The organism is Xanthomonas bromi (assembly GCF_900092025.1).
GTDB lineage: Bacteria > Pseudomonadota > Gammaproteobacteria > Xanthomonadales > Xanthomonadaceae > Xanthomonas > Xanthomonas bromi.
In genome coordinates this window covers 57,672-113,946 of record NZ_FLTX01000039.1, presented here as the reverse complement: position 1 = coordinate 113,946, position 56,275 = coordinate 57,672, and the positions used below count along the sequence as shown (strand labels likewise).

Here is a 56,275-nt window from a genome sequence, read left to right as displayed (position 1 = left end):
CCGGCCGGTTTCGCGGATCGCGGCCGGCACGGCGGCGAACGGCCCGTACTGCTGGCGGCTATCGTATTCCGGCGCCGCGGCGGCCGCGAACCCCACGCCCAGCCTCCATTGGCCATCGGGCGACTTGCGTGGGGAGACTTCCAGCGCCAGCCGGTCGTCCTTGCGTGCGACCTCGATCATGCCGGTGCCGCCCTGTGCGCCCAGCGCCTGGAGTTGGGCCGACACTTCGCTGGCCGAGCGGATCGTCTGGCCATCGATGGCCACGATGCGATCTCCCGGCTTCAGAAGGCCATCTGCCGCCGAGCCGGCCACTACCTTGTCCACCACTGGCGGCTGCAGCATGAATTGCCAGCCGATGCCGGCCAGCGTGGCCACGCGGCGTTCGTCGAAACCAGCCGGCAATTGCGACAGACGCAAGGTGTGTTCGCTGCTGCTCGCCGTGTCGGAGGCGGTCAGGACGCGGACATCGTGCTTGTCCATTGCCGCGGTGGTGAACTGCATGCTGGCGTCGCTCCAGCTGCTGACGCGACGACCGTCGATGCGCACGATGCGCTCGCCCGGATTCAGCCCGGCTTCGGCGGCCAGCCCATCGGCGCGGCCGATGGTGGCCGAATAATCCTGCTTGCCCACCACGAACATCGCCCACAGCATCGCCATACACAGCAATAAATTGGCGATTGGGCCGGCGGCCACGATGGCGATGCGCTGCCACACGGTCTTGCGATTGAAGGCCTGATCCTGCTCGGCCGGATGCACCTCGCCTTCGCGTTCGTCCAGCATTTTGACGTAGCCGCCCAGCGGAATCGCGGCAACCACGAACTCGGTGCCGTGGCGGTCGCGGCGCATCCACAGCGGTTTGCCAAAGCCCACCGAAAAGCGCAACACCTTGACCCCGCAGCGACGTGCGACCCAGAAATGCCCGAATTCGTGGAAGGTCACCAACACGCCCAGGCTGACGATCATCCACCAGACCGAACCGATGAAGTCACCCATGTGTGCAGCTCGCGTGCGTGGATCGATCAGGCATGAAGGGCGTGGTGGGCGAGGGCGCGTTCAGTGATTTGCCGGGCTTGCGCATCGGCAAAAAGCAGAGTGTCGAGAGAGTCGGCATTGTGCCGCGGAAGCGTTGTCAGCGTGTGTTCGACCAACGCAGGGATCGCTAGGAAACCCACCTGGCCCTGAAGAAACGCTGAAACAGCCACTTCGTTGGCCGCGTTCAGGATCGCCGGCGCGGTGCCGCCGGCCCGCAATGCGTCCCAGGCCAGGCGCAGACACGGGAACGCGGCGGTGTCCGGGGCCTCGAAATCCAGTCGGCCCTGGCTGAGCAGGTCCAGCCCGCCGACCCCGGATTCGACCCGCTCCGGCCAGGCAAGGCCAACCGCCAGGGTGGTGCGCATGTCCGGCAGGCCAAGCTGGGCGAGGGTAGAGCCGTCCACGAATTCCACCAGCGAATGCACCAGGCTTTGCGGGTGCACCAGTACATCGATCTGCTCGCCCGGCAGGCCAAACAGATGATGCGCCTCGATCACTTCCAGGCCCTTGTTCATCAGGGTCGCCGAATCCACCGAGATCTTCGGCCCCATCGACCACTTGGGATGCGCCACGGCCTGCGCAGGCGTGACCGCCGCCAGCGCGGCACGGTCCCAGCCACGGAACGGGCCACCGGAGGCGGTCAGGATCACCCGCCGCACGCCGCGGCTGGCGTCGCAGGAGCGCAGGCATTGGAAGATGGCGCTGTGTTCGCTGTCGATCGGGATGATTTCAGCCCCGGCAGCGGCTGCGGTGCGGGTCAGCAGCTCGCCGGCCAGCACCAGCGATTCCTTGTTGGCCAGCAGCAAGCGCTTGCCGGCGCGGGCCGCGGCCAGGGTGGACGGCAGTCCGGCCGCCCCAACAATCGCCGCCACCACGGTGTCGCAGGCGTCGCTGCCGGCCAGCGCGTCCAGCGCTTCGACGCCGGCATGCGGCTGGGTCGCCAGGCCGAGCGCGCGCAGGCCGTCGCGCAGCGCCGGGTACTGCGCGTCATCGGCGATCACCGCGTGCGCAGGCCGGTGGGTGGCGCATAGCGCCAGCAGGTCCTCGACCTTGCTGCCGGCCGACAGCACGCTGGCGCGCAGCCGCTCGGGGTGACGCGCGATCACGTCCAGCGCCGATGCGCCGATCGAGCCGGTGGCGCCGAACACGGCGACCTGACGAAGAGGAGAGCCAGCCATGCCTAGAATCCGAGAATTTCCTTGCCGAGTGCGAACACCGGCAGGGCGGCGAGCACGCCGTCGATGCGATCCAGCACGCCGCCGTGGCCTGGGATCAGGGTGCCCGAGTCCTTGGCGCCGGCGTGGCGCTTGAGCAGGCTCTCGAACAGATCGCCCAGCACCGACGCCAGCACCGCCAGCGCCGAGACCATGACCAGCTGCGGCACATGCGCCAGCGTCAGCCCGGCCAGCCAGCCGAACGCGCAGGCAACCGCAATACCGGCGAGCATCCCGCCGATCAGGCCTTCGATGGTCTTGTTGGGGCTGATGCGCGGTGCCAGCTTGTGCTTGCCGAACGCGCGGCCGGCGAAGTAGGCGCCCGAATCGGCCGCCCACACCATGGTCAGCGCAGTCAGCAGCCACAGGTTGCCCTTGTCCGGGTTGGCGTGCAGCAGCACCAGCGCCGCCCATGCCGGTAGCACCGCCAGGGTGCCGGCGGCCAGTTTGAGTGCACGCGCGTGGCCGTTGCCATGATCGGCGCCGAAGGTGAAAAAGCGCAGCCACAGCAGCGCCAGCACCCACCACACCACACCGACCAGCGCGGCGATCCGAAACAGCACCATGGAGCCGGCCGAGGCCCACACCATCAGCACCATCACTAGCAGATTGAGCATCAGCAGCACGGTACGCGGCAGGCTGTCGTCGATGCCGGAGAGCTTGAGCCACTCCCACAGGCCGATCAGGAACAGGACCGCCGACAACGCTGCCAGCCATTGGGTGGGCAGCAGGACGATCGCGCAAATCGCGAGCGGCGCCATGATCAGCGCGGCAATCACGCGGGTCTTGGTCATGCGGAGGAACTCTCCGTCGCCTTGCCGGCGATCTGTGCGCTGGTCAGGCCGAAACGGCGTTCGCGCCCGGCATAGTCGTCCAGCGCCTGCTGCAACACGCCGGCATCGAACTCCGGCCACAGGGTTTCGGTAAACCACAGCTCGGTGTAGGCCAGCTGCCACAGCAGGAAATTGCTGATGCGGGTATCGCCACCGGTGCGGATGAACAGATCCGGCGCCGGCAGGTCGGCCAGGGCGACCCGGCTGGACAGCAGGGCCTCGTCGATCTGCTGCGGCTGCAGCCGGCCGGCGGCGACGTCTTCGGCCAATGCGCGCGCAGCTGCTGCGATGTCCTGGCGGCCGCCATAGCTGGCTGCGATGCTCAGCACCAGCCGCGCGTTGGCAGCGGTGCTGCGCTCGGCGCCGGCCATGCGGTCGCGCAGCGGTGCGGCAAAGCGGCTGCGATCGCCGATGAAGCGCACCTGCACGCCGCGCCGCTGCAGCTCTTCGACCTCGCGGTCGAGCGCGTGCAGGAACAGTTTCATGAGCGCGTCGATCTCATCCTGCGGACGGCCCCAGTTTTCGCTGGAGAACGCGAACAGGGTCAGCGCCGAAACGCCTTTTTCCAGGCAGAAATCGATCGTGCGATTGACCGCGCGCGCGCCGGCGCGGTGGCCGATCACGCGCGGACGACGCCGACGCTGCGCCCAACGCCCGTTGCCATCCATGATGATGGCAATGTGGCGCGGGATCGCGGCAGCAGAGGGGACTGGATGCATGGCAGGCGATGCCACGATCAGACCGTCATCAATTCCTGTTCCTTGCCCTTGACGACCTCATCCACATCCTTGATCGCCTTGTCGGTGAGCTTCTGGATATCGTCTTCGGCGCTGCGCGCTTCGTCTTCGGTGACGGCCTTGTCCTTGAGCAGATCCTTGACCTGCTGGTTGGCATCGCGGCGGATGTTGCGAATGGCCACCTTGCTGTCTTCGCCTTCGCCATGCACGGACTTGCTGAGCTCCTTGCGGCGCTCCTCGGTCAGCGGCGGCAGGTTCAGACGGATCACGGTGCCGACCACGGTCGGGGTCAGCCCCAGATCCGAGGCGTAAATGGCTTTTTCCACGTCCTTGATCATGCCCTTGTCGAACAGGCTGATGACCAGCGAGCGGCCTTCGGACACGCTGATGCTGGCGACCTGATTCAGTGGCGTGTCGGTGCCGTAGGCCTTGACCTTGATGCCGTCCAGCAACGCCGGCGAGGCACGGCCGGTACGGATGGTGGTCAGGGAATGGCGCAGAGCATCGATGCTCTTGGTCATGCGCGTCTGCGCGTCTTGTTTGATCTGGGTGAGCATCGCCGGAATCCGTGTGGAGCTGAATCCGGGGATTATAGCCGGGACTGAGGTTTCACGACTTGCGGGCCGTCAGGACCCGCGCAGCCGGTTCACTTGCCGACCCTGTTGACGCCGAGTGCCCGGGTTGGAGATCGCCGCACAGCGTGCGGCACTGCGCCTGTGCGATTCCCCAATCCGGATTCCCGAAACTCAGCTACGTCCCTGCACCAGCGTGCCGATCTGCTCGCCGCGCAGGATGCGCAGCAGCACGCCGGGCTCGCTCATGCCGAAGATGCGCAGCGGCAAATCGCTGTCGCGTGCCAGCGCGAACGCGGCGGTGTCCATCACTTCCAGTCCCTGCAGGATGACCTCGTCGTAGGTCAGGCTGTCGTAGCGCACCGCGTCGCTGTGCTTCTTCGGGTCCTTGTCGTACACGCCATCGACCTTGGTTGCCTTCAGCAGCAGGTCGGCACCGATCTCGATCGCACGCAGCGCGGCGCCCGAATCGGTGGTGAAGAACGGATTGCCGGTGCCGGCGGCGAAGATCGCGATACGGCCCTTTTCCAGGTGACGCATGGCGCGGCGACGGATGAAATCCTCGCAGACGTCGTTGATCTTGATCGCGCTCATCACGCGCACCTTGGCGCCGAGCTTTTCCAGCGCATCCTGCATGGCCAGCGCATTGATCACCGTGGCCAGCATGCCCATGTGATCGCCGGTGACGCGGTCCATGCCGCTGGCGGCCAGGCCGGCACCGCGAAAGATATTGCCGCCGCCGATGACCAGTGCCACCTGCGCGCCGGCCTGCTGGGCTTCGATCACTTCGTGCGCCAGCCGATTGATGACCTTGGGGTCGATGCCGTAATCCCCGTCTCCCATCAGCGCCTCCCCGGAAAGTTTGAGAAGAATGCGGCGATAGGAAAGTTCGGACATGGGGGAGGGCCTCGGGGTAGGGGATCGGCAAACGCCGGCAATTCTAGCGGATGCCCGTCACCTGGCGTGGTAAAAATTCCTTTGTTGGCGGCTGCCTGACCGGTTGCTCAGTGCGCGCGCGGGTTCGGCGGCGTTGGTACTTCGGTCGCATCGTACGCGGTGACGCGGTTGCGGCCGCGATGCTTGGAGCGATACAGCGTGCTGTCGGCGGCCTGCAATAAATGTTCGATGCTTTCGAACTGGCGCTCGACACCACCGTGCGTGGCCAGGCCCGCCGAGAAGGTGATATGCAGCGGGCCGCCGGGCAGTTGCGCCATCGGCGTGCGTGCAGTTTCGGTCAGGATGCGTTCGATCACCGTCAGCGCCGCATCGGCGGGCGTATTGGGCAGGATCACCAGAAATTCTTCGCCGCCGTAGCGTGCGACCAGATCGCTGGTGCGCACCATGCGCTGCAAGGTTTGCGCGAAGTTGCGCAGCACTTCGTCGCCGACCAGGTGCCCGTGCGCATCGTTGACGCGCTTGAATTCGTCCAGGTCGATGAAGGCGATCGACAGCGGCCAGCTCTGCCGCGAGGCCAGTTCGAACTCATGCGTCAGCGCGGTGTCGAGCTGATGCCGATTGAACAGCCCGGTCAGTGCATCGCGGCTGGCCTGCTCGGCCAGGTGACGCATGCGGTTTTCCGATTCGTCTGCATGCCGGCGCGCTTCGGCAACATCCTGCAATTCGCGCAGGCTGCGCAGCATCGCCAGCTCGCGCGCCTGCTCGAAGATCATCTGGATGTGCTCGGGCTGCGGCACGCGGATATCGAACAGCGCTTCCAGTTCCGGCAGCGATTCGGCGATGCGTTCGATCACTTTCTCGAAGCGTTCGGCGTCCAGTTCCAGCACGTCCTGGGCCTGCCGCTGCGCACGTTCGGTGGCAGTGACGGCGCTGGCGGAGAGCCAGATGTCGGCCAGGTGTCCGGATAGGGCCACGCAGGCCATGAAGGGCTCCAGGCTCGCCGGCTCTTCTTCGCTTTGTGCGATCGCATTCTGCAGATACGGCGGCAACTGCCATTGATGCGCCAGCCACGCACCGACTTCGGCATGGGTGGCACCCAGATGTTCGCGTTCGGCTTCCAGCAGCGATGCATTGTCGGGTGCCTGCTCCAGCAGCGGCGCGTACGCCTCGGGCGCGCCTTGCAGCAATGCGAGTTTGCCGATGTCCTGCAGCAGGCCGGCCAGCATCAATTCTTCCGGCTTGCGGATGCCGTAGGCCTGGCCAAGGATGCGGCTGGCCAGCGCGCACAGGCCGGCGCGGCGCCAGATGCGCTCATGCAACGGGTGTGCGATGAAGGTGCTGCGTACGCCATGCACCATCGAAAACCCCAGTGCCAGGCTCAGGGTCGCGTTGAGGCCGAGCATGGTCAACGCCTGACCAAGGTTGTCGATGCGGCGGCGGCTGGCGTAGAGCGGCGAATTGGCCACCCGCAGCATGCGCGCGCTCAATGCCATGTCCATGCTGATGACGTTGGCGGTCGTGGTCATGTCTACATCCGGGTCCTGCGCAAGTTCGATGATGCGCAGCGCAACGCCGGGCGGCGATGGCAGGTTACGGCAGTAGTGCAGGGCGGCCTGGAGATCTGGTTGCATGAGTCATCGCCGACAGTGACCGCCAGCATACAGTCGCGGTCGTTGAGTGGGAGGCGCCATGCTCCGCCATCGCCGCGCAGCAAAACATGCGTGATGGACGCCAAAAGCCTGGTCGGCATTCAAAGGTAACGGCAACACCGATGAAATCTGTAGGGTTGAGGTCGCTTGCTGCTGTGTCGTATGCGTTCGCTTCAGGTTCGTGCCGTGTTGTGGATGGGCAACGTGCAGGCAAAAAAAACCGCGGCATGCCGCGGTTTTTTTCTGAGCGGTGAAGAATTAGGCCAAACCGGCCTGCTTCATCACTTCGGCGGCGTAGTCTTCCACCACCTTCTCGATGCCTTCGCCAACGGCCAGGCGCTGGAAGCCGATCACGTCGGCACCGGCGGCCTTGACTGCCTGCTCGACGGTCTGATCGGTGTTGAGCACGTACGGCTGGCCGTACAGCGTCACTTCGTTGACGATCTTGCTGATCTTGCCGCTGATGATCTTTTCCAGGATCTCGGCCGGCTTGGACTTGTCCTTCTCGGACATCTTGGCCAGTTCGATTTCCTTTTCCTTGGCAACGAATTCGGCCGGAACATCGGAGGCCTTGACGTGCGGCGGGTTCATCGCAGCGACGTGCATGGCGATGCCGCGTGCCAGCTCGACGTCGCCACCCTTCAGCTCGACCAGCACGCCGATCCGGCCGCCGTGCACATAGGCCGCGACGTTGTTGGCGCTGTCGAGACGGACCAGGCGACGCACCTGCAGGTTCTCGCCAACCTTGGCGATGACCGCAGCGCGACGCTCTTCGATGGTCTCGCCGCTGTCGAGCTTGACGCTCTTGAGCGCGTCGGCATCGGCGACGTCGGAGTTCAGTGCAGCGTTGGCGACGACTTCGGTGAAGGCCAGGAAGTTCTCGTCCTTGGCGACGAAGTCGGTCTCGGAATTGACTTCGACCAGAACGGCCTTGCCGCCGGCCTGTGCGGTGGCGATACGGCCTTCGGCGGCAACGCGGTCGGCCTTCTTGTCGGCCTTGGCCAGGCCCGACTTGCGCAGCCACTCGGCCGCGGCGTCGATGTCACCTGCGTTTTCGACGAGTGCCTTCTTGCACTCCATCATGCCGGCGCCGGTGCGCTCGCGCAGTTCCTTGACCAGGGAAGCAGTGATTTCCATGGAATTACCTCATATGGACGAATGCGTGCGGCGGAAGTGATTCCGCCAGTAGGAGACGGTGCAGCATGCCGCCGCCCCCGTAGATGTAGTCAGTGGCCTCAACGACGGGCCGTGATGGCACCGTCGGGGCTGCGGCCGCACAGCATGGTGCGGCCGCATTGCATGCCGATTACTCGGCAGCCGTGGCGTCGGCCTTCTTCTCGCCCTTCTTGGCCGGAGCGCGACGGCCCTTGCCTTCGTCGGCGCCTTCGGCCGAGAACTCTTCTTCGCGCACCGACGCCGAGTTCGGCGCAGCGGCCTTGCCTTCCAGCACGGCATCGGCAGCGGCACGTGCGTACAGCTGCACGGCGCGGATGGCGTCGTCGTTACCCGGGATGGCGTAGTCGACCAGGGCCGGATCGTAGTTGGTGTCGACCACGGCGATCACCGGGATGCCGAGCTTCTTGGCTTCCTTGATGGCGATGTCTTCATGGCCGATGTCGATCACGAAGATCGCGTCGGGCAGGCGGTTCATTTCCTTGATGCCGCCGAGCGAGGCGTCCAGCTTTTCGCGCTCACGACGCAGGCCCAGCACTTCGTGCTTGACCAGCTTTTCGAAGGTGCCGTCGGTTTCAGCGGCTTCCAGTTCCTTCAGGCGGGCGACCGACTGCTTGACGGTGCGGAAGTTGGTCAGCGTGCCGCCGAGCCAGCGCTGGGTCATGAACGGCATGTTGCAACGCTCTGCTTCTTCCTTGATGGACTCGCGCGCGCTGCGCTTGGTGCCCAGGAACAGCACGGTGCCGCGCTTCTGCGCGATCGAGGAGAGGAAGTTCATCGCGTCGTTGAAGAGCGGAACGGTCTTCTCGAGGTTGATGATGTGGATCTTGCCGCGCGCGCCGAAGATGTACGGCGCCATCTTGGGGTTCCAGTAGCGGGTCTGGTGGCCGAAATGGACGCCGGCTTCCAGCATCTGACGCATGGTGACTTGGGGCATTGCAGTAACTCCGTAAGAGCGGAATCGCCGTGCGCGGCTTGTTGTTGCAAGTCCGCACAGGGACTGCGCGGTTCTTGCGAGCAACTCGCATCAAAACGCACAAGATTCCGGGGTTGGGCTTCCCTGTTGCCTCCGCGACGAACCCCTTGTGAGGGCACCCCGGCGCGGATGGCGGCAGCAGGTGTGAATTCGTCGGTGACGTCCGACGTGGACGACGCAATGCGTAAGAGACGCAAAACAGCCGGCGGAGTATAGCCGTCTAGGGGGCATGGTGCAATTGGCGGGAAGCGGGAAGCCTAGTTCACCTGAACATGCACAGGTCCAGAAGCGATCAGCCACCGCACAGCGCTCTACCAATTCCCGATTCCCGATTCCCCATTCCCCATTCCCCATTCACGGTTCACGGTTCACGGTTCCAAGGCCAACGTACTCTCGATATCGCTGTTGATACGCACCACAAAGCGGCCGCTGCCCGCGGGCAGGTTGGCGGGCAAAGCCCATTGGCGTGTCTGCCCGGCTAGCACGTAGCCGGCGAGGTCGTCGCGGATGCGGCGGCGGGTGCCGCCGGCATCGATATAGGCCAGATCAGCCAGGCGCGCATGGCTGAGGCCGGAGTTATAGATCCGCAAAGTACGCTGGCTGCCTTGTCCGGCCAGGGTGGCCTGCAGTGCCGGTTGCGCTGCGCTGGGTTGGCTGGGCAGTGCAAACACCGGAGTGGAATAGCGCAGCAATTCGCTCTCGTTGCCGATGGCGTGCTGGGTGACGACGAGTCGGTAGCTGTCTTCGGCGTGGGCGGGGCTGGGGCCGAGTCGGATCACGCGCAGCAGCTGTCGGCCCTGCGACGGTATTTCGAAATGCGACGGGCTGACGGTGGCGCCGGTGGCCGGCTCGAGCAGTTCGCGCTCGCCGTTCTGGCGCCAGCGGTAGAGCTTGGCGTCTGCGCGCCATGGCTGCGCGGCCTGGTTGTAGAGCCAGACGGTGGCCTGATCGCTGTCGGCCGGAATATGCGCAGTGGTCGGAGCGATGGCGATCTCGGCAGCGCTGGCGGCGCCGCTTCCCGCGACGCAGGCCAGGGCCAACACCGAAGCCAGCAGACCGCGAACGTGGCGGGGCGTGGTCATGCTCAGAATGCGATGGTGGTGATGCGCGCGCTGCCGGCGGACGTCGGCCCGGCGAGTGCGGCGGCGTCCTGGCCGGTGCTGGTGACGTAAGGCACTTCGCTGCCGGCCGGCTCGGCGATCGCCATCGGCGTGCCCCGGGAACAACTGGCGCGTGGCGGCGTGGTCCGCAATTCGCAGCCACTGAGCAGGCGCAGGCCGATGTGCAGTGTGGAATTTTCCGGCCCCAGCCCGGTGGCCGCGCTTGCCGCAGTAGAGGCCGCGGCGCAGGCGAAAGCAACCAAAGCCAAGCGCTTCAGGAGAGTGACCAGTGTCATGAAGGCAATCGTTTGCATTGGAGACGTAACAAATAGCGACGTGCCCATAGCGAACTTTATTAACTGTCAGTAAGTGATGGAGACCGTCACCGTGTCGTTGTAGGCCCCTGCGATGGGCAGTTGCGAGGCGGCCGCACGCCCGTAGACGGTGACCGTCTGGGTCCCGCCGTTGCCGGTGCCGGCCAGCGTATCCACGCCGATCGTGGCGCCCCAGAGGTTGGCGCGCCCGGCATCCCGGTAGAGTTGGTAGGCGACATAGTTGGCGCTGGAGGCATGGCGCATGCGTCGGGTGCCGCCGCTGGCGTTGACGCCGTTGTCCAGGCCGATGTTCCAGGCGGTGCGGTTGGTGCAGGCCAGGCTGATGGTGGAGGTGCGGTCGATGGCGGTATTGATGCTGCCGGCGATGCTGCCGAAATCCAGGTCGGTGGTGACATAGGTGTTGCAGCGTGCCGGCACGTTGGCCGAGGCGGTGAAGGGGAACGCGTTGCTGGCGGTCTTGCTGCCGGTGCCACCGGCCGTACAACTGCTCGGCGCCGGTGGGACGCCGATGACGCTCTCGTTGTAGGAATAGCGCAGCACCGTGTCGGTGCCGCCGAACGTGCTGGTGTGGTTGCCGATCGACAGGATTTGATTGGTTGGAATGCGCCCGTACAGCGTGACGCTGGTGGTCTGCGAGCCGCCGGTGATCACCGGGACGCCGTACGACAGCGTCAATAGAACCGGTGAGGGAGTGGTCGATGCGGTGGCGCCCCAGACCTGGGTGCGTGAGGCATTGCTATAGATCTGGAAGTCCAGGCTGTCGCTGGTGGAGTTGCGCATACGGCGCGGCGCATACAGGCCGCCACTGGCGCTACCGGGCCCCAGATCCAGGCACAGGCTCACCTGCGCGTACCCCAGGACGCTGAGCGCGGCGGTCGCACAGGAGACGTTGAGCGTTGCCACCGCATCGGTGGTGCCATTGGCGGCGACATTGCCGAACGCCAGCGTCGTGCCCAGGGTGGCCGTGCAGGTGGTGTCCGCCCGCGCCGCCTGGCTGGGCGCAAGCCACAGGGTAGCGAGGGTCAGCGCCAGCAGCAGGCGCCAAGGTGCGTACCTGGTCATGGCGCTTTCTGCTCACCCACACAGGGCAGCGGACCGATACGCGGAATTCCGCTGGGATTGGAGGGATAGACGAACTGTGCGGTGCAGCGCCCCTCCGGCAATTCGACCAGGAGGCGGTTGTCGTGCTGCAGGTTGTCCAGATAGGTTTCGCCGTCGTAGCCGACCACCACGCGCTCGGCGTCGCCCTCGCGCTGCACCACGCTGCCGACCGGCAACGGCACGCCTTGCGCATCGTGCAGCACGATGATCGCCGCGCGCACGCGGGTGATGCCAAAACGCACCGCCACCCCGGATTGCTGGCGCGGGGTGACGGCGGTATCGACGCGGTCCACACGCAGATCTGCCGGCAGGTTCAAGGTATCGATCGACAATTGATTGCGTTGCCACGATTGCAGGGGTGTCACCAGCAGCATGCCACGAGCGTCGGTGACGCCGATCAGGCGATTCTCCAGCCGGACCGGAATGCCGGCCTGGCCGTCTGTGGAGACCACCGCGAACGCATCCTGGATATCGCGTGCGGCGAAGCCGCGACCGTTCATCCACACCAGGCTGCCACTGGCGCTGGCATAGCCAAAGCTGTCGCCGCCCTGATTGGCCGCGCCGAGGTTGTAGCGGCCGATCCGATTCAACCAGCCCAGCTCGGCCAGCCCGCCACTGGCATCGTCGCCGGCGCGTCCCTGCACGCGCCAGCCGATGCCGCCCAGGTCGCCGTCGCCGGGCAACGGCTGGCTGACATCGGCGACGAATCCGGTGCGGTTGCCGTTGCGCTGCATCGATGCGCTGGCCTGGCGCAACTCGCCGAAGGTAGTTGACAGCGACAGGTACAGGCTGCGATCGCTGTGGACGTCCAGATTTTGATTGCCGGACAGGTTGGCGGCCCAGTTGCGCCCGAAACTGCGCGACCAGAACAGGCTGGCGTAGCGCGAGGTCTCGCCCTGCGGATAACTCAACCGCACGTAGCTGGTGCCCAGCGAGCCGATCTGATTGACGTTGACGCCGAACACCGCGCGGTCGCTGATGCGTGCCGGTAACGCGCCTTGCAGCGCACCCAGGTCGCGGTAGTCGCCGTGGGTGCGCTGGGTGGCCAGATTGAGGTTGAAACGCCGGTTATTCCAGGCGTAGCCCAGCACGTACTGGCCGCCCCGCAGCGCGTCCATCCGGCTGTGCGCGTAGGCGGCGTTGAACACACCGCCCACGCCAAGCAACCACACACCGCCGGCACCGGCATTGACCACGCCACCGCCGGCTTCGGCATGCGCTTCGATGGTGACGTCCTCGCGCAGGCCTTTGCGCAAGGTGGCGCTGGCCACGGTGCGCGATTCGTAGGAAAACGAGCGCACGCCATAGTCCTGGCGCAGGTGGCCAATGCCGGCCGACCACTCAGAAATGCCGCGTGCCAGCAATTGCGGCGTGCCGTAGAACGCAAAGTCCAGCCGACGCACCTGGCCGAAGGCATCGGTCACCACGATCTGCGCCTGGCCGGTGCCGCTGATGCCCGGTTGCGCGGCCAGTTGGAAGGGGCCGGCAGGCACCTGGCCGCTGTACTGGCGCAGGCCATCGACGTAAAGCTCCACGGTCGATGGCACCACCGCTTCGCCCAGGAAGCTGGGCGTCGGTGTCAACACGCGGTACGGCTGCAACGCGTAATTGCGGCCGACCTGCACGCCGCCCAGGCGGATCGAGCGGCTCCAGTCCACAAAGCCACTGTAGAAGTCGCCGACGGTGAGGCTGGTGGCGCTGTCGGGAAAATCCATCTGCCAGGCGCTGTCCAGGCGCACCGCTTCACTGCGCCAGCGCCCGTCCTGCGGTCTGTCGTAGGCCAGGAACACGGCGGTGGTGTCGATCATGCCGCGACCGATGCCGAAGCCGCGCAGTTCGGTCGCCAGCGACACGTTGCTGGAGCCGGTGTTGCGCGTGGCATAGAGGTCGTAATTGATCAGCACGCCGGGCGAAGCGATAGCGCTCGGCGGCGCGATTTGTTCGGCCTTCAGGACCGTGGTGGAGAGCGACAGTTGCGCCAACGGCACCTGCAGCGCGAGCCGCTGCAGCGCGGCGTCGTAACGCACTTCCACATCGGGCAGTCGGTCCAGGTCGATCAGGTCCCCGGCAGCGCGGTCGGCCAGGACGAAGCCCAGCTTGCGCAGCGTTTCGACCGAGCCACGCAGGTGGCCGTCGATCAGTTCGAACGGCGCCAGGCCGCGGTCGGCCTGATTCAGGGTGACGTCCAGATACAGCGTCTGCGGCAAGGCCGCAGCGCTTTGCTGCGCCTGATCCGGGAGCGTTGTCATATCGGCCAGGTCGCCGGAGGCGCCGTAGGCCAGGCTGGTGGCGGTCGCGAGCAGCGTCATCGCCAGCCGCCCCGCATCACGGCGCCGCAGGCGCTGCCAACAGGGTGCGTTCGTCCGCCTCACCATTGATCCTTGCGATGATGGTGCCGTGCCCGAACTGGGCCAGCGGTGCGCCCAGCGACCAGCGCATGGTCTGGCCGGCCAGCACATAGCCGACCAGACCGTTCAATGCGGTTTTGGTCGCCCCATCGACCTGATGCCGCAGGTCGGCGACCTGGGCGTGTCCATCGCCGGTGTTGCTGATCTGGATCTGCGCATTGCCGTCGCTGCCGGCGACCACCTGAGTGCGCAGGATCGGCATGGGCTCGGTCTTGCCGGGCGGCAGCACGAAGATCGGCACCGAGTAGCGCAGCACGAACTGCATGCCCTTGCGATCGGCATCGGCGTTGGGCAGTTCGTCGACGATGATGCGGTAACAGGCTTCCTGGCCGGTAGGCGCAGGTCCGGCGCGAATCACCCGGATGAGCTGGCGTTCGCCAGCGGCAAGGGTGCGCATCGGTGGGCTGATCAGCAGGTCCTGGGTCGGATCGAGTTGGTCCTTGCCATCGGTCTGTGTCCAACGATAGGCACGGGTCTGCACCTGTACCGGCGCACCGCCGCTGTTGCTCAGCCACAGTCCGTCAGCGGACTGCTGCGCGCTCAGCGTCAGCGAGGTCGGCGCCAGCTGCAGGCTGGCGGCGTGCGCGGCCTGCAGCGACCACGCACCGGCCAGCGCCAGAAGCACGCGTAGTCCGGTCGGAGCCAGCCAAGTCGGCAGGCGTGATGACGGCTGGTGCAGTGTCATGCGCGGGCTCAGTAGACAATCGTTGCGGTGATCGTATCTTGGTAGCTACCGGTGGCGGGATTGTTGGCGGACGGGTTGGTCACACGGCCGTAGACCGGGTAGACCTGGTTGATGCCGGTCGCGGTGCGGCTCAGCGTATTGGTGCCGCTGGTGCTGCCCCAGACCGTGCTGCGTCCCAGGTCCTGATACAGCTGGTAGGCAATGAAGTTGTTGGTGGTGACCAGCGGGTCGGCATTCTTCATCCGGCGGGTGGTGACGTCGTTGGCGGTGCCGGCATTGCTGCCCGCGCTCAACGCGATGTTGTACGGAGTCAGCGCGGTACACTGCGCGGTCACGCTGCCGTTGGCGTCGGCATTGGCGGTCGAGGTCGAAAGCACCGAGCCGAAGTCGACGTCCGTCGCAGAGGCTGCGGTGATCGTGCAGGCCTTGGTGACGGCGATCTTGACATTGAATGTGGTGGTATCTGCTGCAGTGGCAACGCCAATGGTCGACAGCAGGCCGAGGGACAGCAGGACAGGGCGGGCAGTGCGCATGGACATTTCCTTGACCGAACTGGTCATTTGAGGCGACGGGATGTCGTGCTGAAGGCAATGCATCAGCCGTGCCATTAATTAACGCCGCTTTCACATGACTCTAAAGTCCCTTTGGCAAGCCTTTTTGCCGAAGTGCGGCGCCCATTGCTTGACGTCGGTCGCCATCGAATTGGCGGAGGTTGCGCGGGTTCACAAAGATCTCCGCGCCCGCGCCAGATTGCTGTTCTCCCGCCCGCTTGCAGCACGTAGCACCTCGGGCGTTCAGATTCAGCCCGAATCGGCGATAATCGCGGCCATGAGCGTCAATCTAAAAACCAAAGAAGAAATCGAACTGATGCGCGTCGCTGGCCGCCTGGCCGCCGAAGTGCTCGATGTCGTGGCTCCGTACGTTCAACCGGGCGTGACCACTGCCGAGCTGGACCGTATCTGCCACGACCACATCGTCAACGTGCAGGGCACCATTCCTGCCAACGTGGGTTACCGCGGCTTCCCCAAAAGCGTGTGTACCTCGGTCAATAACGTGATCTGCCACGGCATCCCGAGCGCAGCCAAGGTGTTGAAGGACGGCGACATCGTCAATATCGACGTCACCGTCATCAAGGACGGCTGGCACGGCGATACCAGTCGCATGTACTACGTCGGGACCCCGTCGGTGATGGCCAAGCGCCTGGTCGACACCACGTATGAAGCGATGTGGCGCGGTATCCGGGCGGTCAAGCCGGGCGCCACGCTGGGCGATGTGGGCCATGCCATCCAGAAGTTCGCCGAATCCGAGCGCTTCAGCGTGGTGCGTGATTACTGCGGCCACGGCATCGGCAAGGTCTATCACGACGAGCCGCAGGTGATGCATTACGGCCGTCCGGGCGAAGGCCTGGTGCTCAAACCGGGGATGACCTTCACCATCGAACCGATGATCAACGAAGGCACCTATCACCATAAGACGCTGCCGGACGGCTGGACCGTGGTCACCAAGGACCGCAAGTTGTCTGCGCAGTGGGAACACATGGTGGCGGTCACCGAAGACGGCGTGGACGTGCTGACGCTGTCGGCCAATTCGCCCGCGCCGGTATGACGGACGCGCCGGCGGAGCGACCCGACCCGGGTGTCGCCGGCGACGCGGAATGGGCCGCACAGGCCCGTCCGCTGCTGGTGCACGCGGACACGCGCCTGTGCAAACGTTTCGATCAGGGCGAGCCGATCGAGCGGCTGGTCGCGTTGCGCGCACGCGCAGTCGACCAATTGATGCGTAACGCCTGGACCCGCTGCATTCCGGCCGATAGCGGTTTGTCGCTGCATGCGGTCGGCGGCTACGGGCGTGGCGAACTGTTCCCGCGTTCGGATGTGGATGTGCTGGTGCTGGGCGAAAGCGCGGCCCAGCAGCAGCATGAGCAAAACTTGGCGCGCCTGTTCGCGCTACTGTGGCATGTGGGTCTGCCAATCAGCCACGCGGTGCGCTCGCCCGCGCAATGCACGGTGGCCGCGGCCGACCAGACGGTGCTCACCGCGCTGATCGAATCGCGCGCGCTGGTGGCCGATGCCGCCGCGCGCGCTGCGCTGGCGACGGCGATCGCGCCGCCGCAGGTGTGGCCGCCGCGCGACTTCTTCCAGGCCAAGCGCGAGGAATTGCTGGCGCGCCATCAGCGCTTCGGCGACACCGCCGATAATCTCGAACCCGACATCAAGGATGGCCCCGGCGGTCTGCGCGATCTGCAGACGCTGGGCTGGATGGCCTTGCGTGCGTTCGGGGTCAAGGACCTGGAAGCCTTGGTCGGGCTGGGCCATGTCGGCTGCGACGAAGCAGCCGCGCTGCGCCGCGAACGCGAAGCGCTTGCCCGTCTGCGTTTCGGTCTGCACATGGTGGCCAACCGACCGGAAGAGCGCCTGCGTTTCGATTATCAGAAGACCCTCGCCGAGCGGCTCGGGTTTGCCGACGACCTGGAAAGCCTGGGCGTGGAAAAAATGATGCAGCGCTTCTACTGCAGCGCTGCATTGATTCGCCGCATCAGCGACCGGTTGTTGCAGCGCTTCGAAGAACAGTTCGATGGCGAAGCGACGCCCGAACCGCTCGGTGGCGGCTTCAGCCTGCGTCGCGGCTATCTGGCTGCCGATGCAGAGAGCTGGCCGGGCGGCGATGTGTTGCAGGTGTTCGCGCTGTTTGCGCAATGGGCCGCGCATCGCGAGGTGCGCGGGCTGCATTCGCTGACCGCGCGCGCGCTGGCCGAGGTACTGCACAACCTGCCGGCTTACGAGGTTGCCGATGCCATTGCCCGCGAACGCTTCATGTCGCTGCTACGCGGCCCGCGTGCGGTGGAAACGCTCAATCGCATGGCGCGGCTGGGCGTGCTGGGGCAGTGGATCCCGGCATTCGCCAGCGTTTCCGGACGCATGCAGTTCGACCTGTTCCATGTCTACACGGTGGACCAGCACACCTTGATGGTGCTGCGGAACATCGCGTTGTTTGCCGCCGGGCGCGCCGACGAGCGTTTCTCGATCGCGCATGAAGTGTGGCCGCGCCTGCGCAAGCCGGAATTGCTGCTGCTGGCCGGGCTGTTTCACGACATTGCCAAGGGCCGCGGCGGCGATCATTCCGAACTGGGTGCGGTGGATGCGCGCGCGTTCTGCCTCGCGCATCGCCTCAGTCAAGGCGATACCGAACTGGTGACCTGGCTGGTGGAGCAACACTTGCGCATGTCGGTCACCGCGCAGAAGCAGGACATTTCCGACCCGGAAGTGATCCACCGTTTCGCCACCCTGGTCGGCACGCGCGAGCGTCTGGATTACCTGTATCTGCTGACCTGCGCCGACATCGCCGGCACCAGTCCCAAGCTGTGGAATGCATGGAAAGACCGGTTGTTGGCGGATCTGTATTTCGCTGCGCGCCGCGCCTTGCGCGAAGGCCTGGAGCACCCGCCGCCGCGCGAAGAACGGCTCCGCGAAGCGCGCGAATCCGCACGTGCGCTGATGCAGGCGCAAGGCCATGACGATGCCACCATCGACCGGCAATTCGCCGGCATGCCGGACGAGAATTTCCTGCGCTTCCGGCCCGAGCAATTGGCCTGGCAGGCCGCCGCGCTGATCGAAGTGGACATCGGCCAGACCCTGGTCAAGGCGCGTCGCGCAGTGCCTGACAACGATGCGCTGGAAGTGTTCGTGTATTCGCCCGACCGCGATGGGCTGTTTGCGGCCATCGTGGCCACGCTCGATCGCAAGGGCTACGGCATCCATCGCGCACGCGTGCTGGACGCGCCACATGACGCAATCTTCGACGTGTTCGAAGTATTGCCGCAGGAAACATACGCCGACGGCGACCCGCAGCGACTGGCGGCAACGCTGCGCCAGGTGCTCGCCGGCGACCTGCAGAAGGTGCGCCCGGCACGGCGCGCAGTGCCACGCCAGTTGCGGCATTTCCGCTTCGCACCGCGGGTGGAATTCAGCGAAAGCGCCGGTGGCCGCCGTACCCGCATCAGCCTGGTCGCACCCGACCGCCCGGGCCTGCTCGCCGATGTCGCGCATGTGTTGCGCATCCAGCACCTGCGCGTGCACGACGCGCGCATCGCCACCTTCGGCGAGCGCGCCGAAGACCAGTTCCAGATCACCGACGAGCACGCCCGCCCGTTGTCCGAATCCGCCCGGCAGGCCCTGCGCGATGCGCTGTGCGCCTGCCTCGACCCCGTCTAGCACTCCGGAGACCCCCATGGCCACCAGCAAGAAGACTGCGCGCACGTCCAGCGCGACCACCACCCACGCAGCGTCCAAGCCCGCGGGTGCTGCGCGCGGCAAGGCCGCCAAGGCGTCGGTCGCTGCCGACTCCAAGCCAGTTGTTGGCGTCGGCAAGAAGCGCGCTACGGCTGGCGCTCCCGGCAAGAAATCCGTTGCGCCTGGCGCAGCAGGCCAGAAGACCGCTGCAAGGAAGGCGGTCGGCAAGACCGCGGCGTCCGCCGCGCCGCGCATGACCACGCAGCCGACCAAGGTGGTCTCTGCGCCGGCCGGCAAGAAGACGGCTGCTGCAAAGAAACTACCGCTCGCCGAGCAGGCCGTGCACAGTGCCGCAACGCAGGTCGGCAGCGACGAACTGAAATTCGGGATCGAAAGCGCGTTCGAACGTCGCGCGATGCTGACCCTGGACGAGATCGACGGCTCCACCCGCGCCATCGTCACCCGCGTGATCGACGGCCTGGAAAGCGGCGAATTCCGCGTCGCCGAGCCGGACGGGCAGGGCGGCTGGACCGTCAACGCGTGGTTGAAGAAAGCCGTGCTGCTGTATTTCCGCGTCAACGAGATGGCGGTGATCGATGCGCAGCCGGCGCCGTTCTGGGACAAGGTGGAATCGCGCTTTGCAGGCTTCCATGAAGCCGAATTCCGCAAGGCCGGCGTGCGCGTGGTGCCCGGCGCGGTGGCGCGTCGCGGCAGTTACTTCGGCAAGGACGTGGTGCTGATGCCGAGCTTCACCAATATCGGCGCCTACGTCGGCGAAGGCACCATGGTCGACACCTGGGCCACGGTGGGGTCGTGCGCGCAGATCGGCAAGCATTGCCATCTGTCCGGCGGTGCCGGCATCGGTGGCGTGCTCGAACCGCTGCAAGCCAGCCCCACCATCATCGAAGACCATTGCTTCATCGGTGCACGCTCGGAAGTGGTCGAAGGCGTGGTCATCGGCCATCACAGCGTGATCGGCATGGGCGTGTTCATCGGCCAGAGCACGCGCATCTATAACCGCGCCACCGGCGAGAGTTCCTATGGGTACGTGCCACCGTACAGCGTGGTGGTGTCCGGCCAACTGCCCTCCAAGGATGGATCGCACTCGCTGTATTGCGCGGTGATCGTCAAGCAGGTGGATGCGAAAACGCGCAGCAAGACCAGCGTCAACGAGTTGCTGCGTGGGCTTGCGGATTGAGCACGGCACGCCCGGCCACCGGCGCGATGTTGTCGCGTGCTGCCAGTGGTTGGGCGCGCTGGGGTATTCCGGCCATCTGGCTGGGATGGGTCGCGGTCTATGTCGCAGGCTTGTTGCTGCGCGACGGCGCACCGCGGCAGGGAGAGGTCCTGCGTTGGCTGGTGCCGGCCCTGATGGTGGTGTTGACGGTGCGGCAGGTCTGGTGTTCCCGGCGGTGGGCGCAGGTGCGCGATGCAGGCGACGCGCTGGAGATCGCGCAGCACGGACGCGTTCGCCGCGTGGACCTTGCCCATCTGCGCGCGGTGGACGCTGCCTGGCTGGTCCCGCCGGTGCGGCTCGCGCTGACATTGCACGGCGAGCACGACGCCGTGGTGTTCCTGCCGGCACGCGAGCAAGACCATCATCAATTGGCAACCATGCTGCAGGCGCGTGCGAGCGCGCGCCGGGCAGCTGAAGCGAGTACGACATGACCACGCTCTACGGATTGAAGAACTGCGACACCTGCAAGAAGGCCACCAAGTGGCTGGACCGTTTCGGGGTCGCCTATACGTTTGTGGATTACCGCGACAACAAGCCCTCGCCCGAGACGCTGCTGGAGTGGGCCGGCAAGGCCGGCGGATTCGATGCCTTGATCAACACGTCTTCCACCACCTGGCGGCAGTTGCCCGACAACAAGAAGTCGCCCGGCTCGGAGGCGGAGTGGAAACTGTTGTTGCGCGAATACCCGCAGCTGATTCGGCGGCCGGTGGTCATCACCGACGATGGCGCCTTCAGCCAGGGCTTCTCCGACAATGGTTTCAAGCAGCGCCTGGGTATCGGGTGACGCTGCGGCCGTACCGCCACGACGACTGGTCGGCGCTGTGCGCCGTCCACGATGCTGCGCGTCAGGACGAGTTGCGGCAGCCGGGCTGGCGGAGGCCTTCCTGCCCTTGTCGGTCGCCGCCGAGCGTGAGGGCTTGTTCGTCCACTACCGGCTCTGCGTCGCAGTGCTGGACGAACGGGTGGTCGGATTCGTCGCCTACGACGCGCACGAACTGGCCTGGCTGTACGTCGCGCCAGACGTGCGCCGCCGCGATGTCGGCACAGCGCTGGTCGATGCGGCCAAGCAGGCGCATCCCATGGGACTGACGTTGGAGTTGCTGGAAGGGAATCGTGCAGCGCAGGCGTTCTATCGACGCTGCGGTTTCGTGGAGACAGGCAGTCATCGCGGTCGGATGCCGGGCAACGAACGTTTTATGGTCAGCGTGTGGACGCTGCGGTGGCCTGGACGGCATGCCGAAGAAGGCACTGCCGAGCCGACCTTGTGATGACTGAGAGGCAATGACATGAACGATGTGCTGGAGTTGACCTGCGATCTGCTCGCCCGTGCGTCGGTCACGCCCGACGATGCCGGCTGCCAGGCACTGCTTGCAGAGCGCTTGACTGCCGCAGGCTTCGCCTGCGAACACCTGCGCCTGGGGGATGTCGACAATCTGTGGGCCACGCACGGCAGCGGTGCACCGGTGTTGGTGTTACTCGGGCATACCGACGTGGTGCCGCCCGGTCCGCGCGAGGCGTGGACCAGCGATCCGTTCGCACCGCAGATCCGCGATGGCGTGTTGTACGGGCGCGGCACGGCCGACATGAAAGGCAGCGTGGCCGCGTTCGTTGTCGCCGCCGAGCAGTTCGTTGCCGCGCATCCCACGCATACCGGCACGCTGGCAGTGTTGCTGACTTCGGACGAGGAGGGCGATGCCATCGATGGCGTGCGCCGAGTCGCAGACCTGTTTCGCGAACGCGGGCAGACGATCGACTGGTGCATCACCGGCGAGCCGTCGTCCACCGAGCGCTTGGGCGATCTGTTGCGCGTCGGCCGTCGCGGCAGCTTGTCCGGCACGCTGATCGTCAAGGGTGTGCAGGGGCATGTGGCGTACCCGCACAAGGCGCGCAACCCGATCCATCTGGCAGCGCCTGCGCTGGCTGAATTGGTCGCGCGGCAATGGGACGACGGCTTCGAAAGCTTCCCGCCGACCAGCCTGCAACTTTCCAACATCCATGCCGGCACCGGCGCCAACAACGTGATTCCCGGCGAGCTGCAGGTGGCGTTCAATCTGCGCTACACCCCGCATTGGGATGCGCCGCGGCTGGAGGCCGAAATCACCGCACTGCTCGATCGGCATGCGCTGGACTACGCGCTGCGCTGGCATCGCAGCGGCGAGCCGTTCTACACCCCGGAAGGGCGGTTGCGCAGCGTCGCGCGTGAGGTGTTGGGCGAGTTCGCCGGTGCGCCGCCGGAAGAGAGCACTGGTGGCGGCACTTCCGATGCGCGCTTCATTGCACCGCTGGGCGCGCAATGCATCGAAGTCGGCCCGGTCAATGCCAGCATCCATCAGGTCGACGAGCATGTGCGCGTGGCCGATCTACAAGCACTGCCAGCGCTGTATCGCACGCTGATCGAGCGCTTGCTGGTCGGGTGAGCGGACAACGCACACGCTGTCGTTGCCGCTGAAACAGTTGCGTCGGTGAAACCGAACGGTTAGCTTCGGTCGCATGGTCATTCGACTCGCCAACCTCAATAACGCCAACCGCAACAACCTGCGCGCCAATAATCGTGCGCGGCCGCTGCGGGTCTGCGACTAGGCGAAGTACACCAAACGCCCAGGAATCAGAAAACCCGCATCGGCCGATGCGGGTTTTTTTTATGGGTGTCATTTCCGTGCAGCACGCTATTTCACCGGCCGCCAACCCCCGCAGTTCTTCAGGAGTGTTTCCATGTGTTCCATCTTCGGTATTTTCGGCCTGCAACCCGGTGACGACCTGCGGGCATTGCGCCGGCAGGCGCTGGAATGTTCGCAGCGGCAGCGCCATCGCGGGCCCGACTGGAGCGGCGTGTACGTCGATGCCGGGGCCATCCTGGTGCACGAGCGCCTGGCCATCGTCGACCCGGCCGGCGGTTCGCAGCCGTTGCTGTCCGAAGACGGGCAACTCGCGCTGGCGGTCAATGGCGAGATCTATAACCATCGCGAACTCAAGGCCGAGCTGCTGCAGCCGTACGCGTTCCAGACCGCCTCCGATTGCGAAGTGATCAATGCGCTGTACCGCGAGGATGCGCCGGCTTCGTATCTCAACCGCCTCAACGGCATCTTCGCGTTCGCGCTGTGGGACAAGGCCGCCGGGCGGGTGATCATCGCGCGCGATCCGATCGGCGTGGTGCCGCTGTACTGGGGCCACGACCGCGAAGGGCGGCTGCGGGTGGCCTCGGAGTTGAAATCGCTGGTGGACCATTGCGCCGATGCCGCGCAGTTTCCGCCGGGCCATTGGTACGACAGCGCCACCGGTGTACTGAGCCGTTACTACGAACGCGCCTGGCGCGACTATGGCGAGGTGGAAGGCGTGCAGGTGGAACTGCAGGAATTGCGCGAAGCCTTCGAGCGTGCGGTGCATCGTCAGCTGATGACCGACGTGCCGTATGGCGTGCTGTTGTCGGGTGGATTGGATTCTTCGTTGGTCGCGGCCGTCGCCGCGCGCTACGCCCGTCACCGCATCGAAGAAAACGACACCACCGAAGCCTGGTGGCCGCGCTTGCACTCGTTCGCGATCGGCTTGAAAGGCTCGCCCGACCTGGCTGCGGCGGAGGTGGCCGCAGCAGCGCTGGGTACCGTGCACCACGGCTTCGAATACACCTTCGAAGAAGGTCTGGATGCGTTGCCCGACGTCATTCGCCACATCGAAACCTACGACGTCACGACCATTCGCGCCTCCACACCGATGTTTTTGCTGGCACGGCGGATCAAGGCGATGGGCGTCAAGATGGTGCTCTCCGGCGAGGGCAGCGATGAAATCTTCGGTGGCTACCTGTATTTCCACAAGGCGCCGAACGCGCGCGAATTCCACGAAGAGCTGGTGCGCAAGCTCGACGCGCTCAACAACTACGATTGCCTGCGCGCGAACAAGTCGATGATGGCCTGGGGCGTGGAGCCGCGTGTGCCGTTCCTGGATCGCGAATTCCTCGACGTGGCGATGCACATGGACGCTCGTTTCAAGATGATCGACAAGACCAGCAGCGGCGCCGCGCGCATGGAAAAGGGCGTGCTGCGCGAAGCATTTTCCGGCTATCTGCCCGAATCGATCCTGTGGCGTCAGAAAGAGCAGTTTAGCGACGGCGTCGGCTATGGCTGGATCGACGGGCTGAAGGCGCATGCCGCAGCGAACGTGAGCGACCGTGAACTCGCCGCCGCCGACCGACGCTACCCGGTCAACCCGCCGCAGACCAAGGAGGCCTATTTCTATCGCACCTTGTTCGAGCAGTTTTTCCCAAGCCAGGCAGCAGCAGAAACGGTGCCTGGCGGCAAGTCGATTGCGTGTTCCTCGCCGACGGCGATTGCCTGGGATGCGAGTTTTGCCGCAATGGCCGACCCATCGGGCCGCGCGATTGCAGGGGTGCACGAGCAGGCACTGGCCTCGTAATGCCGCGATAAGGGCAGCGGCCGGCGTGCATTGTCGCACCGCCGGCCGCTGTGCTTCGTGCACGTGGCTTACTGCTCGTGGCGCACGCAGTAACCGTAACGCTGCGGTTCGATATCCACACCCGCTATCTCGGCCTGGTTGTTGCGCCACAGGTTCGGCTTGAAGTCGGCGGCGCTGCAGTTGGCCGCACGGTCCACCCCGATGGTGTAGGTAAACGGCGTGTTGACGAAGCGGTTGTTCTCGAACACGTTGTCCTGGCTCATGCTGTTGTCCCAGCACAGGATTTCAGGCGTGCGATAGCGGACCGCGCAGGCCAGGAACACACCGGCCACCTTGTTGCCATCGAACTGATTGTTGCTGAAGCGATTACCTCGCGCATCCGACAGATAGATGCCCTGGCTGCCATTACGCTCGAAGCGGTTGTTACGGATCTCGCTATCTTCCAGGTGTTCGGTAGTCAGGCCTGCGGCCACGTTATCGTGGATGTAGTTGTTGACCATCGTGACCTTGGCGGTGCGGTTGAACGAAACGCCGTCCCAGATGGCACCTGACACATCGTTGTTTTCGATGGTGATCTCGCGCGTATCGTACTCGCTCAGCAGGCAGGCGCTGCGGCACTTGTTGACCTGCAGGCCGGCAAGCCGGATGCCTTGCCCGGATCGCACCACCACCGCGCTATTGCTCAGGTACGGCCGCTCCGGCATGAACTCCTTGTCGCCGGTGCTGGCGACGATCTGCATGTCTTCGATGCTGACATTGCGGATCACACCGGTGGGCTGCTGGTTTTCGTAATCGCCGACCACCAACACTGGCTGCTGCACGCCATCGGCCATGCGCACCACGGTGCTGGGGCCCTGGCCGCGCAGGGTGAGATTGCCGCGATGGATCGACACCAAACCGTTGAGCGGAAATTCGCCTTTTTCCAGGCAAAGCACTGACGGCTTGTCGCTTTGCGGCAGTTTGTCGATGGCTTTTTGCAGGTCCTGGCCAGGACGTACTTTGGCGGTGCAGGCAGCCACAGGCGCATCCGGTGGGCCGGATTCGGCTGGCGGCGCTGCCGAGCAGGCAGTGGCAAACATGAGTGGCAACAGGGCGGAAACGGAGCGGGCAAGCAAGGGCATGCGGATTCCGGTCAGTGGGGGGGAAGGAGGGCGATGGATGGAGCAAGGCTCCACATCGCGACGGGCGCTAGTGTGTCTTACCGGACGTTAAGGTCTAGCCGATGCGCGCCCGCGCGATTCGGCGCAGGTTCATTACCTCGCTGCGGTCGGGCCTGCATCGGCTGTTGCATGCGGTCGCGTTGGCTGACCTGCATCACATTGCGCGTGCAGCACGCTGCTGTCTCAGCGTTGCGATCACCAGCGGTGAACCAGTTCCGCCGTTCCGGCGCACGACGTGCACGTGGTGGCAGGTATTTCGCGCATGCGATTGCGACAGCAGGCGAAACGCTGTTTTTCTCTCCCAACAAGAGCTTGCTTTGAGCGCGTGAGAGTCCCAGGCGTGATGCGCTGTCCGCATCGACACCGCAGCTGGCAGGCGGACGTGCCGCGCATGCCAGCTGCGCCGGCCGTCAGAAACTGTAAGCCAGCTGCGCGTAGATGCGGCGAGGCTCGCCGGGGAAATGCCCGGCACGCGTGTTGAAACCGCTCACCGCGTAGACCTTGTCGAACAGGTTCTTGACGTTGATCTGCAGTTTCCACGCGTCCCACTGCGTCTGCCAGCTGATGTCGTAGATGGCATACGGTTTGACGCGCTGCCCGTCCAGGCTGACGCGTTCGCCCACGTAATCGGCACCGAAGGCGATCGCCGAGCGCCACCCGGGTAGGTCGTAACGCGTCCACAGGCCGAACGTGTTGCGCGGTGCATTGGCGAAGCGGTCGCCAGAGGCATTGGTGATGCCGTTGGTACCCGCATCGAGCACGCGTGCATCGTTGTAGGCGTACGTCAGGTTGAGCACCCAGCGCTCGGTGAGATCGGCCAGCACGTCCACTTCCAGGCCTTCGCTGCGCACCAGACCAAGCGCGGAGAGCTGATTGACACCATCGACGATGCGGCCGTTCGCTTGCACGATGTTGCTGCGCTCGATGCGATACAGCGCCGTGTTGAGGGTGAGCCCGCCGTCGTTGAGCGCAGCCTTCAGGCCCACTTCCCATTGCGTGCTGCGTTCCGGTGCGAACGGGCCGCCCACGCTGCTGTCCTGATTGGCCGCATCCTGCGGCAGAAAGCCGCTGGCATAACTTGCGTACGCGTTGATGCCATCGCGCAGTACGACGGTGCTGCCGACGCGCCAACTGAGGTCGTTGCCGGTGACGCGCGAGCCGTCCAGCAGGTTGTCGTCCTTGAAGCCGTCCCAGCGCAGCCCGGCCATTGCATACCAGCGCGAGGTCAGCGTGAGTTCGTCCTGCAGATACGCGCCATAGCGTTGGCTGCGCGTGCTGGTGGCGCGCCAGGGCAGGGCGTCCAGACCGTAATCGTAAAAGCCGCTACGGCCGTACACCGGGTTGAACAGATCGATGCCCGGCACTGGCCCGCGCACGCGGCCGGTGTCGGCGGTGTTGGCCGTTTGCGCGCGGAAATCCGCATCCAGCCGATAGTCGTCCGCGCCCGTCAGCAGCTTGTGCTCGATGGCGCCGGTGCTGGTGCGGAACACCGCGTTGACGTTGCCGGAGATCGCATCGTTGTCGCGGTATTGATTGCGCAACTGCCGGGTCATCCACTCTGCGATGCCATCGCGATCGCGGTCGATCAAGCCCATCGGCTCGTGATAGATCTGATGTTCGTCGTTCTTGAACCAGCGCAGCGCCATGTCCACATCCCACGCGCTGGACGGCGCAAACCGGTATTGCGCAAATGCCACCTTGGCACGCATGTCCAGGAAGTCGGTGGGTTCGTTGTGGTTCCAACGGCGGTCGGTGAGGAAGTTGCCGGCGTTATCCACCGGCACGCCGCGCAGGCGGTTACCGCCCAGGTTCTGGGTGATGTCGGTGTACTGCAGGGTGAGCTCGCCGGTGTCGCCGATATCGAAGGCCACCGACGCATCGCCAATCTGGCTCTGGCTATCGGTATTCCAGCGAAATCCGTCTTCGCCATCGGCATAGGCGCCGATGCGGTAGCGGATGCGGTCATCCGCGCGTGCAGGGCCGGTGGCTTCGAACGAGGTTGCACCGAAGGATTGATTGCCGACCTGCAGTTCGATTCGCCGCTCCGCCTGATGGCCGGGTTTGCGCGTTACGTAGTTGATCACACCACCCGGTTCGCCGCCGCCATACAGCGCACCGGCCGGACCCTTGAGCACTTCCACGCGTTCGATGTTGAACAGCTGCGGCACCGAGAAGCCGGCATACGGGTCGCCGCGCAGGCCGTCGTACAGCACGTTTTCCTGGCGGAAACCGCGCAGGGTCACACCGGCATAGCTGAAAAAGCTGATGCCACTGATGCTGCGATACAGATCGGTGATCTGACGCGCGGCCTGGTCGTCGATCAATTCGCGCGGCAGCACCTGCACCGATTGCGGCACCAGCGCCAGCGGCGTATCGGTGCGAGTGGCAACGGCAGCGTCTTCGGATTTGTAGAGCGTCTGCGCACGACCCACGACGTCCACGCCATCCAGCTCGGTGACGGCGGGTGCGGTGGTGTGTTGAGCGAAGGCGGGCAGGGCGGGCAGTGCGAGCGCAGCGGCGAGCGCGGTGACAAGAAGCGTGGGGCGCATTGGTCACTAATGGGAATGGTTATCAAGTGCATCTTAGCATGATGTGTTTGTTGAATTGCAGAGGTCGCTGCGGTGCTGGGTCACGGCTTGGTAGCGGAGGTGCGATTTGTTCGGGGCAAATGCACGTACACGCGCAGAGGTGCACACGCGAGAGATGGAGGCGCAGAGGCCAGGAATGCAGAATGCATGGCGTGCCTTCTCCGCCGGGAGAAGGTGCCCGAAGGGCGGATGAAGGGACGTGCGCAGCCTCGTGCGCGGTGTGCCTGCGCATTTTTGAATGTCTAGGTGCGGAGCGGTACTGCGCACCACTCCAAGACTGCGCGATGGCCGTACCCTCACCCCAACCCCTCTCCCGAGAGGAGAGGGGCTTGTGGAGCGGAGATGCTTGAACGTCTTGGTCCTTCTTCCTTGCCGCTGCCCAGGCGCGTTGCCGCCCGCCTCTACTGCGGGTGCAATTGCAGCGTGTAGCGCGTGGCAGTGGGCAGAAACGGGGTTGGTCTTCCATGCACCCAGTCGTCGTGTCCTGCGCCCCAGAATGGCGACAGCGGGTGTCCGCTCTGGCCGCCCGGCATGTGCACGATGCCGTCCTGCTCGTGGCTGGGCGAGACCACCATGCGTTCGGAGGCGCCGAATGCAGGGCCTTGCACGCGCGGCATGTCGCGGTCGCCCGGTAGTTGATCGGGCGGCATGCATAGCCAGCGCTTGGCAAGGGCAGGCAGTGCACGCGCGATGGGGTGGCAGATGGCAGCGGTATTGCGCTGGCCCCAGGTGTGCTGGCCGCGCGCGTCGCTCTGTGCGTCTTCTGCGATCACGTCTGATTGCGCATTGCGCGCTGCATCGCGCAGTAGTTGATCCCAACTTGTGAACGTCGGCGGTAACAGGTTGGCCGGGCGTTGTTGCAGTAACGGCCAGACGATGCCCTCCAGCTGCGTGCGACGTGGCGGCAGAAAATTCCCGCCAAGCGCGGCGTTGGCAGGCGCCAGCAGGCCGGCTTCCACCGCATCGATGGTCTTGCTGCGGAATGCGCGCACGATGCGGTAGCTGGTCGACTGGGTGGATGCGTGCCCATCCCAATCGCGCGTGGCGCGTGCGATCTGTTGCAGCGCCGGGTCCTTGCTGTGGTCGACCACGCCGCGCAGCAACTGCCACCAGCGCGTCAGCAGCACGGCACGGTCGTCGAGCTGTATGGCGAGCAGATCGCGTTCGGTGAAGCGTTGCTTTGCGAACAGCCCGTCGCGAATCTGTTGCGCACGCGCTCCAAGGTCGTAACCGGCATTGCCAAGCGTGGCGAGTTGTTGCGCATCGACGATACGGCTGTTGGCAGTCCAGAGCCGGTGCGAAGGCGGGTCGATCAGCGCAGGCGCAGCATCGCTGCGTAGCGACCATGGCAGGCAAGCACCGGGTATCGAAGGCGTCGCAGCCGTATCTGCAGGGGTACGGGAGACGGCGTTCGACATAGGCGCAGAGGTCGCAAGTTCGGCAACGCCGCTCGGGCCGCACCCCGCATTCCGAGCTGGACGCGCACCGATCAGACGCCAGGCGATGCGCCCGCTGCGATCGGCCAGCAGCAGGTTCTGCGCCGGAATGCCGGAGCGGTCGGCCACCGTAAACGCCACCTGCAGATCGCCTGCTGTGCTCATCTGCGCGAAGTCCAGCCGAATCGCCCCCGGCAGCTGTGCAGCCCAGCGCAACGCCAGCACGCTGCCGTCAGCGTTGGTGTACATCACCGGCCCCCACGCCGCTTCGCGCACCTGCAAACGCACCGGCGCTGCACCGGCCACGCGGATGGTCTCCACATGCGTGGTCAGCGCTTGCGGGTGGCCTGGCGTGGGTGCAGGAATGCGTGCGAAATCCGCCGTGTCGATATAGCTGTTGGTAAACGCCCAGGCCACATGCCCGTTGCTGCCGACCACCACCGCCGGCAGGCCGGGCAGGGTGAATCCGGTGACATCCACCTTGCCATCGGGCGCGTTGCTGTCTGCATAGCGCAGGCGCGCGCGGAACCAGAGATTGGGCGCGCGCAGGCTCAGGTGCATGTCGTCGGCAACGATGGCGCGGCCGTCGGCGGTGAGGCTGCCATCCACCGCGAAGTTGTTGCTGCCCGGTGTGGGCGTTTCGGCGTGTGGCGCGGCAGGCGCATGCGGCAGACGCCGCAAGTCCAGCGTGGCCGCGTCCGGCAGGCTGGCGTCGCCCTGCGGCGGCCCGAACAACGGCGCGTCCCAGCTGGAACCCTGGTGGTCGAGCAGCGCCGCCAGCGCAGGCGGCACCACGGCACGAATGCGCGCGGCGGCCAGCTCGGTCTGATTGCTGCTGTCCTGCAGGTCCGCGTACATCGCAAGGCCGGTGAGGATGGAGTCGTCCAGGGTCCATGCGCGCGGGGTCTGGCGCAGCAGCAGGTAGGGCCAGGGCCGGACCCGGAGTGCGGCAAGCCCGGCGTTGACGCCATCGGTATACGCCTGCAATGCGGCGCGTTGGCTGCCGGCGGCGATGTCCAGGCTGGCATGCACGCGCGCACGCAGACGGTGCACGCGGTTGCGCTTGTCCAGATCTACGGCCTTGGCGCCAAACAGCTCGGACAACTCACCGGCGGGTGCGCGGCGCATCAGATCCATTTCGAAATAGCGCTCCTGCGCGTGCACGTAGCCAAGCGCACGCATCGCATCAAGCTGGTTCGCTGCATCGATGGTCACGACACCCAGCCGATCGCGCTGCACGCTGGCCGGCGCAGCCAGGCCGCGCAGGGCGCCGTCGCCATCCAGCTGCGGCAGGCTGCCGCGCATCAGCAGATAGAGCGCCAGGCTGGCCGTCACGACCAGCAGCACGATTCCCAGCAGCAGCCGGCCTAGCCATTTACGCATTGTCGGTTCCTTGAGCCCGGTTGAAGTGTGGCCGGCGGACATGACCGTGTTGGGTCTGGCCGCAAGCGCAACTGAAAGTGATTCCGATTAGATCATTGCCCGCCGGCTTAGGGCACCATGCGGGCATTGCGTCGCTGGAGCACACCATGAAAGGCCATCCCGAAGTCGTCGATTACCTCAAGCAGCTGCTGCGCGGCGAATTGGCGGCACGCGATCAATATTTCCTGCATTCTCGTCGCTACGAGGATCAGGGCTTGATGGCGCTGTACGAGCGCATCAACCACGAAATGGAAGAGGAGACCGAACACGCCGATGCCTTGCTGCGGCGCATCCTGTTCCTGGAAGGCGACCCGGACATGCGCCCGGTCGAGTTTGCGCCCGGCAAGACGGTGGTGGAGATGCTCGAGCGCGACCTGGTCGTCGAATACGAAGTGCGTGCCGCGCTCGCCGCCGGCATGAAGCTGTGCGAAGACCACGGCGACTACGTCAGCCGCGACATGCTGCTCAAGCAGTTGCAGGACACCGAAGAAGATCACGCCTGGTGGCTGGAGCAGCAGCTGGGCCTGATCAAGCGCATCGGCCTGGAGCTGTACCAGACTTCGAAGATCGACAAGGGCCATGTCGCCGGCTGATTCGGCGACCGACGTCTGCGCAGGCGTTTTGGCTCGCGTAGCGTGCGTGTGGGACCGGTATCCTTACGAGTGCCTTGCCGTCCCGTCTTCGCTCAGCGTGACCCGCTTGCGACTTGCTGTCTGGTCGATTGCGCTGTGCCGCAGGACTGCCGCGTGGCGCAATGCCGCGCGATCTGGTTGGCGTGCGGCGCGTAACGCGTGCGAAACCTGCACTCATCGGCATCGTGCGCCATGCGGCGATCGCCTACCGCGTTTAGTGCCGTTGCAAGTGATAGACAGCGGTTGCTAGTGCGGTGACACCCTGGGCGCGGAAGCGTGGTTCCTGATCGAGGATGTCGCGGTTTTCCAGCAGGTCGACCTGCCAGGCGGCATCGAAACAAGCATGCACTTCTGTTACGTCCACAGAGAACGGTGGACCGTCCCTTTCTGCTTGCGGATATTCCAGGGTGATCAGCAAGCCGCGGCAGTGTGCGGGCAAATGCGCGTAGACCGTTTGCAGATAGCGCCGGCGCAGGTCGGCCGGTAGCGCGACCAGGGCGGCACGGTCTTAGACGGCCATGCAATCGGCAAGCATGTTGGCGTCCAACGCGAACGCATCGCCACAGATGATCTCGATCGGGCCGGCGATGAAATGCTCACCGGCAGGGCTGTTGTGGCGCTGCGGTTGCAGTCCTGCCTCGTCGAAGAAGTGCGCCACCGCCAGCGGCGACACCTCCACACCGAGCACGCGATGGCCCTGCGCCGCCAGCCAATGCATGTCCAGCGTCTTGCCGCACAAGGGCACCAGCACGCGTGCCTGCTTCGACAACTGCAGCACGGGCCAGTGCTTTTGCAGCAGTGGCAACACCTCTGGCTGATGAAAGCCGGTGTGTCCGAGCTGCCAACGTTCCAACCAGAAGTGTGTGTCCATGCATCGCCTTGTCAGTGGCTGTCTTCACTGCGGTCATTCGAAGAGTGGGGCATGGCGCAGTCAGTTCCGGTCGCGCCGCTGCGCGCCATGTAGGTGAATCTCCCTTACTGCACTTCCAGCCCATCGACCTTCTGCCACCCTCTCGGCAACAACGACCCACGGCTCGCACGTGCACCCACATACGTGTCCAGATCCTTGAACGACAGGCTCATGGTGCGTGCGCCGCTGCGTACCAGCAGCGTGTTGCCCGGGGCCATCGCAACCACGGCGACCACCCGTTCGGTGCCGAGCTTGGCCTTGGGAATTTCGATGATCTTGTTGCCTTTGCCCTTGTCCAGTTCGGGCACGTCCGTGGCCGGCACCGCCAGCAGATTGCCGGCGCTGGTGACCGCGACAATCCGGTCGGTCTGCGGGTTGCTTACCTGCGCCGGCGTCAGCACGTGCGAGCCGGCGGTCAGGTTGAGCATCGCCTTGCCGGCCTTGTTGCGGCCGGTGAGGTTTTCGAAGCGGGTGACGAAACCGTAGCCGTGCGAGGACGCCAGCACGAAGCGGGTGGCGTTGTCGGCGCTGGCCATGACCTGGAACGCTGCGCCCGATGCCGGCGAGAACCTCCCGGTCAAGGGTTCGCCATTACCACGCGCCGAGGGCAGGGTGTGCACGGCGGTGGAATAGGCGCGCCCTTCCGAATCCAGGAACGCCACCTGGTGCGTGCTGCGGCTGCGCACCGCTGCCAGCAGGCTGTCGCCATCGCGATACGACATGCTGGCCGGATCCACCTCGTGGCCCTTGGCCGCGCGCACCCAGCCCTTTTCCGACAGCACCACGGTCATCGGTTCGCTGGCGACCATCTCGGTTTCGTCGATGGCCTGCGCGGCGCCACGCTGCACCAGCGGCGAGCGGCGTGCATCGCCGAATTTCTTGGCGTCGGCCGTCAGCTCGTCCTTGATCAGCTTCTTCAGCTTGGTCTTGCTCTCCAGGATCGCCATGATCTGCGCACGTTCCTTGGCGAGCGCTTCCTGCTCGCCGCGGATCTTCATTTCTTCCAGGCGCGCCAGTTGGCGCAGCTTGGTTTCCAAAATGTATTCGGCCTGTTCCTCGCTGAGCGCAAAGCGCGCGATCAGCACCGGCTTGGGTTCGTCCTCGCTGCGGACGATGCGGATCACTTCGTCGAGATTAAGGAAGGCGATCAACAAGCCTTCCAACAGGTGCAGGCGACGTTCGACCTTCTGCAGGCGATGGTTGAGGCGGCGGGTGACGGTGTCGCTGCGGAAGGTCAGCCATTCGCTCAGCAACTGGCGCAGGTTCTTGACCTGCGGACGGCCATCCAGGCCGATCACGTTGAGGTTGCAGCGGTAGCTGCGCTCAAGATCGGTGGTGACGAACAAGTGGCCCATCAGCTGTTCGGCATCGACGCGGTTGGAACGCGGCACCAGCACCACCCGCACCGGGCTGGTGTGGTCGGATTCGTCGCGGATGTCTTCCAGCCATGGCAGCTTCTTGGCGCGCATCTGCTGGGCGATCTGCTCGATCACCTTGGACGGCGACACCTGATACGGCAACGCGTCGATGACGATGTTGGCGTGTTCTTTCTTGTAGGTGGCACGCGCACGCACGCTGCCATGGCCGGTCTCGTAGATCGCGCGCAGGTCGGCCACCGGGGTGATGATTTCGGCGGTGGTCGGGTAGTCCGGACCGAGCACGTGCTCGCAGAGCTCGGCGACCGTGGCATCGGGATTGTCGAGCAGGCGCAGCAGCGCGCTGACGATCTCGTTGAGGTTGTGCGGCGGCACGTCGGTGGCCATGCCCACCGCAATGCCGGTGGTGCCGTTCAGCAACAGGTGCGGCAGGCGCGCCGGCAGCCAGGTGGGTTCTTCCAGGGTGCCGTCGAAGTTGGCCGCCCAGTCGGTGGTGCCCTGGCTGATCTCGCCCAGCAGTACCTCGGCGATCGGGGTCAGCTTGGATTCGGTGTAACGCATCGCCGCGAACGACTTGGGGTCGTCGGTGGAGCCGAAGTTGCCCTGGCCTTCGATCAGCGGGTAGCGGTACGAGAACGGCTGCGCCATCAGCACCAGCGCCTCGTAGCACGCGCTGTCGCCGTGCGGATGGTACTTACCGATGACATCGCCCACGGTGCGCGCGGACTTCTTCGGTTTGGCGGCCGCGTTCAGGCCCAGCTCGCTCATCGCGAAGATGATGCGCCGCTGCACCGGTTTCAGGCCGTCGCCCAGGAACGGCAGGGCGCGGTCGAGCACCACGTACATCGAATAGTCGAGATAGGCGCGTTCGGCGTACTCGCGCAGCGGCAGCTGTTCGAAGCCATGGAAGGTGGGGCGGGTCAGATCGGTCATGTAAAGCCAGGTCCTGCGTAAGAGGAGTCCGCACCGGGGCACGGACTCGAAGAGCGCCGATTATCCGGATGCGGCGGGGGATGCCAAGCTGCGCGCGTGGGGGCTGGCCAGATAACGGGCGGGCGGAGCGCCGAAATGGCGGTGGAACACGCTGACGAAGGCGCTGGGGCTGCTGTAGCCCAACTGGTCGGCCACCTGCGCCACCGCATTGCCCTGGCTCAGCCGCCGCAAGCCTTCCGTCAGCCGGGCCTGCTGTCGCCACTGCGCAAAACTCAGGCCGGTCTCGTCGCGGAAATGCCGGCTCAAGCTGCGCGACGACAGTCCGCCCCAGTCGGCCCACTGCTCCAGCGAACGCGGGTCGTCGGGAGTATCGAGCAGCTGCCGGGCGATCCGCAGCAGCCGGCGGTCGGCCGGCATCGGCAGGTGCAGGTGGTCGATCTGGACCTGGCGTAGTTCGTCCAGCAGCACCGCGGCCACGCGTTGCTGGGCGGTATCCAGCGGCTGCTCCAGCGGCCAGCTGGCAGCCCGCATGACGGCCTCGCGGGCCAGTCCGGTCAGCCGGATCACCCCGCCTTGCGCGGGCAGGGCGGCACAGGCATCCGGCCGCACCACCACGCCCCAGCCGCGCATCGGGCCGGCCAGCTCGACCGTGTGTTGCTGCCCGGGGGGCATCCAGCCGGCGCAGCCCGGCGGCAGCGACAAGGTGCCTTGTTCGGTATGCACGGTGAGCACACCGTGTTCCACATACATCAGCTGGCCGCGGACATGCGCGTGCCACGCGGTTTCCGGGGCCCAGACCGCGCGCAACTCTGCCAGGAACGCAATCAGCACCGGTCCATCGGCCTTTTCGAAGCTGGCACGCACGCCGGCAGGCAAGGCGTCGATCTGGGTTGGCGAGTTTTCGATACTCATTGGCCGAATTGTATTACCGAGCCAGTGGAGATGCCGCGTAAGGTGGCGATCCTTGCGGGCGGTTTAATCCCTGCTGGGATAATTGCTTTGACAAATATATTTTTCAGAACAAAATGCGCTGCATGAATGTTTCGTCTACCGCCGCGCCGTCGTTCGGCCTGCTGCTGCGTCAGGTGCGCGATGCGCTGATGCGCCAGCTCGATGCCGAAATGAAGGGCGAGCTGCCCGATTTCGGCTTCAGCCACTACGTGGGCCTGAAGATCCTGGCGGTGCGCTCGCCGTGCACCGCCAACGAATTGGCGCTGGCGCTGGACCAGACCCCGAGTGCGGTGACCCGACTGCTCGACAAGCTCGAAGCGCTGGGCGCGGTACGGCGCGAGCCGCACGCGCAGGACCGCCGCGCACTGCAGATCGTCATGACCGAGGAGGGCGTGGTGCTATGGGAGCGGCTGCGCTTGCGCGGCGAACGCGCCATCGAGCACGGCCTGCGCGATCTGTCTGCGCCCGAACGCGAACTTCTTACCTCACTTCTTCTCCGTGTCCGCGATGCACTCAACTCATGAACGCTGCTAGTTCCCCGACCCAGAGACTGCGCCCGCGCTCGATGCGCCTGGCGCGGCCGTTCGTCATCACTGCCTTTGCGCTGGCGTTGGCCGCATGTGCCAGCAGCCGTGGTCTGACTCCGCAAGGCGCCGTGCTGGACCCCGGCACACTGCACGCAGAGCGCACCCTGGCGCAGCAGACCACGCTGAGCCCGGCAGCATGGCCGGCCAGCGATTGGTGGCGCGCGCTGGGCGATGCGCAGCTGGACGCGCTGATCGCCGAAGGCCTGCAGTACAGCCCCAGCCTCGCTGCGGTCGATGCGCGCTTGCAACAGGCGCAGGCACGCATCGGCAGTGCGCAGGCCGAGCGCGGCCCCAGCTTCTCGGTGTCCGGTGGCTACGCCGGCCTGCAACTGCCCGAATCCATGGCCGGTGAAGAGCTCGGTGGCAAATACGGCAGCAGCGCGCAGGTAACGCTGGATTTTCGCTACGGCATCGATCTGTGGGGCGGCAAGCGCAGTGCGTGGGAAGCTGCGGTCGATCAGGCGCATGCGGCCGACGTGGATGCGCAGGCGGCGCGATTGAACCTGTCGTCGGCGATTACCGAAGGCTATGCGCAGCTGGCTTACGCGTGGAGCCTGCACGACCTGGCCAATGACGAATTGGCCCGCGCGCAGAAGATGCTGGAGTTGACCCGGCAACGCCGCAGCGCCGGCATCGACAACGAGTTGCAGGTGCGTCAGGCGCAAGCGCGCGTGCCTGCTGCGCAGCAGCAGGTGCAGTCCGCACAGCAGCAGATCGACGAAGCCCGCACCGCACTGGCGGCGTTGGTCGGGCAGGGCCCGGATCGCGGCCTGGACATCGCCCGTCCGGTAGTGGGCGCAGGTATCGCCACCCGGTTGCCGAGCATGCTGCCGGCGGATCTGCTGGGCCGTCGCCCCGACGTGGTGGCCGCGCGCTGGCGCGTGGAGGCGGCCGACAAGGACATCGCGGTCGCCAAGACCCGCTTCTATCCCAGCCTCAATCTCACTGCGCTGGGCGGTGTGATCAACCCGGATGTCGGCAAGTTGCTGGAAAGCGGTTCGGTGTTCGGTCTGGTCGCGCCGGCGCTGAGTCTGCCGATCTTCGACGGCGGCAAGCGGCGCGCCAATCTGGCCGGCAGCGATGCGCAGTACGACCTGGCCGTGGCCGACTACAACCAGAAAGTGATTGCTGCGCTGCGCGAAGTGGCCGACCAAGTCACTGCCGTGCGCTCGCTGGAACAACGTGCGCAGTCGCAGAACGATGCCGTGCAAACCGCCACGGCGGCCTTCGATCTGGCCCAGCAGCGCTACCGCGCCGGCATCGGCAGCTATCTGGAAGTGCTCAGCGTGCAGGAGCAGTTGCTCGTCGCACGCCAACGCATGGCCGGGCTGCAGTCGCAACAACTTCTGGCCTCGGTGAGGTTGCAGCGTGCGCTGGGCGGCGGATTCACGCCGGAACCCGCACGCGACACCGCACACGCCGCGGCCACTTCCGCACAACCGGATTCCTGAGACATCGACGATGAGCCAGACGACTTCAACTTCTCCTCAACCCGCACCGGCCGCGCCCAGCAAGCGCCGTGCTGCGCTGCGCATCGTAGCCATTGTAGTGATCCTGGCGATCATCGGCCTGGTGGCGTGGTACTTCCTGGTCGGCCGTTGGCACGAAGACACCGACGACGCGTATGTGCAGGGCAACCAGGTGCAGATCACCCCGATGGTGGGCGGCACCGTGATCAGCATCGGCGCCGAAGAGGGCATGCGCGTCGAGCGCGGCCAGTTGCTGGTACGGCTGGATCCGGCCGACACCGAGGTCGCCGTGCAGCAGGCCGAAGCCAACCTCGCCAAGACCGTGCGTCAAGTACGCGGCTTGTATCGCAGCGTGGAAGGCGCGCAGGCCGAAGTGTCCGCACGCGAAGTCGCGCTGCGCAGTGCGCGCTCGGACTTCGCACGGCGCAAGGACCTGGCCGCCACCGGCGCGATCTCCAACGAAGAACTGGCGCATGCCCGCGAGGAACTGGCCGCTGCCGAAGCGGCCGCGAGCGGCTCGCGCGAGGGCTTGGAACGCAGCCGTGCCTTGGTGGACGACAGTGCGGTGGCCAATCAGCCGGACGTGCAGACCGCTGCCGCACAGCTGCGTCAGGCGTATTTGAATCATGCGCGCACCGGCGTGGTGGCACCGGTGTCCGGCTATGTCGCACGGCGCTCGGCGCAGGTCGGCCAGCGCGTGCAGCCGGGCAGTGTGCTGATGGCGGTGGTGCCGCTGGAGCAGGTGTGGGTGGAAGCCAACTTCAAGGAAACCCAGCTCAAGCACATGCGGCTGGGCCAGGAGGTGGAACTGCATTCTGATTTGTACGGCGGCGGCGTGAGCTACACCGGTCGTATCGAGAGCCTGGGCCTGGGCACCGGCAGCGCGTTCTCGCTGCTGCCGGCGCAAAACGCCAGCGGCAACTGGATCAAGATCGTGCAGCGCGTGCCGGTGCGTATTGCCGTGGACAGCAAGCAGCTGGCCAGCAATCCGCTGCGGATCGGCCTGTCGATGAAGGTCGAGGTCAACCTGCACGACCAGCAGGGCAGCGTGCTGCCGACCAAGTTCGCCAACGGTGCGGTGTTCTCCACCGATGTGTATGCGCAGCAGCTCAAGGCAGCCGACGCCGACATCCAGCGCATCATCCAGGACAACCTGCCGCCGCAGGTTGCCAGCAAGGCGGGCTAAGCCACCATGTCTTCGCAAGCTCCCACCGCGCCCGGCGGTCCGGCGGCACCGGCGCCCGCTGCCGGTTTTCGTCCGGCCAGCGTGGCGTTGTGCACCGTGGGCCTGGCCATGGCCTCGTTCATGCAGGTGCTGGACACCACCATCGCCAATGTCTCGCTGCCCACCATCGCCGGCAATCTCGGCGCCAGTTCGCAGCAGGCCACCTGGGTCATCACGTCCTTCGCCGTCAGCACTGCGATCGCGTTGCCGTTGACCGGCTGGTTGAGTCGACGCTTCGGCGAAACCACATTGTTCGTGTGGTCCACGCTGGCATTCACCATTGCCTCGCTGCTGTGCGGTCTGGCGCAGAGCATGGGCATGCTGGTGGTGGCGCGTGCGCTGCAGGGTTTCGTGGCCGGGCCGATGTACCCCATTACCCAGAGTCTGCTGGTGTCGATCTATCCGCGCGAGAAACGCGGACAGGCGCTGGCGTTGCTGGCGATGATTACCGTGGTGGCGCCCATCGCCGGGCCGATTCTCGGCGGTTGGATCACCGACAACTACAGCTGGGAATGGATCTTCCTGATCAATGTGCCGCTGGGCATTATCGCCAGCAGTATCGTGGGCTCGCAGTTGCGGCATCGCCCCGAACGGCTCGAAAAACCGCGCATGGATTACATCGGCCTGATCCTGCTGGTGGTCGGCGTGGGCGCGCTGCAGCTGGTGTTGGACCTGGGAAACGACGAAGACTGGTTCTCCTCGGACAAGATCGTGGTGCTTGCCTGCATCGCTGCGGTGGCGCTGGTGGTCTTCGTCATCTGGGAGCTCACGGACAAAGATCCCATCGTCGATCTCAAGCTGTTCCGGCATCGCAATTTCCGCGCCGGCACGCTGGCCATGGTGGTGGCGTATGCCGCGTTCTTCAGCGTGAGCCTGCTGATCCCGCAATGGCTGCAGCGTGACATGGGCTACACCGCAATCTGGGCCGGCCTTGCAACCGCACCGATCGGCATTTTGCCCGTGTTGATGACGCCGTTCGTGGGCAAATATGCGCTGCGCTTCGACCTGCGCATGCTGGCCACCATCGCCTTTATCTTCATGTCGTTCACCAGCTTCTTCCGCTCCAACTTCAACCTGCAGGTGGACTTCAGCCATGTGGCTATCATCCAGCTGGTGATGGGTGTGGGCGTGGCGTTGTTCTTCATGCCGGTGCTGCAGATCCTGCTGTCGGACCTGGATGGCCGCGAAATCGCTGCAGGTTCCGGCCTCGCGACGTTCCTGCGGACGTTGGGCGGTAGTTTCGCTGCCTCGTTGACAACGTATCTGTGGGCGCGCCGCACTCAGGTGCACCACGCGCATATCACCGAGCACATTTCGGTCTATACGCCGGGCATGCAGGAACAAGTGGCTGCGATGGGGCAGGGCAACCTGCAACGTGGCGCGGCATCGCTCAACAACATGATCAATCACCAGGCGTCGCAGATGGGCTTCAACGACATCTTCTATCTGCTCGGTTGGACGTTCCTGGTGATCATTTTCTTCCTGTGGCTGGCCAAGCCGCCGTTCGGTGCGGGCGCCGGTGGTGCGGCGGCGGCCGGGGGGCACTGAGCCAGGCGGTTAGGGGCTGCTAGACTCGCGCCGTCAACGCAGGAGCGCGGCGATGGTCAAGTGGTCGGTAGAGATGGCGTGCGGGCGAAGGAGCGTGTTCGAAGGCAGGTTGCCATCGGTGCGTAGAGGGCACTCCCATCAACTGCGGCGACGCTCCGCACGCCTGCTGTGCGTGCTCGTGGCTGCGACGATACTTGTCACGCAGGTCTGCTGTTTTCAAGCGATCGCCGCGCATGCGTCGCTTGACGAGGTGTTGACCCAACAACTTCAGGTCAACCGTCAGCGCTGGTGAGGGTACGGATCGTGTTTGACCGCACGTTGGATGGCGACAGTTACAGCATCGTCTATCTGAGCAATGGCAGTGCGCGTAATGTGTGGAGCAGGGTGCTGGTGGACAGCTTTCTTGCCACGATTTCGCCGCAGCGGTTTCCTGGCACATCGCTCTCTGAAACGTTGATCGCTTTTGCATTGCGCGCGCCCGACGAGAAGGACGCCAGCAGTCTTGCGGAGGCCCTGCGAACGGATTCCGGTTTCTCGGGGGATGCGCTCGAGCGCGCGATCAACGCAGCCGGCTATCCCATCTTGTCCAACCTGGGCGCCGACGCTGCGATTCACGTATTTACGCTCAATGCGCAGATGTTTCCTGCGTCACGCAATGCATTGGACAGCCTCGCGGAGGCTTATGACGCGGCGGGAGACGCTGCGCGTGCCAACAGCACCAGGCAAACGGTGCAGAGCATTCCCAACGGTTCGAACTGAGACGCTGGCGATGCGTGACAGCAGTGCCGGCGTGCTATCGCTACTGGCTGCCGCTTGCGCCGCGTGGGACGACTGAGGAACGCTATCGTTTGCAGTAGTTCGTCCGGTCAGCGTTTGTCGGTCGTGCGTACCGCTGTCGTTTGGGTATCGCTAGCGCTCTCCGGCCTAACGTCAAGCAACTGCAGCGGCTGTCCCTGGTAGCGCACATCCAGCGCGTCCTGCAGGCGACGCAGGGTCTGCACATGTCTGCACAACGCGGCGGCGCTGGTTTCGATGGTCCTTGCGCGCGTGTCCAATCTGGCATCCAGTTGGCCATCCATCGCTTGCGCACGGGCGTCGATCCCGTCCGCGCGGCCAGTGGCGATCTGCCACATCATGTGGCGCGCGATACTGCCCTTGAAAGTATCGGCTTCTTGTTCGACTTAATGCGCGAAGTTGCCGTCGAAGGCCTGTTGCTCCCAGCGCCCCTTGCCGAGCGCCCTTGCCCAGCGTGCCATTGCCATAATCGCTGGCGCGCGTGCGCAGGCGTTCGATCTTGCGGGCAGTAAGCCAGCTGCCGGTCAAGCCCTCGACCACGCCGCCGAGTGCGTCGTAGCTTGGATCAACCACCTCGTGTGCCACCCCGGCGACCTGTGGCATCAGAGCACGCGGGTTTCCTCCTCCATCTTCCGCGTGTCGCGCTGGACGCTGTTCGATCGCGATAAGGGCCTGCACTGCATGCGAAGCGGGCGCAGCACTCAATTGTCGAACGCGCGGCTCGGAGATCATTGCGCTCACGCGCGGATTAGCGCGGTGCTCGCCGGCTTTCGGTGTCTTCGTCAAACCTTGCTGACGTGCGTGCTGGATTGTCTGCCAGACAGTGCCTGCGGCGGAGAGCTCTCCCTCAAGCAACCGCCCAAATGCAAAAAAACCCGCCGAAGCGAGGTTTTTTACGATCTACCGTGAGTCGTGGTGCCCAGGAGAGGACTCGAACCTCCACGAAGTTGCCCCCGCTAGCACCTGAAGCTAGTGCGTCTACCAATTCCGCCACCTGGGCGACTCAGGATGCGAATTGTGCAAGCTGCGCGCGAGACTGTCAACGCATCCGGCATATTTTTTCGCTGCCACGTGCGCGGCATGGCAATCGAGCTAGCCCGATAGTCGCGCACGTCCGCATCGGCCGTGCGCTTAGGGCAACTGTGCCGCCTGTAGCGTCACCTCCGCGCTCTGTACCGGTTCGTTCGCCGAGCGCGCCAACTGCACGCGATAGGTGCCGGCGGCAATCGTCCAGCGACGTGCTTTGGGGTCGAAGTCGGCGAGCGTCTTGGGCTCGGCCACGACCTGCACGCTGCGTTTTTCGCCGGGCTTGAGGGTGAGCTTCTGCCAACCGATCAGGCGCAGCGGGGTGGCGTGACCATCGGGCAAGGTGACGTAGAGCTGCGGCACGGCGGCGCCTTCGCGCGGGCCGGTGTTTTCCACCTCGAAGCTGGCGGTGAGCTGGCTGCCGTTCGCCTGCACGCGCAGCCCGCCCATGCGGAACTGCGTGTACGACAGGCCATGGCCGAACGGGTAGCGTGGTGTCAGCTTGCGCGCGGCGAACCACTTGTAGCCGACGTTGGCGCCTTCGATGGCGTAGTCGATGGTGTCTTCGCCCTGATTGGCCGGCTTGAAGCCCAGTCCTGGAATCGACGGGCGCGGCAGCTGCGATTCGTCCACCGGCCAGGTCACCGGCAGGTGGCCGGAAGGATTCACTGCGCCGGTCAGCAGGTTGGCAATCGCCTCGCCGCCACCGATGCCGGGGTACCACGCCTGCAGCACCGCCGGCACGCGTTCGGCCCACGGCATGCGCACCGGTCCGTTGGTTTCCAGCACGACGGTGGTCTTGGGATTGGCCTTGGCCACCGCCTCGATCAACGCATCCTGGTTGTCGGGCAAGCGCATGTCCGGCAGGTCCACCGATTCGGCCGCCCACTGGGTGGCGAATACGATCGCCACATCGGCAGCCTTGGCGGCGCGTACGGCAGCGGCACGGTCCTTGCCGTCCACGTAATCGATCTGCACGTTCGGCAAGGCAGCACGCAGTGCCTGCAGCGGCGAGGACGGATGGATGATCACCGGGCCGGGCCAGGTGGTCGGGGTGATGCCGGGCACCGCGTTGCCGCCGTTGATGGTGTAGTCCACGCGCGAGGAGCCGCCACCGGACATCACGCCCTTGTCGGCGTAGCCGCCGATCACGGCGATGCGTCGCACGTCCTTGGACAACGGCAGCGTGGCCTGCGCGTTACGCAGCAATACGCTGCCTTCTTCGGCCACGCGCTGCGCAGCCAGGAGCCCGGCCTTGCCATCGATGGGCTGACGCTGGGTCGGATCATCGAACGCGCCATGCGCGAACAGACTGCGTAGTACGCGCTTGACCATGTCATCGAAGCGCGCACGCGGCACTACACCGGCAGAGACCGCCATCCGCAGTGGCGCATCGAAGAACACCGCCGCGTCGAATACTTCGCCGGCCGATTGTTGATCCAGCCCGGCCAAGGCCGCCTTGGAGCCGCTATGCACGCCGCCCCAATCGGACATCACGTAGCCGGGATATTTCCATTCCTGCTTGAGCACCTTGTTGAGCAGGTAATCGTGTTCGCAACCATAAATGCCGTTGATCTTGTTGTACGAACACATCACCGAGGCCGGTTCGCCGATCTTCAATGCGATCTCGAAGGCCAGCAGGTCCGATTCGTGCATCGCCTGCTCGCCGATCTCGGCGCTGTGGAAGTTGCGCCGCGTCTCCATGTCGTTGAGCGCGAAGTGCTTCATCGTCGACAGCACATGTTCGCTTTGCACGCCGCGAATCGATTCGCCGACCATGCTGCCGGCCAGCAACGGATCTTCACCGGCGTATTCGAAATTGCGCCCGCTACGCGGGTCGCGCTGCAGATTGACGCTGCCGGCGAGCAGCACGTTGAAGCCCTGTTGCCAGGATTCGCGGCCCATGGTCTTGCCTCCGGCATACGCCAATTGCCGGTTCCAAGTCGATGCGGTGGACGGGCCAGACGGCATCGCAGTGGCGTAGTCGCCCTTGCGGATGCCACCGGGGTTGGTCACGCCCACGCCGGCATCGGCCAGCTGCTGGGCGGGGATGCCCAGCCGCGGAATACCGGGGACGTAGCCAGCCGAGCCCAGCGCGCCTTCGGGCTTGGGAACCTTGTCGGTACCCAAGCCGAAATAGCTGCGCAGCATCTGGAATTTTTCGTCGTCGGTCATCTGCGCGAGCAAGCGGTCGGCGCGTTGATCCGCAGTCAATGCGGTGTCCATCCATGGCTGCGAAGACGGCGCGCCTTGCGCGAGTGCCACTGGTGCAAACAGGGCAATGCCGAGCCCCATCACGACCGCCAGCACCAGGGGGCGAGGGCGGTTTCGGCGGGTTGTAAGCGGTTTCATATCGAGTTGCGGCACGGGGTGTCCTTGTAGTGCTGGGTCATCACAAATGGGAGGGGCACCGAAGTGCCCGACTCGGCCAGGCGCGGCGACGCCGCGCGGCCGCGTGCCGGAATCGGCAGGCGGTTAGACGTCGGTCTGCGCGGTGCGGAGCACCGGGTAGAGCTGATAGCGCTCATCCCACGATGCATGGCGTTTAGCGAAAAATTCCAGCCGTGCCTGCGGGTTCTTGGCGAAATCCGGGTCGCTGGCGATGCGCTGTTCGAATTGCGCTTTCAACGCGGGATCGTGCGCAAGCATGTCGCGCGCCACCTCTTCGGCGACGTAGGCTTCCATGTATTCCTTGCGCTCGAACGCGGTATTGAAAAAGCCCCACTGCAGCAGCGAATCCGGTGCCTGCGGTTCGAGCATCGCCATCACCAGGCGTGCCTTGGGTTGGGCGATCGGCACGAAGAGCGAGCCTGCCGGCACGCTGCGGCGCTCTTCGCGCCATTGCCCGCTGAGTTCGACGGTCTGGTGGCTTTCGTTGGAGCGTGCTGCGAACGTGACAGTGTCGGCACGGAAGGTCTGCACCGGGCGCTCTGCTGCACTACCGATGGTCCGAAAGTCGATGCCATGCAGGCGCAGTTTTTCGCCCACCAAGGCAGCTTGTGCAGCAGGGACCAGATAGCCGCCGCGTGGCGCTTCCACCACCACATCGGGCTTGATCTGGTCGCGCAGCGGCACCTTCCAGACTTGCGGTTTGCTTTCGTCGTAGTGCGTCATCAGCGCGCCGGAAATCGGCGACGGTGTGCGCGTATGCGCGTAGCCACGAAACGCGACCGTGCGCGCCTGCGGGACGGCGACAAAGCTCAGCGGCTCGGCGGTGCCGGCCAGATGCGTGGCGCGTTGATCGGCAGCCGCTGCATCGGCGCGCCACTGCACGCCATTGTGTGCGGCCTGCTGCAGCAGCGAGACGATGGCGTTGCGGGTGACCCGCACACGCGTGGGGTACTCCTTCCACGAGTGCGTTTCCACCAACATGCCGAAGCGATTGCGCAGCAGGAAATAGCCGTGCGAGAAGCGCGGTGGCGACACGTCGTCGGCAAAGCCGGAACTGGGGTCGTCTTCGTGTACGAAGGATGGGTAGTAAGGCAGCGGCAGCGAGCCCTGTTTTTTCAGGTCGGCAAGCACCGCGTCGCGCCAGCGCGTGCCATCGCGCTGCAAGGTCGCATCGCCGGCATGCACCGGCTCCACCTGCACCGACACGTCGTGTTCGAACTTGGCGCCATCGGTGACGTGCAGGTCCACATACATCAGCGGGTCCCACTGCTGCACCAACTGCAGCATCGCCTGCATTTCCGGCGCATCGGCCTTGACGTAATCGCGGTTGAGATTGAGGTTCTGCGCGGTGGTGCGCCAGCCCATCTGTTCGGGCCCGCGCTGGTTGGGGCGGTTCCAGGCGCCGAAGCGCTCGTGCCCGTCGACGTTGAACACCGGCACGAACACCCACACCAAGTTGTCGAGCACGCCTCTGCCGGCCTTGCCGTCGAGCAGCTCGCGCAATGCCAGAAAGCCCGCGTCCTTGCCATCGATTTCGCCGGCATGGATGCCGCCCTGAATCAGTACCACCGGCAGCTTGCGCTGCGCGGCGCTGTCGGCATCCAGCGCGCCGCTGGTGGAGGCGATCAAGGCCTTCATCGGCCGGCCCTCCGGTGTGGTGCCGAACTGGATGCAACGCGCCGCGTGCGGGTAGCGCTGCGCAAAGGCATCGCACAGCGCAATGACTTCGTCGTAGCGCCCGGTCTGCACGAAACCGCTGCGCTCTGCCTGGGTGGTCAGCGGTTCGGCGGCCAGCGCGGCGGGGGCGCAACTCGACAACAACAGGCTCAGGGCAAGGCGGGTGAAGCGGGGCATCCAGCGGTCCAGTGTTCCAGGAAAACGTTTGCAATGTAGCCGAGCAAGCGGACAAGGCCAATCTGCACTGCGTCATGTCTGACTGCGCCCGGCGCTGCGCGCAGGTTTCAAGCGGACGCGGCAAGGCGCCGATGACCGCGATGCGAGCGGCATCGGCGCGTGCGTCGACAGCACGGACTTCGGACGCTGTTTGACACCATCACTGTTGCGGAGAACCGCATGACGTGACCCGAGTGAGCGAAGGTCGCCAGCTGCGTCCGCTCGACGCCGCGCGTCGCAGACCCGGCGGCAATGGCGGCATCCGGGTGACCGCCGGTACGATAGGGTCTGTCTTCAGCCCGACCGGACTGCCTTTGACCACTTCCATCTCGCCAGGCGCTTGTGCCAGCGCGCGGCTGCCGCGGCAGATTCCTTTCATCATCGGCAACGAGGCCTGCGAGCGTTTCAGCTTCTACGGCATGCGCAACATCCTGGTGCAGTTCCTGATCACCTCGCTGTTGCTGCAGGAAATCAGCGGCCCAGGGCGCGAAGCCGAGGCCAAGCACATCCTGCACAGTTTCATGATCGGGGTGTTCTTCTTTCCGCTGCTGGGCGGCTGGCTGGCCGATCGCTTCTTCGGGAAATACAACACCATTCTGTGGTTCAGCCTGATCTATTGCGCGGGCCACGCGTGTCTGGCGTTGTTCGAGGGCAGCCGCAACGGCTTCTTCGTGGGGCTGGGGCTGATCGCGCTCGGCGCCGGCGGTATCAAGCCGCTGGTGGCCTCGTTCATGGGCGACCAGTTCGATCAGTCCAACAAGCACATGGCCAAGCCGGTGTTCGACGCCTTCTACTGGATCATCAATTTTGGCTCGCTGTTCGCCTCCTTGCTGATCCCGCTGGCGCTGAAGAATCTCGGCCCGGCCTGGGCATTCGGTATTCCCGGCATCCTGATGTTCGTGGCCACGTTGGTGTTCTGGCTGGGGCGCAAGCGCTATGTGCTGGTGCCGTTGCCGCCGAAAGACCCGCATGGTTTCGCCGCGGTGGTGCGCACTGCGTTGCTGGCGCATGCGCCGGGGCGGGGCTGTCCCGGTTTGATGCTGGCGGTCGTTTCGGTGTTGCTGGCGCTTGCCGGCTTCGCGCTGGTCGACCAATTGGGCATCGTGGTGTGCCTGTGCATTGCACTGGTGCTGCTGCTGGCCGGGATCGGCGGCGGCACCTGGTGGCAGCTGGAACGCGCACGCGGCATGCATCCGGATGCAGCGATCGAAGGCGTGCGGGCATTGTTGCGGGCGCTGATGATCTTCGCGCTGGTGACACCGTTCTTTTCGTTGTTCGATCAGAAGGCATCGACCTGGGTGCTGCAGGGGCGCGAGATGACCATGCCGGCCTGGTTCACCGCCTCGCAGATGCAGGCGCTCAATCCGCTGCTGGTGATGCTGCTGATTCCCTTCAACAACCTGGTGCTGTACCCGCTGCTACGCCGCGGCGGCTGGGAACCGACCCCGTTGCGTCGCATGACCAGCGGCATCGCCTTCAGTGGCGCGGCCTGGATTGCGGTGGGGGCGATCCAGATGATCATGGACGGTGGCGAGCCGATGCACATCGCCTGGCAGATCCTGCCGTATGCGCTGCTCACCTTCGGCGAGGTACTGGTGTCGGCCACCGGCATCGAGTTCGCCTACAGCCAGGCGCCGCCGTCGATGAAGGGCGTGGTGATGAGTTTCTGGTATCTGACCACCACGGTCGGCAACCTGTGGGTGCTGCTGTCGAACGTGGCGGTGCGCAACGCGACGGTGACTGCCCATATCGCCGATACTGGGCTCAGCGAAGCCGCATTTCTGATGTTCTTCTTCGCGGCCTTCGCATTTCTGGCAGCACTGGCCTTTGGTCTGTACGCACGCCGTTATCGCATGGTCGACAATTACCGTACTGCCTGAGGTCTGCATGATTACCCTGATCCTGATCGCCATCACCGGCATCGTCTCTTGGATGGCGTTCAATAACCGCAAGCTGGCCGACCGGCTGATCCTGTGGCCGCCGGCGCTGGACAAACAGCGCCAGTACGACCGCCTGGTGACCTACGGCTTCATCCACGCCGACCTGGGGCACCTGGTCTTCAACATGGTCACGCTGTTCTTTTTCGGACGGGTGATCGAGAGCGTGATGGCCGAGCTCACCGGCAGCGTGCTGACCTATCCGTTGTTCTATCTGGCCGCGCTGGTGGTGTCGATCCTGCCCAGCTATCTGAAGAACCAGAAAAATCCCAACTACCTGAGCCTGGGCGCCTCCGGTGCAGTGTCGGCGGTGCTGTTCGCCTTCATCTTGCTGCAGCCATGGACGATCATCCTGGTGTTGTTCATTCCGGCACCGGCGATCATCTATGCAGTGTTCTACGTCGGCTACAGCTTGTGGATGGACCGCCGCGGCGGCGATCGCATCAACCACAGCGCGCACCTGGCCGGTGCGGCATTCGGGGTGATGTTCATGCTGATCATGGAGCCGCGGGTGTGGCAGGTGTTTCTGGAGCAGCTGTCCAACCCACGCTTCGGCTGAACCCGGCGGGCGAGGCGGTTGCGCTGGCATAAGGTCGCCACGCTACCTGCAGTCGCATATTGATGATGGGCTCGTTGGGGCGCGGCGCGTCCGCAAGCGAATGGCGGTTGCAACAAGCGCCATTTGGTGCGTGACGGCTGCAGGTTGGAACGGACTGGGCCGTTGCGGGAAGCGGATGAGAAGCAGGCCTCGTAAGCCGAGCCAGGGCCGACGCGCATGCTGGCGTGGTCTTGGCAGATGACGGCGGTTTGCAAGAGGATCGCGCAGCCACGAGGCCGGTATGGATGCCTGGCATAGCCGGCATCTGCCGTCTGTTCGGATTTCAGGCAGACCGTCGGGACGCAGCCGACGGCTGCTCGCTCCATGCGATCAACGACTGCGCAGCGGACGACTAGACCGCCACCGCGCAGCGACACCAACTCATCAGGCCGCGTTGCGTTCCTGGTCCGCGCTGGAGGTCACGCCGTAGGCCTGCTGCAGGCGCTTGTACACCGTATCGTTGAGCTGCGTAAAATCCGGATTTTGGGTGTCGCCCTTAAGGGCGAACTGAAACAAGTTTTCCAGCAACGAGCTATCGCTGTCTGCGCTGTGTCCTGCGGAATCGTGGTTCATGCGGTGGCTCCTTCTTAGAGAGGCGAAGACGTTGGCGGCTTCCGCAGACCGGTTGCAGCCATTGCCTTCGGCTCAGCTATCGGCGTCTGCCGATCGAACTTGAGCGCGCTTTCAGCAAGCCTGGCGGCCCATCACAGCATCGGTTCACTTTCACGCAGGCGCGGCGTCGCGCTGGTCACACTGACGATCACTTCCTGCTTGGCGCAGACAATGAAAGAGGGGGCGTCAGTGCACGCAGAACACGAACTGTCACGGCAGCGTTTCAGCGTAGACACCGATGGACATCGCGCCGAACTGGCCTATCGGCGTGAGGGTGAGATCATGACCATTACGCACACGCAGGTACCGGACGCCATCGGCGGACGTGGTGTCGCTGCAGTGTTGGTCCAGGCCGCTTTGGAATATGCACGGCAAAACGGTTTGAAGGTGGCTCCTGCCTGCAGTTATGCCGATGCGTATCTTCGGCGACATCCGCAGTTTCAGGATCTGCTGGCCTGACCAGCGATGGCGTCTTCTCGTAACACGATTATTTCAGGGGAGTGGGCGGTAATGGGGCGGTTGCTTGGAGTGAAGGCAGTGCAGGGCTTGCTGGTGCTGGCCGTGTTGGCAGGCTGTACGCAGCGCGCACCGACAACGGCAGAGCCGAGCGAGCCTGCAGCCGAAGCAGCGGCCGCGACAACGCCGCCTGCAGAGCCGACCGTCGTGCAGAGCGGCCCGCTGGAAGATGCGATCGAACACGCACCGGCCTACATGGTGGGTATCAGCTACCCGCGCGGGCTGGATGCGTATCCTGAACTCACCGCGCTCATTCGCGGCTATGCGCAGGATGCGCGTGCCGAACTGATGCAGGCCGTGTCAGGCCTGGGCAACGACAAGCCGGCCGCGCCGTATGAGCTGTCGCTGGCGTTCGAGACCGTGTTGCAGACCCCCGACCTGATCGTGATCTCCGCCGACGGCAGCAGGTACACCGGCGGTGCGCATGCCGAGCCGCTGGTGGCGCGCTTCGTGTGGTTGTTCAAGGAGCGCAAGCAATTGACAGCGCAGGCGCTGATTCCGGACCCGGCGGGCTGGGAAAAGATCGGTGGCGAGGTGGCGACGCAATTGCATGCTGCAGCGACCCAGCGCGTCCAAGCCGATCGCGTGCCGGTAGAAGAGCAGGCCGAACAGGTCGCATCGGTTGATCGCATGATTGCCGAAGGTACTGCACCGCAGGTGGATAATTTTGCACAATTCGTGCCGGTGTTGAATGCGAGCGGGCAGATCGCTGCCGTGCGGTTTGTGTTTCCGCCGTATCAGGTGGGCCCCTACTCGGATGGCACGCAAACGGCAGAGGTCCCTGCTTCCACGTTAGTGCCTTGGGTCGCGCCGGAATATGCACATCTCTTCGCTCGCTGAGGTGTTGCGCCGGGCATGATGTGATTGAATGTCCCGGACATTTAGTAAGGTAATCGAACGGGTGATATGAGTAGTTTCGATCCAACCGCAAATCGCGTGGACCACACCTGCGTGCGTTATTCCGCCTTCCCGCGGGAGCCGGCGGTGCTGGTGAGACTGATCAAGCATCTTTACAAGCGGTTGCATACGCTCGCCTGCACGCGGCTCAAGCCGTATGGCATCAGTCCACCCGAATACGAAATTCTCATGATGCTCTATGGCACGCCCGAGCAATCGATCACCCCCACCGAGGTGGCCGAAGCTGCCAGCGAAAAGCCGGCCAACATCACCCGGCTGACAGATCAGCTGTGTGAGAAGGGTCTGATTGCGCGTGCCAGCAGCCCGGAAGATCGGCGCAAGATCGTGCTGACGCTGCAGCCCGCCGGCTTGGCCTTGATCGAAAGTCTGCTGCCCGATGCCTGCACGTTATTGCACGCAGAAACGGCCAGCATGAGTGAGGCCGAGCAGCTGCGTCTGGAGAAGCTGCTGAAGAAGCTGCTGGAGAGCGTGGACGCGATCCCGGAATGAGCATCGCCGGACCGTGCGACCACGGTCGTGCGGTTCGCGGTCAACTGCCGGTGCACGGTCTGCCAGCGCGGGGCCGCACGCGGCGACCGGGTCAACGCCAATGGTGCGCACGCGCGTTGCGTTCGCCTTCGGCATCGAGGGCCTGGCCGTCGATGCGGGCGTCGATGGCCTCCAACAAGGCTGCCGGCAGGGTGCTGGACGCCATGCGCAACTGGCTGTCGTTGCCCTGCGGCGGCAGCGGCGAGAGCAATTCGATGTGCCAGCCTTCACCCCGACGGCAGGCCAATCCAGCATGGCTGGATTGCAGCGAAAAGCTGCGGCAATAGCGGCCATCGTGCGCGCGAAAACTCAGACCCATGCGGACCTCGCCCGGTTGCTCGCCAGAAAGCTGGCGGTCCAGCGCCAGGGCGAGTGCACCGCTGGCATCCTGTCCTTGCTCGGCCAGCACTGCAGATGACGCAGGCTGCAGCGGCTGGTGTTGCCAGACCCAGAGGCCGATCAGCAGCGCGGCCGCGATCGAACTGGGCACCGCCCAACGCCGCGTTGCGTGTCGCCGCGCTGTAGGCACCGGCGCTTGGATGGGGAAATTTGCAGTGGCGGCAGACCTCTGCGGCGACGCCGGCGGGTGCTGTCGCGCCGCGTCCAGCAAGTGCGCCGGTACAGGCTCTTCGAGCACCGCTGCATAGCCGTTACGCAATCGCGCTTTCACCTGTTGCAGCTGACGCACGTCCGCAGCCCGCTGCGGATCGGCTGCGAGCGCGGCCTCGACCCGACCGGCCTGGTCGGGTGCCAAGGCGCCGTCTGCGTACGCCTGCAGAGTGGATTCGTCGATGTCCTTCACGGTGTGTCCTCTAATAACGCCTGCAGCGCCTCTCGGCCGCGTCCCAGGCGACTGGTCAGCGTGCCGATCGGGATCTCCAGGACCGCTGCGGCGTCCCGATAAGACAATCCCTCGATCAACACCAAGGCGATCGGCCACCGTTGCTCGTCGGGCAACTGTGCCATTGCCGCCTGTACCGCCATCCACTCCTGCTGACGCTCCATCGGGCGGTCGCCCACTTGTTCTCCTTCTGCGGCGCTGACGAACAGCTGGCGTCTGCGCCGCTGCGCGCGGACTTCATCGAGCCACGCGTGGCGGATGATGCCAAACAGCCAATAGTGCAGTGGCGTTTCCGGGCGCCACTGCGCGCAATGACGCAAGGCCCGTTCGATCGCCACCTGCAGCAGATCGTCGGCATCGGCCGGATGGCCGGCAATGGCGCGCGCGAAGCGCCTCAGGCGCGGTAGCAGTGCGCAGATGCCGTCGCTGACGGTTGCCACAGGGTCAAGCTCATTCATCAGCTATACGTCTGGCAAGGGGGTTTTCGTCCGTGCGCGCTGCAAGGCGTTCACGGTGCGTCTGCGGGGCGTGATTAGTGTGGCATGGCGTGCAACAAGCGACCATGGTGGGGTAGGCAATGGCGAAAATCCGTGTGATGCGTTGGTGCTGGCTCGCAGTACTGGGTGTCGGCCAGCCGGTGTCGGCGCAACTCGCGTTGCCCACTGCCGGAGGGCTGGGCAATGACGTGACGCAAGCCGTGCCGGCGCTGTCGGCCGCGCCGGATCGCCTGTTGCAGCAAGTGCAGGGCGATCTGCGGCAGTTACGCAGGCAGCGCCTGGATGCGCTTGTGCGTGCGCGAAGGGGCGATCTGGATCGCGATGCCGATGGCGCGATCGTGATGCGTGGTCAGATCGTGGCGTTGGCGCCGAGTCCAGCGGCCTTGCAGGCAGCGCAGACAGCCGGCTTCGTCGTCGCAGAACAACGCGGCTTCGATGCGCTCGGGTTGCGCGTGGTGGTGCTGCGCGCGCCACCAGGTCTGGCGACGCAACAGGCGATGCAGCGGCTGCGCGAGCTCGACCCGCAGGGCGAGTATGTCTACAACCATCTCTATAGCGAATCCCAGGCCGGCGACGCGTCCGCTGCCAAGGCGCCTGCCTTTCCAACTCAGGCCGATGCGGCGGCGGGGTTTCGTGTGGGGCTGATCGATAGCGGTGTGGACGCGGCGCATCCTGCGCTGCTCGGTGTGCAGGTACAGCGCTGGGGCTGTGATGGACGCGCGTCCGATCAGGTTCACGGCACTGCGGTTGCATCGCTGCTGGCCGGACGTGCGGTCACGCACGGGCCCATCGCTCGCACCTTATATGCGGCCGATCTGTACTGCGGTAAACCCAGTGACGGTGCAGCGGTCGAATTGGTCGCGGCGTTGGCCTGGATGGCGCAGCAAGGCGTTGCGGTGATCAATATCAGCCTGGTCGGCGCACCGAACCGACTGCTGGAGCGTGCGGTGGCAGCGCTGGTGGCTCGCGGTCATTTGCTGGTGGCGGCTGTCGGCAACGATGGACCGGCGGCGCCGCCGCTTTATCCGGCGTCCTATCCCGGCGTGATCGGCGTGACTGCAGTGGACACGCGTCTGCGTGTCCTGCCGGAGGCCGGGCGAGGTAGCCAGGTGGCGTTTGCCGCGATTGGCGACATGATTGCCGCCGCGCCCCAAGGACAGTGGAAACGGCAGCGCGGAACCTCTTTCGCTGCACCGCTGGTAGCGCGGATCGCGGCGCAATCCTTGGCGCAGCCCGATCCTCAGACCGCCGCTGCGCTGCGGGCGAAGTTGCAGCGCAGCGCGCACGACCTTGGCGTTAGCGGTGCGGACCCGGTGTATGGCTACGGCGTGCTGGGCGAAGAACTTCCGCTGCAGCGGGCGCCGGGCCGGTGAATGCCTCCTGTCTGCGCGCGGTCGCGGCGGGATGACTGCTTGCGTTCGGTTCGTATGGTTGGATGAGAGCCACAGATTGCCTGTGGCAGAGCAGGAGATGGCGATGAAGAACAAGACCTTGATCTCCAGTGCGGTGATGGTCGCGATGCTGTCGCTGTGCCCCGGCATGGCTGGCGCGCAGGCACTCGGCGGTGCCGGTGGACTCACCGGTACGGTGGGTGGCGCGGTCGGTGGGACGGGCGGCGCGACGCTCGGCGGTCACGTGGGCGGCGCTGGCACCCTGGACGCAGGGTCTACGGTTCAGCGCGGGCAGCGTGCGGTTGATGCGCAGTCGCGGCAGGTACGTGGCGCAGCGCAGCGCACGGCGGCGCGCGGCGCGGCCGCCGCTTCGGCGACCAAGAATGCAGCTGGCAATGCGGCCATGAGTGCGCAGACCATGGCCGATACGACGGCAGCCAGCGGCGTGGCGACAGCGCGTCATACAGCGCAGATGGCAGGCAGCGGCGCGAGTGGTGCTGTCGGTAGCGCACAGGCTGCCGGCAGTGCGACCGGTTCGGCTGGCATGCAGACGGTGCAAGGTGCAGCGGCCTCCAGTCGTGCCGGCACGCGAAGCACGCCTGCGCTGAGCGGTGGTGGTTCAGCTGGCGGCAGCGCATCGCACAATGCCAATGCCAACCTGAGTCCTTCGTCGGCGCGTGTGTCGGGCGGGGGCAGTGCATCCGGGTCTGGTGCCGTGCAGGGCGGCAATGGACAGGACACTGCCGACGGTTCGGTCGGTGCTGGCGTCGACGCCAGCGCTTCGGGCCAGGGACAGTAATCTGACCTGACTCCACGCGAGTGTGATGCGTGGCGGTGACTGCAAAGGCAGTTCGGCGGCGCCCGGTTCACCGGGCGCCGTTGTTGTTTGTGTGGTGCGTCAATGATCGACGCCACGAAGTTGAACGCACTGGGCGTGTCAATCGCACCTGCGCCCACGTCACGACTGCCCATGTGCCGGACAAGCCGCGTCAGCGCATCAACGCGTGGCTCGCTTTCTCCACTCTTTGGACGCCTCGTGCGCGCGGCAGAAACCCGCATTGGCGGAATTTGCGATCGAACGCGATCTGGGAGTGCGGTGGCGGTGCACTGCGCGCGCGATGGTCGGAGCATGCATGCGAGTATGCGGACACCCCTCTCCCATCGACGGGAGAGGGGGGCAGGCGTTTAGAGCCGGCCAACGAAAGTTGCGTCATCGCCGGCTGCTTTGCTCTCAGCGTTTGGGCGTTTCCGCTGTCTGGCTCAGACCGCGCTTTTCGAGCAATGGCTCGATCTGCGGCGCATGGCCGGCAAAGTTCTGGAACAGCTCCATCGCATCCACGCTACCGCTGCGCGAGAGCAGGGTCTTGCGGAAACGATCGCCATTGGCGCGGCTCAGGCCACCGTGCTGTTTGAACCACTGCTGGGTATTGGCGTCCAGCACTTCGGACCAGATGTAGGCGTAGTAGCCGGCCGCGTAGCCGCCCATGATGTGGCTGAAATACGGCGTCTT

General features: G+C 65.2%; 50 protein-coding genes, 1 tRNA gene and 1 pseudogene (2 of these 52 only partly in view). 23 read left to right on the top strand and 29 right to left on the bottom strand.

Annotated features, from left to right (window positions below; all coding sequences use genetic code 11):
• From rseP to XBLMG947_RS12770, 15 genes are all read right to left on the bottom strand, one after another.
• Nucleotides 1-993: the 5' portion of an RIP metalloprotease RseP gene (rseP, locus tag XBLMG947_RS12840; RefSeq protein ID WP_065469062.1), read on the bottom strand. Its footprint begins 354 nt before the window's first position; 993 of the gene's 1,347 nt are visible here — the first part of the coding sequence; the start codon lies at nt 991-993; its stop codon lies off the left edge, out of view.
• Between the two features lie 26 nt (nt 994-1,019).
• Nucleotides 1,020-2,210, bottom strand: coding sequence for a 1-deoxy-D-xylulose-5-phosphate reductoisomerase (locus tag XBLMG947_RS12835; protein ID WP_065469061.1), 1,191 nt, complete (start codon nt 2,208-2,210; stop codon nt 1,020-1,022).
• Between the two features lie 2 nt (nt 2,211-2,212).
• Complete coding sequence (locus tag XBLMG947_RS12830; RefSeq protein WP_065469060.1) at nt 2,213-3,040, bottom strand: phosphatidate cytidylyltransferase; 828 nt, start codon at nt 3,038-3,040, stop codon at nt 2,213-2,215.
• On the bottom strand, nt 3,037-3,798 hold the full coding sequence (gene uppS, locus XBLMG947_RS12825) for a polyprenyl diphosphate synthase (protein WP_065469059.1): 762 nt from the start codon (nt 3,796-3,798) through the stop codon (nt 3,037-3,039). Before uppS ends, XBLMG947_RS12830 begins: the two co-directional genes overlap by 4 nt.
• 17 nt (nt 3,799-3,815) lie before the next feature.
• Nucleotides 3,816-4,373, bottom strand: a complete 558-nt coding sequence (gene frr / locus XBLMG947_RS12820) for a ribosome recycling factor (protein ID WP_039412023.1) — start codon at nt 4,371-4,373, stop codon at nt 3,816-3,818.
• 189 nt (nt 4,374-4,562) lie between these two features.
• A complete protein-coding gene (pyrH, locus tag XBLMG947_RS12815) occupies nt 4,563-5,285 on the bottom strand; it encodes a UMP kinase (RefSeq protein WP_064509070.1) in 723 nt (240 codons plus the stop codon).
• Between the two features lie 107 nt (nt 5,286-5,392).
• Nucleotides 5,393-6,916, bottom strand: coding sequence for a sensor domain-containing diguanylate cyclase (locus XBLMG947_RS12810; RefSeq protein ID WP_065469058.1), 1,524 nt, complete (start codon nt 6,914-6,916; stop codon nt 5,393-5,395).
• Nucleotides 6,917-7,192: 276 nt separating this feature from the next.
• Complete coding sequence (gene tsf, locus XBLMG947_RS12805) at nt 7,193-8,071, bottom strand: translation elongation factor Ts (protein ID WP_065469057.1); 879 nt, start codon at nt 8,069-8,071, stop codon at nt 7,193-7,195.
• 169 nt (nt 8,072-8,240) lie between these two features.
• Nucleotides 8,241-9,044: a 30S ribosomal protein S2 gene (gene rpsB, locus XBLMG947_RS12800; protein WP_065469056.1), complete on the bottom strand. Its 804-nt coding sequence runs from the start codon at nt 9,042-9,044 to the stop codon at nt 8,241-8,243.
• Nucleotides 9,045-9,451: 407 nt separating this feature from the next.
• Nucleotides 9,452-10,165 (bottom strand): fimbrial biogenesis chaperone, encoded by a 714-nt coding sequence (locus tag XBLMG947_RS12795; RefSeq protein WP_065469055.1) that lies wholly within the window; start codon nt 10,163-10,165, stop codon nt 9,452-9,454.
• A 2-nt stretch (nt 10,166-10,167) separates the two neighbouring features.
• Nucleotides 10,168-10,497, bottom strand: a complete 330-nt coding sequence (locus tag XBLMG947_RS12790; RefSeq protein WP_065469054.1) for a hypothetical protein — start codon at nt 10,495-10,497, stop codon at nt 10,168-10,170.
• A gap of 48 nt (nt 10,498-10,545) precedes the next feature.
• Nucleotides 10,546-11,580 (bottom strand): Csu type fimbrial protein, encoded by a 1,035-nt coding sequence (locus XBLMG947_RS12785; protein ID WP_065469053.1) that lies wholly within the window; start codon nt 11,578-11,580, stop codon nt 10,546-10,548.
• The gene (locus XBLMG947_RS12780) at nt 11,577-13,928 is read right to left on the bottom strand and encodes a fimbria/pilus outer membrane usher protein (protein ID WP_065469052.1); all 2,352 of its coding nucleotides are present in this window, start codon (nt 13,926-13,928) and stop codon (nt 11,577-11,579) included. The genes XBLMG947_RS12785 and XBLMG947_RS12780 overlap by 4 nt, the downstream gene beginning before the upstream one ends.
• 16 nt (nt 13,929-13,944) lie before the next feature.
• On the bottom strand, nt 13,945-14,712 hold the full coding sequence (locus tag XBLMG947_RS12775; protein WP_065469051.1) for a fimbrial biogenesis chaperone: 768 nt from the start codon (nt 14,710-14,712) through the stop codon (nt 13,945-13,947).
• A gap of 8 nt (nt 14,713-14,720) precedes the next feature.
• Nucleotides 14,721-15,245 carry a Csu type fimbrial protein gene (locus tag XBLMG947_RS12770; protein WP_065469083.1) on the bottom strand — a complete coding sequence of 175 codons (525 nt, stop codon included), beginning with the start codon at nt 15,243-15,245 and terminating at the stop codon, nt 14,721-14,723.
• Nucleotides 15,246-15,540: 295 nt separating this feature from the next.
• On the opposite strand from XBLMG947_RS12770, the gene map reads away from it, so the two are divergent.
• The 8 genes from map (at nt 15,541) to asnB (ending at nt 24,585) form a co-directional block, all read left to right on the top strand.
• On the top strand, nt 15,541-16,317 hold the full coding sequence (gene map / locus XBLMG947_RS12765; RefSeq protein ID WP_024744144.1) for a type I methionyl aminopeptidase: 777 nt from the start codon (nt 15,541-15,543) through the stop codon (nt 16,315-16,317).
• Nucleotides 16,314-18,923 carry a [protein-PII] uridylyltransferase gene (locus XBLMG947_RS12760; protein WP_065469050.1) on the top strand — a complete coding sequence of 870 codons (2,610 nt, stop codon included), beginning with the start codon at nt 16,314-16,316 and terminating at the stop codon, nt 18,921-18,923. The genes map and XBLMG947_RS12760 overlap by 4 nt, the downstream gene beginning before the upstream one ends.
• Before the next feature lie 16 nt (nt 18,924-18,939).
• Nucleotides 18,940-20,139, top strand: coding sequence for a 2,3,4,5-tetrahydropyridine-2,6-dicarboxylate N-succinyltransferase (gene dapD / locus XBLMG947_RS12755; protein ID WP_065469049.1), 1,200 nt, complete (start codon nt 18,940-18,942; stop codon nt 20,137-20,139).
• Nucleotides 20,136-20,609, top strand: a complete 474-nt coding sequence (locus XBLMG947_RS12750; RefSeq protein WP_065469048.1) for a hypothetical protein — start codon at nt 20,136-20,138, stop codon at nt 20,607-20,609. The genes dapD and XBLMG947_RS12750 overlap by 4 nt, the downstream gene beginning before the upstream one ends.
• Nucleotides 20,606-20,962: an arsenate reductase gene (locus XBLMG947_RS12745; protein ID WP_065469047.1), complete on the top strand. Its 357-nt coding sequence runs from the start codon at nt 20,606-20,608 to the stop codon at nt 20,960-20,962. Before XBLMG947_RS12750 ends, XBLMG947_RS12745 begins: the two co-directional genes overlap by 4 nt.
• Nucleotides 20,963-21,068: 106 nt before the next feature.
• On the top strand, nt 21,069-21,446 hold the full coding sequence (locus XBLMG947_RS21630) for a GNAT family N-acetyltransferase (protein ID WP_245228184.1): 378 nt from the start codon (nt 21,069-21,071) through the stop codon (nt 21,444-21,446).
• Nucleotides 21,447-21,464: 18 nt separating this feature from the next.
• Entirely contained in the window at nt 21,465-22,595 is a 1,131-nt protein-coding gene (gene dapE, locus XBLMG947_RS12735) for a succinyl-diaminopimelate desuccinylase (RefSeq protein WP_065469046.1), read from the top strand.
• Nucleotides 22,596-22,890: 295 nt separating this feature from the next.
• Nucleotides 22,891-24,585 carry an asparagine synthase B gene (asnB, locus tag XBLMG947_RS12730; RefSeq protein WP_065469045.1) on the top strand — a complete coding sequence of 565 codons (1,695 nt, stop codon included), beginning with the start codon at nt 22,891-22,893 and terminating at the stop codon, nt 24,583-24,585.
• Nucleotides 24,586-24,653: 68 nt separating this feature from the next.
• Here asnB and hpaM read toward each other — a convergent pair whose 3' ends face one another.
• The 3 genes from hpaM to XBLMG947_RS12715 form a co-directional block, all read right to left on the bottom strand.
• Nucleotides 24,654-25,706 carry a type III secretion-associated outer membrane-bound protein HpaM gene (gene hpaM / locus XBLMG947_RS12725; protein ID WP_065469044.1) on the bottom strand — a complete coding sequence of 351 codons (1,053 nt, stop codon included), beginning with the start codon at nt 25,704-25,706 and terminating at the stop codon, nt 24,654-24,656.
• 449 nt (nt 25,707-26,155) lie between these two features.
• Complete coding sequence (locus XBLMG947_RS12720; RefSeq protein WP_065469043.1) at nt 26,156-28,294, bottom strand: TonB-dependent siderophore receptor; 2,139 nt, start codon at nt 28,292-28,294, stop codon at nt 26,156-26,158.
• Nucleotides 28,295-28,734: 440 nt separating this feature from the next.
• On the bottom strand, nt 28,735-31,152 hold the full coding sequence (locus tag XBLMG947_RS12715; RefSeq protein ID WP_065469042.1) for a penicillin acylase family protein: 2,418 nt from the start codon (nt 31,150-31,152) through the stop codon (nt 28,735-28,737).
• 146 nt (nt 31,153-31,298) lie between these two features.
• Between XBLMG947_RS12715 and bfr the strand changes: the two genes are divergently transcribed.
• Nucleotides 31,299-31,784, top strand: coding sequence for a bacterioferritin (gene bfr / locus XBLMG947_RS12710; RefSeq protein WP_065469081.1), 486 nt, complete (start codon nt 31,299-31,301; stop codon nt 31,782-31,784).
• A 253-nt stretch (nt 31,785-32,037) separates the two neighbouring features.
• Here bfr and XBLMG947_RS12705 read toward each other — a convergent pair.
• From XBLMG947_RS12705 to XBLMG947_RS12695, 3 genes and pseudogenes are all read right to left on the bottom strand, one after another.
• A pseudogene (locus XBLMG947_RS12705) lies at nt 32,038-32,694 on the bottom strand (thiopurine S-methyltransferase).
• A 104-nt stretch (nt 32,695-32,798) separates the two neighbouring features.
• Nucleotides 32,799-35,042 carry a DNA topoisomerase IV subunit A gene (gene parC / locus XBLMG947_RS12700; RefSeq protein ID WP_065469041.1) on the bottom strand — a complete coding sequence of 748 codons (2,244 nt, stop codon included), beginning with the start codon at nt 35,040-35,042 and terminating at the stop codon, nt 32,799-32,801.
• Nucleotides 35,043-35,102: 60 nt separating this feature from the next.
• Entirely contained in the window at nt 35,103-35,954 is an 852-nt protein-coding gene (locus XBLMG947_RS12695) for an AraC family transcriptional regulator (RefSeq protein ID WP_065469040.1), read from the bottom strand.
• 122 nt (nt 35,955-36,076) lie between these two features.
• Here XBLMG947_RS12695 and XBLMG947_RS12690 point away from each other — a divergent pair, with 122 nt between their 5' ends.
• From XBLMG947_RS12690 to XBLMG947_RS12670, 6 genes are read left to right on the top strand one after another with little or no spacing between them, the layout of a single operon-like run.
• Entirely contained in the window at nt 36,077-36,517 is a 441-nt protein-coding gene (locus tag XBLMG947_RS12690) for a MarR family winged helix-turn-helix transcriptional regulator (protein WP_065469039.1), read from the top strand.
• A complete protein-coding gene (locus tag XBLMG947_RS12685; protein WP_065469038.1) occupies nt 36,514-38,031 on the top strand; it encodes an AdeC/AdeK/OprM family multidrug efflux complex outer membrane factor in 1,518 nt (505 codons plus the stop codon). Before XBLMG947_RS12690 ends, XBLMG947_RS12685 begins: the two co-directional genes overlap by 4 nt.
• 10 nt (nt 38,032-38,041) lie before the next feature.
• The gene (locus XBLMG947_RS12680) at nt 38,042-39,235 is read left to right on the top strand and encodes an HlyD/EmrA/EmrK family protein (RefSeq protein WP_065469037.1); all 1,194 of its coding nucleotides are present in this window, start codon (nt 38,042-38,044) and stop codon (nt 39,233-39,235) included.
• Between the two features lie 6 nt (nt 39,236-39,241).
• Complete coding sequence (locus XBLMG947_RS12675) at nt 39,242-40,822, top strand: DHA2 family efflux MFS transporter permease subunit (protein WP_065469036.1); 1,581 nt, start codon at nt 39,242-39,244, stop codon at nt 40,820-40,822.
• Between the two features lie 52 nt (nt 40,823-40,874).
• Nucleotides 40,875-41,114 carry a hypothetical protein gene (locus XBLMG947_RS22670; RefSeq protein WP_139074398.1) on the top strand — a complete coding sequence of 80 codons (240 nt, stop codon included), beginning with the start codon at nt 40,875-40,877 and terminating at the stop codon, nt 41,112-41,114.
• A gap of 26 nt (nt 41,115-41,140) precedes the next feature.
• Nucleotides 41,141-41,581, top strand: a complete 441-nt coding sequence (locus XBLMG947_RS12670) for a hypothetical protein (RefSeq protein WP_139074397.1) — start codon at nt 41,141-41,143, stop codon at nt 41,579-41,581.
• Between the two features lie 107 nt (nt 41,582-41,688).
• Here the strand turns inward: XBLMG947_RS12670 and XBLMG947_RS23665 are convergent, their stop codons facing one another.
• The gene (locus XBLMG947_RS23665; RefSeq protein WP_065469034.1) at nt 41,689-41,958 is read right to left on the bottom strand and encodes a DUF2884 family protein; all 270 of its coding nucleotides are present in this window, start codon (nt 41,956-41,958) and stop codon (nt 41,689-41,691) included.
• A 91-nt stretch (nt 41,959-42,049) separates the two neighbouring features.
• On the opposite strand from XBLMG947_RS23665, the gene XBLMG947_RS23660 reads away from it, so the two are divergent.
• Nucleotides 42,050-42,526, top strand: a complete 477-nt coding sequence (locus XBLMG947_RS23660) for a hypothetical protein (protein ID WP_065469033.1) — start codon at nt 42,050-42,052, stop codon at nt 42,524-42,526.
• A gap of 4 nt (nt 42,527-42,530) precedes the next feature.
• On the opposite strand, the gene XBLMG947_RS12655 is transcribed toward XBLMG947_RS23660, so the two are convergent.
• The 3 genes from XBLMG947_RS12655 to XBLMG947_RS12645 form a co-directional block, all read right to left on the bottom strand.
• Nucleotides 42,531-42,617, bottom strand: a tRNA-Leu gene (locus tag XBLMG947_RS12655).
• A 131-nt stretch (nt 42,618-42,748) separates the two neighbouring features.
• Nucleotides 42,749-44,938, bottom strand: a complete 2,190-nt coding sequence (locus XBLMG947_RS12650; RefSeq protein WP_065469032.1) for a beta-glucosidase family protein — start codon at nt 44,936-44,938, stop codon at nt 42,749-42,751.
• Nucleotides 44,939-45,118: 180 nt separating this feature from the next.
• Nucleotides 45,119-46,888, bottom strand: a complete 1,770-nt coding sequence (locus XBLMG947_RS12645) for a M14 family metallopeptidase (RefSeq protein ID WP_065469031.1) — start codon at nt 46,886-46,888, stop codon at nt 45,119-45,121.
• 353 nt (nt 46,889-47,241) lie between these two features.
• On the opposite strand from XBLMG947_RS12645, the gene XBLMG947_RS12640 reads away from it, so the two are divergent.
• Together XBLMG947_RS12640 and XBLMG947_RS12635 are read left to right on the top strand one after the other, a co-directional pair.
• Nucleotides 47,242-48,807: a POT-type proton-dependent oligopeptide transporter gene (locus XBLMG947_RS12640; protein WP_065469080.1), complete on the top strand. Its 1,566-nt coding sequence runs from the start codon at nt 47,242-47,244 to the stop codon at nt 48,805-48,807.
• Nucleotides 48,808-48,814: 7 nt separating this feature from the next.
• Nucleotides 48,815-49,423 carry a rhomboid family intramembrane serine protease gene (locus tag XBLMG947_RS12635; RefSeq protein ID WP_065469030.1) on the top strand — a complete coding sequence of 203 codons (609 nt, stop codon included), beginning with the start codon at nt 48,815-48,817 and terminating at the stop codon, nt 49,421-49,423.
• A 423-nt stretch (nt 49,424-49,846) separates the two neighbouring features.
• Here the strand turns inward: XBLMG947_RS12635 and XBLMG947_RS12630 are convergent, their stop codons facing one another.
• A complete protein-coding gene (locus XBLMG947_RS12630; RefSeq protein WP_065469029.1) occupies nt 49,847-50,035 on the bottom strand; it encodes a hypothetical protein in 189 nt (62 codons plus the stop codon).
• A 210-nt stretch (nt 50,036-50,245) separates the two neighbouring features.
• Here XBLMG947_RS12630 and XBLMG947_RS12625 point away from each other — a divergent pair, with 210 nt between their 5' ends.
• From XBLMG947_RS12625 to XBLMG947_RS12615, 3 genes are all read left to right on the top strand, one after another.
• Nucleotides 50,246-50,533: a GNAT family N-acetyltransferase gene (locus tag XBLMG947_RS12625; protein WP_065469028.1), complete on the top strand. Its 288-nt coding sequence runs from the start codon at nt 50,246-50,248 to the stop codon at nt 50,531-50,533.
• Nucleotides 50,534-50,584: 51 nt separating this feature from the next.
• A complete protein-coding gene (locus tag XBLMG947_RS12620) occupies nt 50,585-51,430 on the top strand; it encodes a DUF3298 and DUF4163 domain-containing protein (RefSeq protein WP_065469027.1) in 846 nt (281 codons plus the stop codon).
• A 66-nt stretch (nt 51,431-51,496) separates the two neighbouring features.
• Entirely contained in the window at nt 51,497-51,997 is a 501-nt protein-coding gene (locus XBLMG947_RS12615; RefSeq protein WP_065469026.1) for a MarR family winged helix-turn-helix transcriptional regulator, read from the top strand.
• A gap of 91 nt (nt 51,998-52,088) precedes the next feature.
• Here the strand turns inward: XBLMG947_RS12615 and XBLMG947_RS12610 are convergent, their stop codons facing one another.
• Complete coding sequence (locus XBLMG947_RS12610) at nt 52,089-52,838, bottom strand: anti-sigma factor family protein (protein ID WP_065469025.1); 750 nt, start codon at nt 52,836-52,838, stop codon at nt 52,089-52,091.
• The gene (locus XBLMG947_RS12605) at nt 52,835-53,335 is read right to left on the bottom strand and encodes an RNA polymerase sigma factor (RefSeq protein WP_065469024.1); all 501 of its coding nucleotides are present in this window, start codon (nt 53,333-53,335) and stop codon (nt 52,835-52,837) included. Before XBLMG947_RS12605 ends, XBLMG947_RS12610 begins: the two co-directional genes overlap by 4 nt.
• Nucleotides 53,336-53,454: 119 nt before the next feature.
• Between XBLMG947_RS12605 and XBLMG947_RS12600 the strand changes: the two genes are divergently transcribed.
• Together XBLMG947_RS12600 and XBLMG947_RS12595 are read left to right on the top strand one after the other, a co-directional pair.
• The gene (locus tag XBLMG947_RS12600; protein WP_245228183.1) at nt 53,455-54,747 is read left to right on the top strand and encodes a S8 family serine peptidase; all 1,293 of its coding nucleotides are present in this window, start codon (nt 53,455-53,457) and stop codon (nt 54,745-54,747) included.
• A gap of 103 nt (nt 54,748-54,850) precedes the next feature.
• Complete coding sequence (locus XBLMG947_RS12595) at nt 54,851-55,564, top strand: hypothetical protein (RefSeq protein ID WP_065469078.1); 714 nt, start codon at nt 54,851-54,853, stop codon at nt 55,562-55,564.
• 432 nt (nt 55,565-55,996) lie between these two features.
• Here the strand turns inward: XBLMG947_RS12595 and XBLMG947_RS12590 are convergent, their stop codons facing one another.
• Nucleotides 55,997-56,275: the final stretch of a M3 family metallopeptidase gene (locus XBLMG947_RS12590; RefSeq protein ID WP_181093213.1), read on the bottom strand. Its footprint extends 1,896 nt past the window's final position; the window shows 279 of its 2,175 coding nt (coding positions 1,897-2,175); the start codon falls outside the window, past its right edge; the stop codon is at nt 55,997-55,999.

What these genes read in the sequence shown, in the direction of transcription:
- XBLMG947_RS12835 (WP_065469061.1), bottom strand. Translation starts at nt 2,210, where the DNA reads ATGGCTGGCTCTCCTCTTCGTCAGGTCGCCGTGTTCGGCGCCACCGGC.
- XBLMG947_RS12830 (WP_065469060.1), bottom strand. Translation starts at nt 3,040, where the DNA reads ATGACCAAGACCCGCGTGATTGCCGCGCTGATCATGGCGCCGCTCGCG.
- uppS (WP_065469059.1), bottom strand. Translation starts at nt 3,798, where the DNA reads ATGCATCCAGTCCCCTCTGCTGCCGCGATCCCGCGCCACATTGCCATC.
- frr (WP_039412023.1), bottom strand. Translation starts at nt 4,373, where the DNA reads ATGCTCACCCAGATCAAACAAGACGCGCAGACGCGCATGACCAAGAGC.
- pyrH (WP_064509070.1), bottom strand. Translation starts at nt 5,285, where the DNA reads ATGTCCGAACTTTCCTATCGCCGCATTCTTCTCAAACTTTCCGGGGAG.
- XBLMG947_RS12810 (WP_065469058.1), bottom strand. Translation starts at nt 6,916, where the DNA reads ATGCAACCAGATCTCCAGGCCGCCCTGCACTACTGCCGTAACCTGCCA.
- tsf (WP_065469057.1), bottom strand. Translation starts at nt 8,071, where the DNA reads ATGGAAATCACTGCTTCCCTGGTCAAGGAACTGCGCGAGCGCACCGGC.
- rpsB (WP_065469056.1), bottom strand. Translation starts at nt 9,044, where the DNA reads ATGCCCCAAGTCACCATGCGTCAGATGCTGGAAGCCGGCGTCCATTTC.
- XBLMG947_RS12795 (WP_065469055.1), bottom strand. Translation starts at nt 10,165, where the DNA reads ATGACCACGCCCCGCCACGTTCGCGGTCTGCTGGCTTCGGTGTTGGCC.
- XBLMG947_RS12790 (WP_065469054.1), bottom strand. Translation starts at nt 10,497, where the DNA reads ATGCAAACGATTGCCTTCATGACACTGGTCACTCTCCTGAAGCGCTTG.
- XBLMG947_RS12785 (WP_065469053.1), bottom strand. Translation starts at nt 11,580, where the DNA reads ATGACCAGGTACGCACCTTGGCGCCTGCTGCTGGCGCTGACCCTCGCT.
- XBLMG947_RS12780 (WP_065469052.1), bottom strand. Translation starts at nt 13,928, where the DNA reads ATGACGCTGCTCGCGACCGCCACCAGCCTGGCCTACGGCGCCTCCGGC.
- XBLMG947_RS12775 (WP_065469051.1), bottom strand. Translation starts at nt 14,712, where the DNA reads ATGACACTGCACCAGCCGTCATCACGCCTGCCGACTTGGCTGGCTCCG.
- XBLMG947_RS12770 (WP_065469083.1), bottom strand. Translation starts at nt 15,245, where the DNA reads ATGCGCACTGCCCGCCCTGTCCTGCTGTCCCTCGGCCTGCTGTCGACC.
- map (WP_024744144.1), top strand. Translation starts at nt 15,541, where the DNA reads ATGAGCGTCAATCTAAAAACCAAAGAAGAAATCGAACTGATGCGCGTC.
- XBLMG947_RS12760 (WP_065469050.1), top strand. Translation starts at nt 16,314, where the DNA reads ATGACGGACGCGCCGGCGGAGCGACCCGACCCGGGTGTCGCCGGCGAC.
- dapD (WP_065469049.1), top strand. Translation starts at nt 18,940, where the DNA reads ATGGCCACCAGCAAGAAGACTGCGCGCACGTCCAGCGCGACCACCACC.
- XBLMG947_RS12745 (WP_065469047.1), top strand. Translation starts at nt 20,606, where the DNA reads ATGACCACGCTCTACGGATTGAAGAACTGCGACACCTGCAAGAAGGCC.
- dapE (WP_065469046.1), top strand. Translation starts at nt 21,465, where the DNA reads ATGAACGATGTGCTGGAGTTGACCTGCGATCTGCTCGCCCGTGCGTCG.
- asnB (WP_065469045.1), top strand. Translation starts at nt 22,891, where the DNA reads ATGTGTTCCATCTTCGGTATTTTCGGCCTGCAACCCGGTGACGACCTG.
- hpaM (WP_065469044.1), bottom strand. Translation starts at nt 25,706, where the DNA reads ATGCCCTTGCTTGCCCGCTCCGTTTCCGCCCTGTTGCCACTCATGTTT.
- XBLMG947_RS12720 (WP_065469043.1), bottom strand. Translation starts at nt 28,294, where the DNA reads ATGCGCCCCACGCTTCTTGTCACCGCGCTCGCCGCTGCGCTCGCACTG.
- XBLMG947_RS12715 (WP_065469042.1), bottom strand. Translation starts at nt 31,152, where the DNA reads ATGCGTAAATGGCTAGGCCGGCTGCTGCTGGGAATCGTGCTGCTGGTC.
- bfr (WP_065469081.1), top strand. Translation starts at nt 31,299, where the DNA reads ATGAAAGGCCATCCCGAAGTCGTCGATTACCTCAAGCAGCTGCTGCGC.
- parC (WP_065469041.1), bottom strand. Translation starts at nt 35,042, where the DNA reads ATGACCGATCTGACCCGCCCCACCTTCCATGGCTTCGAACAGCTGCCG.
- XBLMG947_RS12695 (WP_065469040.1), bottom strand. Translation starts at nt 35,954, where the DNA reads ATGAGTATCGAAAACTCGCCAACCCAGATCGACGCCTTGCCTGCCGGC.
- XBLMG947_RS12690 (WP_065469039.1), top strand. Translation starts at nt 36,077, where the DNA reads ATGAATGTTTCGTCTACCGCCGCGCCGTCGTTCGGCCTGCTGCTGCGT.
- XBLMG947_RS12685 (WP_065469038.1), top strand. Translation starts at nt 36,514, where the DNA reads ATGAACGCTGCTAGTTCCCCGACCCAGAGACTGCGCCCGCGCTCGATG.
- XBLMG947_RS12680 (WP_065469037.1), top strand. Translation starts at nt 38,042, where the DNA reads ATGAGCCAGACGACTTCAACTTCTCCTCAACCCGCACCGGCCGCGCCC.
- XBLMG947_RS12675 (WP_065469036.1), top strand. Translation starts at nt 39,242, where the DNA reads ATGTCTTCGCAAGCTCCCACCGCGCCCGGCGGTCCGGCGGCACCGGCG.
- XBLMG947_RS22670 (WP_139074398.1), top strand. Translation starts at nt 40,875, where the DNA reads ATGGTCAAGTGGTCGGTAGAGATGGCGTGCGGGCGAAGGAGCGTGTTC.
- XBLMG947_RS23665 (WP_065469034.1), bottom strand. Translation starts at nt 41,958, where the DNA reads ATGATGTGGCAGATCGCCACTGGCCGCGCGGACGGGATCGACGCCCGT.
- XBLMG947_RS12650 (WP_065469032.1), bottom strand. Translation starts at nt 44,938, where the DNA reads ATGGGGCTCGGCATTGCCCTGTTTGCACCAGTGGCACTCGCGCAAGGC.
- XBLMG947_RS12645 (WP_065469031.1), bottom strand. Translation starts at nt 46,888, where the DNA reads ATGCCCCGCTTCACCCGCCTTGCCCTGAGCCTGTTGTTGTCGAGTTGC.
- XBLMG947_RS12635 (WP_065469030.1), top strand. Translation starts at nt 48,815, where the DNA reads ATGATTACCCTGATCCTGATCGCCATCACCGGCATCGTCTCTTGGATG.
- XBLMG947_RS12630 (WP_065469029.1), bottom strand. Translation starts at nt 50,035, where the DNA reads ATGAACCACGATTCCGCAGGACACAGCGCAGACAGCGATAGCTCGTTG.
- XBLMG947_RS12625 (WP_065469028.1), top strand. Translation starts at nt 50,246, where the DNA reads ATGAAAGAGGGGGCGTCAGTGCACGCAGAACACGAACTGTCACGGCAG.
- XBLMG947_RS12620 (WP_065469027.1), top strand. Translation starts at nt 50,585, where the DNA reads ATGGGGCGGTTGCTTGGAGTGAAGGCAGTGCAGGGCTTGCTGGTGCTG.
- XBLMG947_RS12615 (WP_065469026.1), top strand. Translation starts at nt 51,497, where the DNA reads ATGAGTAGTTTCGATCCAACCGCAAATCGCGTGGACCACACCTGCGTG.
- XBLMG947_RS12605 (WP_065469024.1), bottom strand. Translation starts at nt 53,335, where the DNA reads ATGAATGAGCTTGACCCTGTGGCAACCGTCAGCGACGGCATCTGCGCA.
- XBLMG947_RS12600 (WP_245228183.1), top strand. Translation starts at nt 53,455, where the DNA reads ATGGCGAAAATCCGTGTGATGCGTTGGTGCTGGCTCGCAGTACTGGGT.
- XBLMG947_RS12595 (WP_065469078.1), top strand. Translation starts at nt 54,851, where the DNA reads ATGAAGAACAAGACCTTGATCTCCAGTGCGGTGATGGTCGCGATGCTG.